43 protein-coding genes, 1 other RNA gene and 1 pseudogene are annotated in these 42022 nt (G+C 64.6%); 29 read left to right on the top strand and 16 right to left on the bottom strand.

All coding sequences use genetic code 11. The features are described 5' to 3' along the window. The 4 genes from A3E77_RS14025 to A3E77_RS14010 all read right to left on the bottom strand — a co-directional run. Window positions 1-1172, bottom strand: a 1172-nt coding sequence (locus A3E77_RS14025) for an RNA polymerase sigma factor region1.1 domain-containing protein (protein WP_293647001.1), incomplete at its 3' end; no start/stop codon positions are given. A gap of 38 nt (window positions 1173-1210) precedes the next feature. Then, entirely contained in the window at window positions 1211-3097 is a 1887-nt protein-coding gene (dnaG, locus tag A3E77_RS14020; RefSeq protein ID WP_293646999.1) for a DNA primase, read from the bottom strand. Next, entirely contained in the window at window positions 3098-3484 is a 387-nt protein-coding gene (locus tag A3E77_RS14015) for an endonuclease domain-containing protein (protein WP_293646997.1), read from the bottom strand. A 107-nt stretch (window positions 3485-3591) separates the two neighbouring features. After that, window positions 3592-4044 (bottom strand): GatB/YqeY domain-containing protein, encoded by a 453-nt coding sequence (locus A3E77_RS14010; RefSeq protein WP_293646995.1) that lies wholly within the window; start codon window positions 4042-4044, stop codon window positions 3592-3594. 131 nt (window positions 4045-4175) lie between these two features. Here A3E77_RS14010 and carA point away from each other — a divergent pair, with 131 nt between their 5' ends. The 3 genes and pseudogenes from carA to A3E77_RS19460 all read left to right on the top strand — a co-directional run. Then, window positions 4176-5450 (top strand): glutamine-hydrolyzing carbamoyl-phosphate synthase small subunit, encoded by a 1275-nt coding sequence (carA, locus tag A3E77_RS14005; protein ID WP_293646993.1) that lies wholly within the window; start codon window positions 4176-4178, stop codon window positions 5448-5450. After that, window positions 5447-5755: a hypothetical protein gene (locus tag A3E77_RS14000; RefSeq protein WP_293646991.1), complete on the top strand. Its 309-nt coding sequence runs from the start codon at window positions 5447-5449 to the stop codon at window positions 5753-5755. Before carA ends, A3E77_RS14000 begins: the two co-directional genes overlap by 4 nt. Continuing rightward, a pseudogene (locus A3E77_RS19460) lies at window positions 5755-5868 on the top strand (carbamoyl phosphate synthase preATP-grasp domain-containing protein); the annotation flags it as partial. The gene A3E77_RS14000 and the pseudogene A3E77_RS19460, both read left to right, overlap by 1 nt. On the opposite strand, the gene A3E77_RS13995 reads toward A3E77_RS19460, so the two are convergent. Further along, a complete protein-coding gene (locus tag A3E77_RS13995; RefSeq protein ID WP_458574456.1) occupies window positions 5855-6274 on the bottom strand; it encodes a PIN domain-containing protein in 420 nt (139 codons plus the stop codon). The pseudogene A3E77_RS19460 and the gene A3E77_RS13995 sit on opposite strands and share 14 nt — an antisense overlap. Further along, complete coding sequence (locus A3E77_RS13990; RefSeq protein WP_293646987.1) at window positions 6255-6524, bottom strand: FitA-like ribbon-helix-helix domain-containing protein; 270 nt, start codon at window positions 6522-6524, stop codon at window positions 6255-6257. Before A3E77_RS13990 ends, A3E77_RS13995 begins: the two co-directional genes overlap by 20 nt. 57 nt (window positions 6525-6581) lie before the next feature. Between A3E77_RS13990 and carB the strand changes: the two genes are divergently transcribed. The 3 genes from carB to A3E77_RS13975 all read left to right on the top strand — a co-directional run bounded on the left by carB (window position 6582) and on the right by A3E77_RS13975 (window position 11128). After that, on the top strand, window positions 6582-9902 hold the full coding sequence (gene carB, locus A3E77_RS13985; protein WP_293646985.1) for a carbamoyl-phosphate synthase large subunit: 3321 nt from the start codon (window positions 6582-6584) through the stop codon (window positions 9900-9902). A 96-nt stretch (window positions 9903-9998) separates the two neighbouring features. Further along, window positions 9999-10475, top strand: a complete 477-nt coding sequence (gene greA, locus A3E77_RS13980; RefSeq protein ID WP_293646983.1) for a transcription elongation factor GreA — start codon at window positions 9999-10001, stop codon at window positions 10473-10475. Window positions 10476-10492: 17 nt separating this feature from the next. Then, a complete protein-coding gene (locus tag A3E77_RS13975; RefSeq protein WP_293646981.1) occupies window positions 10493-11128 on the top strand; it encodes a rhomboid family intramembrane serine protease in 636 nt (211 codons plus the stop codon). A gap of 114 nt (window positions 11129-11242) precedes the next feature. On the opposite strand, the gene A3E77_RS13970 is transcribed toward A3E77_RS13975, so the two are convergent. From A3E77_RS13970 to A3E77_RS13955, 4 genes are all read right to left on the bottom strand, one after another. Next, window positions 11243-11788 (bottom strand): NUDIX hydrolase, encoded by a 546-nt coding sequence (locus A3E77_RS13970; RefSeq protein WP_293646979.1) that lies wholly within the window; start codon window positions 11786-11788, stop codon window positions 11243-11245. 115 nt (window positions 11789-11903) lie between these two features. Further along, a complete protein-coding gene (locus tag A3E77_RS13965; protein WP_293646977.1) occupies window positions 11904-12584 on the bottom strand; it encodes a TPM domain-containing protein in 681 nt (226 codons plus the stop codon). Between the two features lie 12 nt (window positions 12585-12596). Further along, window positions 12597-13424: a TPM domain-containing protein gene (locus A3E77_RS13960; RefSeq protein WP_293646975.1), complete on the bottom strand. Its 828-nt coding sequence runs from the start codon at window positions 13422-13424 to the stop codon at window positions 12597-12599. A 1-nt stretch (window position 13425) separates the two neighbouring features. Next, on the bottom strand, window positions 13426-14022 hold the full coding sequence (locus tag A3E77_RS13955; RefSeq protein WP_293646973.1) for a LemA family protein: 597 nt from the start codon (window positions 14020-14022) through the stop codon (window positions 13426-13428). Between the two features lie 143 nt (window positions 14023-14165). Here A3E77_RS13955 and mscL point away from each other — a divergent pair, with 143 nt between their 5' ends. Both mscL and ssrA read left to right on the top strand, forming a co-directional pair. Further along, window positions 14166-14588, top strand: coding sequence for a large conductance mechanosensitive channel protein MscL (mscL, locus tag A3E77_RS13950; RefSeq protein WP_293646971.1), 423 nt, complete (start codon window positions 14166-14168; stop codon window positions 14586-14588). Between the two features lie 25 nt (window positions 14589-14613). After that, window positions 14614-14969, top strand: a transfer-messenger RNA (tmRNA) gene (gene ssrA, locus A3E77_RS13945). 76 nt (window positions 14970-15045) lie between these two features. Here the strand turns inward: ssrA and A3E77_RS13940 are convergent. Further along, entirely contained in the window at window positions 15046-15456 is a 411-nt protein-coding gene (locus tag A3E77_RS13940; protein WP_293646969.1) for a MerR family transcriptional regulator, read from the bottom strand. A 69-nt stretch (window positions 15457-15525) separates the two neighbouring features. Here A3E77_RS13940 and A3E77_RS13935 point away from each other — a divergent pair, with 69 nt between their 5' ends. The 3 genes from A3E77_RS13935 (at window position 15526) to map (ending at window position 17214) form a co-directional block, all read left to right on the top strand. Next, window positions 15526-16149 carry a cation transporter gene (locus A3E77_RS13935; RefSeq protein WP_293646967.1) on the top strand — a complete coding sequence of 208 codons (624 nt, stop codon included), beginning with the start codon at window positions 15526-15528 and terminating at the stop codon, window positions 16147-16149. Between the two features lie 91 nt (window positions 16150-16240). Then, entirely contained in the window at window positions 16241-16447 is a 207-nt protein-coding gene (locus A3E77_RS13930) for a ParD-like family protein (protein ID WP_293646965.1), read from the top strand. After that, window positions 16444-17214, top strand: coding sequence for a type I methionyl aminopeptidase (map, locus tag A3E77_RS13925; RefSeq protein ID WP_293646963.1), 771 nt, complete (start codon window positions 16444-16446; stop codon window positions 17212-17214). Before A3E77_RS13930 ends, map begins: the two co-directional genes overlap by 4 nt. A gap of 89 nt (window positions 17215-17303) precedes the next feature. Here the strand turns inward: map and A3E77_RS13920 are convergent, their stop codons facing one another. Beyond that, a complete protein-coding gene (locus tag A3E77_RS13920; protein ID WP_293646961.1) occupies window positions 17304-18548 on the bottom strand; it encodes an acyl-CoA dehydrogenase family protein in 1245 nt (414 codons plus the stop codon). Between the two features lie 97 nt (window positions 18549-18645). Then, complete coding sequence (locus tag A3E77_RS13915; RefSeq protein ID WP_293646959.1) at window positions 18646-19554, bottom strand: LysR family transcriptional regulator; 909 nt, start codon at window positions 19552-19554, stop codon at window positions 18646-18648. A gap of 352 nt (window positions 19555-19906) precedes the next feature. Here A3E77_RS13915 and A3E77_RS13910 point away from each other — a divergent pair, with 352 nt between their 5' ends. From A3E77_RS13910 to A3E77_RS13880, 7 genes are all read left to right on the top strand, one after another. Continuing rightward, entirely contained in the window at window positions 19907-19996 is a 90-nt protein-coding gene (locus A3E77_RS13910) for a potassium-transporting ATPase subunit F (protein ID WP_293646957.1), read from the top strand. Window positions 19997-20008: 12 nt separating this feature from the next. After that, window positions 20009-21712: a potassium-transporting ATPase subunit KdpA gene (kdpA, locus tag A3E77_RS13905; protein ID WP_293646955.1), complete on the top strand. Its 1704-nt coding sequence runs from the start codon at window positions 20009-20011 to the stop codon at window positions 21710-21712. A gap of 10 nt (window positions 21713-21722) precedes the next feature. Then, a complete protein-coding gene (gene kdpB, locus A3E77_RS13900) occupies window positions 21723-23759 on the top strand; it encodes a potassium-transporting ATPase subunit KdpB (RefSeq protein ID WP_293646953.1) in 2037 nt (678 codons plus the stop codon). Window positions 23760-23769: 10 nt separating this feature from the next. Next, window positions 23770-24360: a potassium-transporting ATPase subunit KdpC gene (gene kdpC, locus A3E77_RS13895; RefSeq protein WP_293646951.1), complete on the top strand. Its 591-nt coding sequence runs from the start codon at window positions 23770-23772 to the stop codon at window positions 24358-24360. After that, window positions 24357-27026: a sensor histidine kinase gene (locus tag A3E77_RS13890; RefSeq protein WP_293646949.1), complete on the top strand. Its 2670-nt coding sequence runs from the start codon at window positions 24357-24359 to the stop codon at window positions 27024-27026. The genes kdpC and A3E77_RS13890 overlap by 4 nt, the downstream gene beginning before the upstream one ends. Continuing rightward, the gene (locus tag A3E77_RS13885; RefSeq protein WP_293646947.1) at window positions 27023-27742 is read left to right on the top strand and encodes a response regulator; all 720 of its coding nucleotides are present in this window, start codon (window positions 27023-27025) and stop codon (window positions 27740-27742) included. Before A3E77_RS13890 ends, A3E77_RS13885 begins: the two co-directional genes overlap by 4 nt. 92 nt (window positions 27743-27834) lie before the next feature. After that, window positions 27835-28095, top strand: coding sequence for a hypothetical protein (locus A3E77_RS13880; RefSeq protein WP_293646945.1), 261 nt, complete (start codon window positions 27835-27837; stop codon window positions 28093-28095). A 36-nt stretch (window positions 28096-28131) separates the two neighbouring features. Here A3E77_RS13880 and maiA read toward each other — a convergent pair whose 3' ends face one another. Together maiA and A3E77_RS13870 are read right to left on the bottom strand one after the other, a co-directional pair. Further along, window positions 28132-28785 (bottom strand): maleylacetoacetate isomerase, encoded by a 654-nt coding sequence (gene maiA / locus A3E77_RS13875; RefSeq protein WP_293646943.1) that lies wholly within the window; start codon window positions 28783-28785, stop codon window positions 28132-28134. A 40-nt stretch (window positions 28786-28825) separates the two neighbouring features. Beyond that, complete coding sequence (locus A3E77_RS13870; RefSeq protein WP_293646941.1) at window positions 28826-29308, bottom strand: Lrp/AsnC family transcriptional regulator; 483 nt, start codon at window positions 29306-29308, stop codon at window positions 28826-28828. A 187-nt stretch (window positions 29309-29495) separates the two neighbouring features. On the opposite strand from A3E77_RS13870, the gene phhA reads away from it, so the two are divergent. The 11 genes from phhA to A3E77_RS13815 all read left to right on the top strand — a co-directional run bounded on the left by phhA (window position 29496) and on the right by A3E77_RS13815 (window position 41465). Continuing rightward, on the top strand, window positions 29496-30368 hold the full coding sequence (gene phhA / locus A3E77_RS13865) for a phenylalanine 4-monooxygenase (RefSeq protein WP_293646939.1): 873 nt from the start codon (window positions 29496-29498) through the stop codon (window positions 30366-30368). After that, on the top strand, window positions 30365-31270 hold the full coding sequence (locus A3E77_RS13860; RefSeq protein WP_293646937.1) for a tryptophan 2,3-dioxygenase: 906 nt from the start codon (window positions 30365-30367) through the stop codon (window positions 31268-31270). Before phhA ends, A3E77_RS13860 begins: the two co-directional genes overlap by 4 nt. Next, the gene (kynB, locus tag A3E77_RS13855; RefSeq protein WP_293646935.1) at window positions 31267-31896 is read left to right on the top strand and encodes an arylformamidase; all 630 of its coding nucleotides are present in this window, start codon (window positions 31267-31269) and stop codon (window positions 31894-31896) included. The genes A3E77_RS13860 and kynB overlap by 4 nt, the downstream gene beginning before the upstream one ends. Next, entirely contained in the window at window positions 31893-33134 is a 1242-nt protein-coding gene (gene kynU / locus A3E77_RS13850) for a kynureninase (protein WP_293646933.1), read from the top strand. Before kynB ends, kynU begins: the two co-directional genes overlap by 4 nt. Continuing rightward, window positions 33131-34144: a carbon-nitrogen hydrolase family protein gene (locus A3E77_RS13845; RefSeq protein ID WP_293646931.1), complete on the top strand. Its 1014-nt coding sequence runs from the start codon at window positions 33131-33133 to the stop codon at window positions 34142-34144. Before kynU ends, A3E77_RS13845 begins: the two co-directional genes overlap by 4 nt. Then, on the top strand, window positions 34144-35280 hold the full coding sequence (locus A3E77_RS13840) for a cupin domain-containing protein (RefSeq protein ID WP_293646929.1): 1137 nt from the start codon (window positions 34144-34146) through the stop codon (window positions 35278-35280). The genes A3E77_RS13845 and A3E77_RS13840 overlap by 1 nt, the downstream gene beginning before the upstream one ends. Further along, on the top strand, window positions 35268-36176 hold the full coding sequence (locus tag A3E77_RS13835; RefSeq protein ID WP_293646927.1) for a fumarylacetoacetate hydrolase family protein: 909 nt from the start codon (window positions 35268-35270) through the stop codon (window positions 36174-36176). The genes A3E77_RS13840 and A3E77_RS13835 overlap by 13 nt, the downstream gene beginning before the upstream one ends. Window positions 36177-36181: 5 nt before the next feature. Continuing rightward, window positions 36182-36934, top strand: coding sequence for a maleate cis-trans isomerase family protein (locus tag A3E77_RS13830; RefSeq protein WP_293646925.1), 753 nt, complete (start codon window positions 36182-36184; stop codon window positions 36932-36934). Window positions 36935-37091: 157 nt separating this feature from the next. Further along, window positions 37092-40088, top strand: a complete 2997-nt coding sequence (locus tag A3E77_RS13825) for a DUF2339 domain-containing protein (protein WP_293646923.1) — start codon at window positions 37092-37094, stop codon at window positions 40086-40088. A 153-nt stretch (window positions 40089-40241) separates the two neighbouring features. Further along, window positions 40242-40910, top strand: a complete 669-nt coding sequence (locus tag A3E77_RS13820) for a helix-turn-helix domain-containing protein (protein ID WP_293646921.1) — start codon at window positions 40242-40244, stop codon at window positions 40908-40910. 114 nt (window positions 40911-41024) lie between these two features. Continuing rightward, entirely contained in the window at window positions 41025-41465 is a 441-nt protein-coding gene (locus A3E77_RS13815; protein ID WP_293646919.1) for a hypothetical protein, read from the top strand. 21 nt (window positions 41466-41486) lie between these two features. Here the strand turns inward: A3E77_RS13815 and A3E77_RS13810 are convergent. Beyond that, a partial coding sequence (locus A3E77_RS13810) for a hypothetical protein (RefSeq protein ID WP_293646918.1) occupies window positions 41487-42022 on the bottom strand: 536 nt, incomplete at its 5' end.

Raw genomic sequence — 42022 nt, 5'->3', positions numbered from 1 at the left:
TCGGCGAAGGCAGCCCATTTCTTGTCGATCGAGCCGACGTCGTCGAGCCAGTTTTCTTCCAGCTCGCGCCCGACATAATTGTCGAGGAACGACTTGCGCGGCACCTTGTGACGCTCGGCAAGGCGCAGCATCTGGCCGCCGAGCGCGGTCAGGCGGCGATTATAGCTGTAAAGCTGGTCGACGAGATATTCGATCTTGGTGCCGTGGAACTGCACGCTTTCGACCTGCGCGGTCAGCTCCTCGCGCAGCTTGTGATATTTCTTTTCCGACGCCGCGGGAAATTCCTCGCCGCCCGAAAGCGATTCAAGCCGCGCTTCCTGAAGCTTGGAAAAGGCCTTGAAGCTTTTGGTGATGTTGGCGAATTTTTCGAGCGCGTCGGGCTTCAGCAACTCTTCCATCGCGGCGAGGCTGAGCGTGTTGTCTTCTTCGTCTTCCTCGAAGCTCTCACGCTTGCCCGACGATCCTTCGCCGTCCTCGTCGTCGCCGTCGGCGGCGGGTTCTTCCTCGACCTCATCTTCGTCCTTGAACGAGACGCCGGCGGTCTTTTCGCTGATTTCGCCGTCGTCCTCGGCACCCTCCTCGTCGAGGTTTTCGGGTGCCGGGTCCTTCGACAGCATCGCTTCCAGATCGACGATCTCGCGCAGCTGCATGTCGCCATTGTTCAGCGCAGTCGACCAGTCGATGATCGCGTTGAAGGTCAGCGGGCTTTCGCAAAGGCCCAGGATCATCGTGTCGCGACCCGCCTCGATGCGCTTGGCGATTGCGATTTCGCCTTCACGGCTGAGCAGTTCGACCGCGCCCATTTCGCGCAGATACATGCGAACGGGATCGTCGGTGCGATCGACCGTTTCCTTTTTCTTTTCGATCGCGGGGTTCGACACCGAACCCGTACCGGCGCTGACGTCGACTTCGTCGTCGGTTTCCTGATCGGCTTCTTCCTGCACATCCTCGTCGCTTTCGACGATGTTGATGCCCATGTCGGAAATGGCCGACATGATGTCCTCGATCTGCTCCGACGACATCTCATCCTGCGGCAGCGCCGCATTCAGTTCGTCATAGGTCAGGTAACCACGCTTCTTGCCGCGCGCGATCAGCTTTTTGACATCGGCCTCGTTCAGGTCGATCAGCGGAGCGTCGGTGTCGGTTTCGGCGGCGGTGCTTTTGGTAGCCATTCTTGTTCCTTGCCTTGGGGCAATAAGTGGTTTCGGTTCTAGACGCTGCCTTCGCGCAGCGCCTGAAGCCGGTGCATCAGGTCTTCATCCATCGCTCGCAGCCGTTGCTGCTCGGCGATGGACTGTTCATCGAGTCTGGCTCTTGCGATCTCGTCGGCGTGCAAACGACGCATTTTCAGCTCCGCCTGCGTATTTACGAGAGAGATAAACTCGGAAAGCTCCCTCTGCGCCCGATTATGATCGATAGCCTCATTCTTTTTCGGCGAGCGATTGAATGAGAAGTGCATTCCATCGGCTCGGAGCAATGTCGTCGCCCTATTATACACTTTCATTGGCTCCAATATGGCAAGCAAGCCCTCGCAATCAAGCCCTTCTTGCCGCAGGCCGATGTCAAGCATCGCATCGAGCAGTTCCGCATCCTGCGGGTCACCGATCGCAAGCCTTGCCAACTCCTCGTCATGGCGTCGAATAATGCCCGGATAGCGGAGCAGGCCGCCGATCAGGGCGGCGATCAATGGCGCCGCAATTCCGGCCTGTCCGATGGAACGCGTCTCATCCGCCGGAGGTTGCAGCCGCGGATCGGGGACAAAGCGCCGGTTGCCGCCATAGGATCCGCCGCGCGGCGGGTTCGGCGTCCACGGCTGGCGCTGCGGCCGCTCCGGGCGTTGCCGGGCGAACAGGGCATCGAGCCGCTCGCGGAATGCTTCGCGATAATGGTGGCGGACGTCGGCATCCTCGATCGCATCGGCGTGTGCGAGCAGCCGCGTCTTGAGCGCTGCCCGTTCCTCCGGGGTCGCGAGCGGACCGGCGCTGACCTCATGCGCCCACAGCCGTTCGACCAGCGGCTGCGTGTCTTCAAGGATCGCATTGAACCCTTCGGCCCCCCTGGCGCGAACGATGTCGTCGGGGTCCTGCCCCGCCGGCAGCGTCGCAAAGGCAAGGCTGAAACCGGGACGGAGCAGGGGGAGCGCGCGCATCGCGGCGCGCATCGCCGCTTTCTGTCCCGCCGCATCGCCATCGAAGCAGAGGATCGGCACCGGCACCATCCGCCAGATCAGCCCCAGCTGCGCCTCGGTCAGCGCGGTGCCGAGCGGCGCGACCGCGTCGGCGATCCCTGCCTCGGCGAGCGCGATGACGTCCATATAGCCTTCGACGACGATGATCCGGTTCGTCTGCCGCGACGCAGGGCTGGCTTTGTCGAGATTGTAGAGAACGCGCCCCTTGTCGAACAAAGGCGTGTCGGGCGAGTTCAGATATTTGGGCTCGCCGTCGCCCAAGATGCGCCCGCCGAAGGCGATCACGCGCCCGCGCGCGTCGCGGATCGGGATCATCAGGCGGCCGCGGAAGCGGTCGTACGGTTCCTTGTCATCGACCGCGATCAGCATCCCCGATTCGACGAGCATCGCGGTGGGGAATTTCTTGAGCGCTTCCTTCAATGCGCTGCGGCTGTCGGGCGCGAGGCCGAAACCGAACGTCTTGCGCGTCGCCTCCGAAATCCCGCGCTTGGCGAGATATTCGCGCGCCGGGGCGCCGTTGCTGCTGCCGAGCTGCTGGGTGAACCAGTCGGCCGCGCCCTGTACGACATCGCGCAGGCTCGCCGCCTCCTCGGCCTTTTTCGCGGCGCGCGGGTCGGCGGCGGGGACGTCCATGCCGGCCTCGGCGGCGAGTTCCTTCACCGCGTCCATGAACGACAGCCCGCGCTGGTCGGTCATCCAGCGGATCGCATCGCCATGCGCGCTGCACCCGAAGCAGTGGTAGAAGCCCTTTTCGTCGTTGATCGTGAAGCTGGGCGTCTTTTCGTTATGGAAGGGGCAGCAGGCTTTATACTCGCGCCCGGCGCGCGTGACCTTCACGGTGCGGCCGATGAGGGTCGACAGCGTGACGCGCGCGCGCAGTTCGTCCAGCCATTGCGGGGTGAGGGTCACTTAACTCCCCTCCCGCTTGCGGGAGGGGTCGGGGGAGGGCATGTCCGCAAGCACACGCTCGATCTCGCTCACGACGCCCTCGATCCGTTCCACCACATCATTGTTCCAGAACCGGATCACCCGATATCCCTGTGCTTCCAGAAAGGCTGTGCGCGATTGGTCTTTTTCTACATCAACCGCGTGTTGCCCGCCATCGACTTCGATCACTAGCTTGGCCGTGCGGGAAACGAAATCGCAGATGAATGGCCCGATAGGGAACTGGCGATTGAAGCGCACGCCTGCAAGCTTGCGGGCGCTGATTTGGATCCAGAGTTTCCGTTCCGCCTCGGTCGCGTTGTTGCGGAGTTCGCGAGAGCGCCCGGTGGGTCGTTTGTAGCCCTTATCCAACAGGCCCTCCCCCGACCCCTCCCGCAAGCGGGAGGGGAGAATATGCGTTAGCGGCCCAATCAATCCCCCTCCCATTTATGGGAAGGGCTAGGGGAGGGCATGCCTCCTTAGGACAAAGCCCCCTTCACCCATCCGCTTGCCTTGCTCATGTCGAGCTGGCTGCCAAGCCGGTCCTTCACCGCGGCCATCACCTTGCCCATGTCTTTCAGGCTCTCTGCGCCCAGCTCGACGACGATCGCCTTGATCGCGGCCGTCGCTTCTTCATCGGAAAGCTGCGCGGGCAGGAAATCCTCGATCACGGCGACTTCGGCCGCCTCGATGTCCGCCAGTTCCTGGCGATTGCCCTGTTCGTACATGGCGATCGATTCGCGGCGCTGCTTGACCATTTTCTGCAAGACGTCGGTGACCAGCACATCGTCGTCGGCCGGCGCGGTGCCGGTGCGGAGTTCAATGTCCTTGTCCTTGATCTTTGCCAGCATCAGCCGGATGGTGCCCAGACGCGCCTTGTCGCCGGCTTTCATCGCGGCAACCTGCGCAGCCTTGATGTCGTCACGAATCATGCGTGTCCCCATGGCTCTCAAATTTCGGAAAGACCCTCTCTAGCGGGAAGATTCATAATCCGATAGCTTGTGAATCACTTTTTTGCCGCCTACTTGGTCGGCCGTTTAGCCCCCCGTCCGGAGCATGTTGAATGGCACCTGCCAACCCCTCTGCCGCGCCTGCGGTCCAGCCCTCGGGCGCCACCGGCGTCCTCGTCCTTGCCGATGGCACGATCCTGTGGGGCGTCGGTTATGGCGCGGCCGGTGCAGGTGTGGGCGAGATTTGTTTCAACACCGCGATGACCGGCTATCAGGAAATCCTGACCGACCCGTCTTATGCGGGGCAGATCATCACCTTTACCTTTCCGCATATCGGCAACGTCGGCGCCAATCCCGAAGACATGGAGCGCGACAAGCGTGCGGCGATCGGGTGCATCACCCGCGAGCTTCCGACGCTGCCCAGCAATTTTCGCAGTGTCCAGACGCTGCCCGAATGGATGGCGGCGCAGGGGCTGATCGGCCTCGCCGGTATCGACACGCGCGCGCTGACGCGGCGCATCCGGGATGGGGGCGCGCCGACCGGCGTGGTCGCGCATCATCCCGAAGGCAAGTTCGACATCGACAAGCTGTTGATGCTGGCACAGGGCTGGCCGGGACTGGAGGGCATGGACCTCGCCAAGACGGTGACGCGCGAGCGGCAGGGTGAATGGGATGCGGGGGTTTGGGCGCTCGGTAAGGGCTATGCCAATTCCCCCCTCCCGCTTGCGGGAGGGGTCGAGGGTGGGCCGAATTCCGAACCGACGCTTGCCGAAATGCCCACCCCTAACCCCTCCCGCGAGCGGGAGGGAGACAAGAAACCCCACGTCGTCGCGGTCGATTATGGCGCGAAGGACAATATCTTCCGCAATTTGGTCAAGGCCGGCGCGCGCGTCACCGTGGTGCCCGCAAAAACCAGCCTCGAAGAGATTGTCGCGCTGCGCCCCGCGGGGGTGTTCCTGTCGAACGGCCCCGGCGACCCGGCGGCGACGGGCGACTATGCGGTGCCGGTGATCAAGGGGCTGCTCGAACGCAATGTCCCGATCTTCGGCATCTGCCTCGGCCACCAGCTGCTCGCGCTCGCCGCGGGCGCGAAAACGGTCAAGATGCATCAGGGCCACCGCGGCGCGAACCATCCGGTGCAGCGCGTCGGCGGCGATTTCTCCGACGGCGTGGTCGAGATCACCAGCATGAACCACGGCTTCGCGGTCGATGCGGCGACGCTGCCCGCGGGCGTGGTCGAGACGCACAAGAGCCTGTTCGACGGATCGAACTGCGGCATCGCGATCACGGGGAAGAACGCGTTCAGCGTGCAATACCACCCCGAGGCGAGCCCGGGGCCGCAGGACAGCTTCTATCTGTTCGAGACGTTTGTGGGTGGGCTGAAGTGAAACGTCGCGTCGCGTCGGTAGTCGTTCCCTTACTCGCGCTGACGGGCTGTGCGGCGACGCCCGCGAACGTCCAAACCGAAAAATTGAAGTTGGCTTTGTCTGAGGTTGAAAAGCTGTGTGGCGCAACTCCAGGCACGCTCAAGTTGGAAGGCGACGACCAGGTAACGATGGACCCGCCATCACCCGATGCGAAATATGAAACCCTCGATTGTGTTTTCCGCGAACTGAAGAAGCCCCAATTCGCGAACCACATCAAACTCGGCTTCGTCGGCAACGAAGCATACGTAGCAGAAGAACAAAAATAATGCCCAAAAGAACCGACATCCAATCCATCCTCGTCATCGGCGCCGGCCCGATCGTTATCGGTCAGGCGTGCGAGTTCGACTATATGGGGACACAGACGATCAAGGCTGCCAAGGGTTGATGATGGTGGCGCCCGTTCTTTCCATGTCCGACAGGTTGCGCGTGACGAGCGGCATGCCCGCGGCGATGGCCTGTGCGGCGATGAGCATGTCGAGTTCGGCAATCAACGTCCCGGCTGCGGCAAGCCGGGCCTTGACGTCGGCATACGCTTGGGCGTCGTTGGCGTCGAAGTTGAGGGTTCGTTCCTCCAGCCGGAACGTAAGGTCATCAAACCAGGTAACGAGCCGCTCGCGCCGCGCCGTATCGGTCAGTCGCGCAATGCCATATCGCACTTCACCAAGAACAAGGGCTGACAGCCAAGCATCTTCGAAATGGTGCGATATGAAATCATTGACGCTCTGGTCCGGACGGGCTTTGGACAATTCGCTCCAGACGTTGGTGTCAATCAGCACCGAAGACATCCCGATGCGGGTCAACGGTTCGCTCGGGCAATTCGAGTTCGGCGCCGTTCGCGACCTTGACCAGATGCTCGACAAACTCCCGTCCGCTCATCGCCCGAATGCGCGCGGCACGTTCGTCTTGCGCACCGGCATAGGTACGCTCCAGCAGCGCGCGCAGTTCAGCCTCCAGCGATCGGCCATTCGCCGCCGCGGCCAGTCTGGCGTTGTGTTTGACCGTGTCGTCGAGGTTCCGGATCGTCACCGCACCCATCACCGTTCTCCCGTGATTGCAATGCAATCAATGTATGCAATGATAGCGAAGTAGGCAATGCCCAAAAGAACCGACATAAAATCCATCCTCGTCATCGGCGCCGGCCCGATCGTTATCGGTCAGGCGTGCGAGTTTGATTATTCGGGGACGCAGGCGATCAAGGCGTTGAAGGAGGAGGGCTATCGCATCGTCCTCGTCAACTCCAACCCGGCGACGATCATGACCGATCCCGACCTCGCCGACGCGACGTATGTGGAACCGATCACGCCCGAGATCGTCGCGAAGATCATCGCGAAGGAGCGCCCCGATGCGGTGCTGCCGACGATGGGCGGACAGACCGCGCTCAACACCGCGCTGGCGCTGTTCAACGACGGCACGCTGACCAAATATGGCGTCGAGATGATCGGCGCCGATGCCGAGGCGATCGACAAGGCCGAGGACCGGATCAAGTTCCGCGACGCAATGGACAAGATCGGGCTGGAAAGCGCGCGCTCGGGCATCGCGCACACGCTCGACGAGGCGTTCGCGGTGCTCGAACGCACCGGCCTGCCGTCGATCATCCGCCCCAGTTTCACCATGGGCGGCACCGGCGGCGGCATCGCGTACAACCGCGAGGAGTTCGAGCAGATCGTCCGCGGCGGCCTGATCGCTTCGCCGACCACCGAAGTCCTGATCGAGGAATCGCTCCTCGGCTGGAAAGAATATGAGATGGAGGTGGTCCGCGACCGCAAGGACAATTGCATCATCATCTGCTCGATCGAAAATGTCGATCCGATGGGCGTCCACACCGGCGACAGCATCACCGTCGCGCCGGCGCTGACGCTGACCGACAAGGAATATCAGATCATGCGCAACGCGAGCATCGCGGTGCTGCGTGAGATCGGGGTCGAAACGGGCGGATCGAACGTCCAGTTCGCGGTCAATCCCGCCGACGGCCGCCTGATCGTGATCGAGATGAACCCGCGCGTGTCGCGCTCGTCGGCGCTCGCGTCGAAGGCGACGGGCTTCCCGATCGCCAAGGTCGCGGCGAAGCTGGCGGTCGGTTACACGCTCGACGAGATTATGAACGACATCACCGGGGTCACCCCGGCGTCGTTCGAGCCGACCATCGATTATATCGTGACCAAGATCCCGCGCTTCGCCTTCGAGAAGTTCAAGGGCGCCGAGGCGACGCTGTCGACCGCGATGAAATCGGTCGGCGAAGTGATGGCGATCGGCCGCACGATCCATGAATCGATGCAAAAGGCGCTGCGCGGGCTGGAGACGGGGCTTTCGGGTTTCAACTTCGTCGAGCGGCTGAAGGGCGCGAGCCATGACCAGCTGCGCAGCGAGCTGGCGCAGCGCACCCCCGACCGGCTGCTCAACGCCGCGCAGGCGATCCGCGAAGGGCTGCCCTTGTCGGAGATCAACCGCGTCGCGGGTTACGACATGTGGTTCCTCGAACGCATCGCCGAGATCGTCGAGGCCGAGCAGGACGTGTGCAAGAACGGCCTGCCGCGTGACGCCGAAGGGCTGCGCAAGCTCAAAGCCATGGGCTTTTCGGACAAAAGGCTGGCCTATCTGGCGCTCCAGTCCGCGAACCTTCAGCCCGGAACGCGCCGTGCGACCGCGCGCGGCAGCGGGCTGATCCATGAGGCCGTAAAGGCAATGACCGGCGGCGTGACCGAGGCCGAAGTGCGCGCGCTGCGCCACAAGCTGGGCGTGCGGCCCGTCTTCAAGACGATCGACACCTGCGCCGCCGAATTTGCGGCCAAGACGCCCTATCTTTATTCGACCTATGAGGCCCCGACCTTTGGCGAGCCTGAAAATGAGGCGAACCCCAGCGAGCGCAAGAAAGTCGTCATCCTTGGCGGCGGACCGAACCGGATCGGGCAGGGGATCGAGTTCGATTATTGCTGCTGTCACGCCTGCTTCGCATTGGAAGAGGCCGGCTATGAAACGATCATGGTCAACTGTAACCCGGAAACGGTGTCGACCGATTATGACACGTCGGATCGCCTCTATTTCGAGCCGCTGACCGCCGAGGATGTGCTGGAAATCCTGCATGTCGAAATGTCGAAGGGCGAACTGGTCGGCGTGATTGTGCAATTCGGCGGGCAGACGCCACTGAAACTGGCACAGGCCTTGTCCGACGCGGGCATCCCGATCCTCGGCACCTCGCCCGACGCGATCGACCTGGCCGAAGACCGCGAGCGGTTCGCGGCGCTGGTCAATAAACTGGGCCTGAAACAACCCGAAAACGGCATCGCGCGCAGCCGCGAGGAGGCCGTCGCGGTCGCGGCGCGCATCGGTTATCCGGTGCTGACGCGCCCCTCCTATGTGCTCGGCGGCCGGGCGATGGAGATCGTCGACGACCAGGCGCAGCTCGAAAATTATATCGAGACCGCGGTCCAGGTGTCGGGGGACAGCCCGGTGTTGATCGACCGTTATTTGCGTGATGCGATCGAGGTCGATGTCGACGCTTTGTGCGACGGTGTCGACGTGGTCGTCGCGGGCGTGCTCCAGCATATCGAGGAAGCCGGGGTCCATTCGGGCGACAGCGCCTGTTCGATCCCGCCCTACAGCTTGTCGGCCGAGATTGTTGCCGAAATCGAGCGGCAGACCGAGGCGCTGGCGCGCGCGCTGGATGTCCGCGGGCTGATGAACATCCAGTTCGCCGTGAAGGGCGACGAGGTTTACCTGATCGAGGTCAACCCGCGCGCCAGCCGCACGGTGCCCTTCGTCGCCAAGGCGGTGGGTTCGCCGATCGCCAAGATCGCGGCGCGCGTGATGGCGGGCGAGAAGCTGGCCGATCTGCCAAAGATCAACCGAGACATCGCGCATGTCGCGGTCAAGGAAGCGGTGTTCCCCTTTGCGCGCTTCCCCGGCACCGACCCGGTGCTAAGCCCCGAAATGAAGTCCACCGGCGAAGTCATGGGAATCGATCGCAATTTCAACCTCGCTTTCGCGAAGGCGCAGCTTGGCGCGGGCGACCGCCTGCCCACCGATGGCCGCGTGTTCGTGTCGGTCAAGGACAGCGACAAGCCGCGCATCATCGGCGCGGTGCGCCAGTTGACGGCATGGGGTTGGAAGGTCATCGCGACCGGCGGCACCGCCGACTATCTGGCGGAGCAGGGCATCGAGGTCGAGCGCGTCAACAAGGTTGCCGAAGGCCGCCCGCATATCGTCGACCGGATCAAGGATGGCGATGTGCAGCTGATCTTCAACACGACCGAAGGTTGGCAGTCGTTGCAGGATTCGCAGTCGATCCGCGCCTCGGCGCTCGCCGCCGATATCGCCTATTACACGACCGCCGCGGCAAGCGATGCGGCGACGCAGGCGATCGGGGCGCTGCGCGCGCACAGTCTTGAAGTAAAGCCGCTTCAGGACTATTATTGAAGGACCGCTCCACCTCCCGACATTGATGGACACAGCGGCTCAGCCGCCCGGCGCTAAACCGCCGAGGCAGGATTATTGACGAAGGACAACAGGATAATGGCAAGCGTTGAAAAGGTGCCGATGCTGGCAGAAGGCTATGAGAAGCTGAGCACGCAGCTCTCGGCACTCAAAGCCGAGCGACCGCTGATCGTCGATGCGATCGAGGAAGCGCGGGCCCACGGCGACCTTTCGGAAAATGCCGAATATCACGCGGCGAAGGAACGCCAGGGCCAGGTCGAAGCGACGATCGGTGACCTGGAAGACAAATTGTCGCGCGCGCAGGTCATCGACCCGACGACGCTGTCGGGCGACCGCATCGTGTTCGGCGCGACCGTCACCCTCGCCGACGAGGACGACAAGCCGGTAAAGTATCAGATCGTCGGGCAGGCCGAAGCCGACGCGAAGGATGGCAAGATCAGCTATAATTCGCCGCTCGGTCGCGCGCTGATCGGGCGCCGCGTCGATGACGAGATCGAAGTCACCGTCCCGGCGGGCGACAAATATTATTTGGTGACGAAGATCGAATTCATCTGACGGGCGGGCGGACGGCGATGAAACCGCAGGACGCGCCTCTGGTCACGGGCTATGCGCTCGCCTGCGTCATCATTTTTGTCCTGTTGTCGATCACCGGGTTCCAGATCGACGCGATCGTGCGCGGGGGCTTTATCCCCGCGCGCCTGGGGACCGACCTGATCCTGCCGCCGGGGGCGATGGTGCCTTTTGCACTGACGCCGCTGTCGTCGGCATTGCTGCACGGCGGGGTGCTTCACATCGTCTTCAACGTCCTGGTGCTGCTGTTCATCGGTCGCCAGCTCGAAGCGCCGCTGGGATCGAAGGCGATGGCGGTGCTGCTCGTCGCTGGCGCCTATGGCGGTGCACTGGCGCAATATCTTGCCGACCCGGCCTCGGCGGTGCCGATGATCGGCGCGAGCGGGGCGATTTCGGCATTGATCGCGGTTTTCGCCTTGATCTTCAGCCGGTCGCGGGCTGCCGCAATCGGACCGATCCCCGGCCACTGGGTGCGGGCGCTGTGGCTCGCCGCGGCGTGGATCGGCCTCCAGCTCCTGATCGGCTTTGCGGGCGGCGGCGGGTTCGGCGCGGTCGCCATCTGGGCACATGTCGGCGGCTTCCTTGCCGGCCTGTTCCTCGCGCGGCCGCTACTCCGCTGGCGCTTCGGCGCGCGCTAGGGCCATGTCGCCGTCGCAAAGGGGCGCGCCGGGATAAGTTGTTTCTTACTTTCTTCATCCCGGACTTGATACGGGATGACGATGAAGGAAAGACCGGTAAGCGACCGAACCAAACTATTCCTTCAACAACCCACCCGCCAGCAGCATCGCCACCCGCACGTCGATTCCGCACCCCTCGGCACGCTTCGCCGCGACGAAATCGGCGATAGCGGCGAGCGGCACGCGGTGAACGGTGATATCTTCGCCGTCGACCCCGCCGCCGTTGCCGACCTTGGTCAATCCGGTCGCCATCAACAGGGTGAAGCTTTCGCTGACCATTCCCGGCGAGCTGTAGAATTCGCCGACGGTGCGCCAGTGCTGGGCGCGATAGCCGGTTTCTTCCTCCAATTCGCGCTGCGCCGCGACTTCGGAGGCTTCGCCTGCGGTATCGTCGCCGACCAGCCCGGCGGGCAGTTCGAGACAATGGACCTTCAACGGCACGCGATATTGTTCGACGAGGATGATGTGGCGGCCATCGGGCGCATCGTCGATGGCGAGGATAACGGCGGCGTGGATGCCGCGCGAGCGCGAGACATATTCCCACGTCCCCTGCTGCTTGACTGTGATAAAGCGGCCCTCCCACCGCGTCTCGATGGGGGTGTCGGGGGCAGGGCGGGGCACGGCATGTCCTTTCAAATCCGTTCGCCCCGAACTTGTCGAAGGGCCGTTCTTTCTTTGGACGTTAGAACGAAAAACGGGGCTTCGACAAGCTCAGCGCAAACCGAAAAAGGGAACGCTATAATTCGATCAGGCGGTCGGGGAGTTCGTTCGGGTTCTCGCTGCCTCGCGGGAAATGCTCCGCCAGCACGACGCCCATCTGGCGCACCGCCTCGGCCATTCCGGCGCCGGGCTGCCCGGCGCGCACCCGCGCGATCAGCGCCGCCATCGCGTCACCCCACACCTCCGCGGACACTTTTGCGGCGATGGCTTCGTCGGCGACGATATCGGCGCGATGTTCCTTGAGGCTGAGGTAAAGCAGCACCCCGGTGCGGCCGGTGGTTTTTCCTTCGGTCCCGACCTTGAACAGGTCGATCGCGCGCGCACGGACGCGCTGCGCCTTGATCGCGCGCGGGGTCAGCGCCATCCGCAGCGGACGCCACAGCAGGATCAGCCAGGTGCCGATCCATTTGAGCACGCCGATCGCGATGACCGTCCCCAGCCATTGATTGGCCGTCAGTTCATGTCCCCAGCCGCCCGTCAGCCGGTCGTACAGGCCGCGATAAAATTCGGGGAACAGCGCGATCACCGACATGGCGAGGAAGGCGATGATGCTCGCCCAGACGAGCGCGACATCGTCATAATCGTTCGATTTCGCCGCGACGACGGTGACGATCTCGCCGCTCGTTGCCGCTTCGGCTGCCGCAACTGCGGCGGTGACCAGATCATGGTCGGCTTCGCTGACGTGACTGACTTTCATGGCCGCATCCCCCTACCAGCCGCCCGAGGCGCCGCCGCCCCCGAACGATCCGCCGCCGCCGGAAAAGCCGCCGAAGCCGCCGCCGCCACCGCCCCACGACGAACCGCCGCCACCCCAGCCGCCCCAATCATCATCGTCGCCGCCCCAGATGACAATCGGTGCGCCCCACGGGCTATGCTTGCGGCGCTTCTTGCCGCGCCGCCCCAGGCTGGTGAGCATCGGCAGGATGAAAAAGAAAAAGACGATGAAGCCGATGAAGAAGAGGCCGCCCCAGTCGCCGTCGTCGGCGCGGTTGCGTTCGGCCTTGTCGGCCGCCGCGGCGCGCGCCGCCGCTTCTTCGGGCGCCAGCTGGATCTGCTGCGCGATCGCATTCACGCCATCCTGAATGCCGCCGGGCATGTCGCCCGCCTTGAATTTCGGGGTCACCACGTCGCGGATGATCCGGCCCGACAAGGCGTCGGTCAGGATCGGTTCGAGGCCATAGCCGACCGAGATATTCATCCGACGCTCGTTCGGCGCGATCAGGAAAACGACGCCGTCGTCCTTTTCCTTGTCACCGATCTGCCATTCGCGGCCCAGCCGATAACCATAGTCGGCGACATCATTGCCTTCGAGGTCGTTGACCGTTGCGACCACGAGCTGGTGGCCGGTCTTTTGCTGTAGATCGAGCAACTGCGCGTTGAGCGCGGCTTCCGCCGGGGCGGGAATGATATCCGCCTGATCGACGACGGGATTGCCGGCGAGCTTCGGAAAGCTCTGCGCCGCTGTCGGAGCCGCCGTCAGCAGCAGTCCCGACAGGACTGCTGCTGCGAACGAACGGAGCAGGGTGGGCGCGCCCACCTTATTGTCCGAAGTCGACCTTCGGCGCCTGGTTGGCGTTGGGGGTGACCGCGCGATAGGGCGTCATCGGCTGCGCGCCATGAACAATCTTGGCGCCGATGATGTCGGGGAAGGTGCGGATCGTCGTGTTATAATCCTGCACCGCGCCATTATAATCCTGGACCGACACGTTGATGCGGTTCTCGGTGCCTTCGAGCTGGGTCATCAGGTCGGCAAAGCGCGCCTGGCTTGCCAGCGTCGGATAGGCTTCGACCGTCGCCATCAAGCGGCCGAGCGCACCCGTCACTTGTCCCTGGGCCTGCTGGAATGCCTGCACCTTTTCCGGGCTGTTGAGATCGTCGGTGCTCAGCTTGATCTGCGTGGCCGACGCGCGCGCCTGCATGACGCCTTCGAGGGTCGATTGCTCGATCTGCGAAGCGCCTTTTGCGGTTTCGACCAGATTGGGGATCAGGTCGGCGCGGCGCTGATATGCCGCTTCGACATTGGCCCATTTGGCCTTGGCCGCCTCTTCCTTGGTGGGAACGCTGTTGATGCCGCAAGCGGACAGGGACAGCGCGGCAACCGGCACAATCATCCATCGGGCTGAACGCAAGGTCATGGTCTTCGGTCTCCCTCCGCGCGGCACGGTGCCGCGCAACTGGTTTAATATAGTAAGACGCTTCGCTCGCCGCAATCATTGACGCCGATAATCGCATCAGGCACGGTCGAACGACAGGCGAAGCGGCCAAAAGGGGTTGGTATATGTTCAAAGATTTCAAGGCATTCCTGAACCAGGGTAATGTGATGGGGCTTGCCGTTGGCGTCATCATCGGTGCGGCGTTCGGGACAATCGTCAAATCGCTGACCGACGATGTGTTGATGCCCTTCATTGGTTTCATCACCGGCGGCGGGGTCGATTTCACCAACAAATATCTGGTGCTGTCGGGCGGCGAGAAGGTGACTCAGGGCATGACGCTGGCCGCAGCAAAGGCAAGCGGAGCAAATGTCATGGCGCTGGGCAGCTTCGTCACCGCGGTGATCAATTTCGTGCTGCTGGCATTCGTCGTATTCCTGCTGGTGCGGCAGGCGAGCAAGTTCATCAAGCCGGCCGAGGAAGCGCCCGCCGGTCCGACCGAGATCGACATCCTCACCGAAATCCGTGACGAACTGAAAAAAAGGCCGTGATCAATCCGCGATGAAATGCACGCCCGCCCTTTTCATCGGCGGGCGGGCCCCCTATATCCAAGGTGCCGGTTTCGATCGGCTATGAGGATAAATGGTGTCGTGGAATAGACACAGCGGACCCGGGGGCAGTACCCGGCGGCTCCACCACAAACCCGCGTTTCTTCGATGGGCGCGCGGGCTTCTGACGGGGCCGAACCAGGATCGACGTGTGTTCAAAGGCGATATTTTCTTCCGGGCTGAGTAACCCGTTCAAGGCTCAAAACTATAAGTGCTAACGATAACGAAGCACTCGCTCTGGCTGCGTAACCGATAAGCCTCACGGCCTAAGGTTATTCAAATAGAACGCGGTTCGGACCGAACCGGGCAACAGAATCGGATACCAGCGGCTGGGGACGAGCCGGGCAACAGAATCGTCCCACCTTATTCCCTGACATTGCTGACCAAAGTCACAGACGCGTCAATGCGCGTTTTCGCAATGGCGATGGTCGCCGAGCGCCTCGATCACCCGGCAATCGGCGGCGACGCCGCCGCGGCATCGCCCGACGATGCGGGTCAGTTCGTCCCGTAGCAGCGTGAGCTGGGCGATCTTTTCTTCAACCTGTTCCAGGTGCCGCGTCGCGATCCGATCCGCCTCGCCACAATCGCGCGCCGGATCGTCGGACAGGTCGAGCAGCGAGCGGATTTCGTCGATCGTGAACCCCAGTTCGCGCGAATGGCGCACAAAGCTCAGCCGCGATCGATGCGCGTCCCCATAGCTGCGATAATTGGCGGCGGTGCGATCGGGCGCGGGAAGCAGGCCGATGCGCTCATAATAGCGGATGGTTTCGATATTGGTCCCGGTCGCCCGTGACAGTTCGCCGATTTTCATCGCTTGACCCTGTAGTTGCTACAGGGTGCATATAGGATGCCGACTCGAAAATGACAGGAGATTTCGGTGATGGCGGATTCATGCTGCGCCGGCAAAAGTGGCAAGACCGCGCTGAACGATCCCAAATGGCGTCGCGTCCTGTGGATCGCATTGATCGTCAACGCCGCGATGTTCGCGGTGGAGATCGTCGCGGGTGTGGCGGCGGATTCGCGCGCGCTGCAAGCCGATGCGCTCGATTTTCTGGGGGACAGCGCCAATTATGCGATCAGCCTGGGCGTCGCGGGCATGGCGCTGGCCTGGCGCGCGCGCGCCGCCCTGTTGAAAGCCGCGACGATGCTGGCCTTTGGCTTGTGGGTTCTGGGATCGGCGGTGTGGGGGTTCCTCGCCGGATCGACCCCCCATGCCGAAACGATGGGGCTGATCGGCGCGCTGGCGCTCGCCGCGAATGTCGCAGTGGCCCTGATGCTTTTTCGCTATCGCGCCGGCGACGCGAACATGCGGTCGGTGTGGATCTGTTCGCGCAACGATGCGATCGGCAATCTCGCGGTGATGGGCGCCGCGCTGGGGGTGTTCGGCACCGGGCAAAGCTGGCCCGACCTGATCGTCGCGGCGATCATGGCGGCGCTGGCGATCTGGGGCAGCATCGAGGTGTTTCGGCAGGCGCGCAGCGAGCTTGCCGCGCGCCCGGCCTGACCCCGTCGCAGCGAAAAGCATCCTGCCGATTGACCCCGCGGACCGCTTCCAATATATGAAACATATATGTTTCGTATGAAAGGGCGATGCGATGGGGATCGTGAATATCGACGATGAACTGCATGACCAGCTGCGCAAGGCGTGCAAGGCGTCGGGCCGTTCGATCAACGCACAGGCGGCGTTCTGGATTCGGATCGGGATGCTGTGTGAGCTGGAACCCGGCCTGACCTTTTACCAGGTGGCGTCGCGCGAATTGCGCGAAGCCGTCGGGTTCGACGATGTGCGCGCGATGACATGACCAAATCGCCGCAGGAAATCGAACTGATGGCGGAGGCCGGGCGCCTGCTCGCCTCGGTCTTCGGCCATCTCGACACGGTCGCGCTTGCCGGACTGTCGACGATGGAGGTGAACGACATGGTCGAAGAACTGATCGTGCGCCGGCTGGCCGCCCGCCCGGCGAGCAAGGGGCAATATGGCTATGCCTATGTGCTCAACTGTTCCCGCAATGACGTCGTCTGTCACGGGGTGCCGTCGGCGACCGACATCCTGGCAGACGGCGACATCGTCAATTTCGACATCACGCTGGAAAAGGGTGGATATATTGCCGATTCCAGCAAGACTTTTCTGATCGGCAATGTCGCGCCGGCCGCGCGGCGGCTGGTCTCGGTCACTTATGACGCCATGTGGAAAGGCATCGCTGCGGTGCGTCCCGGCGCGCGGCTGGGCGACATCGGCCATGCGATCGAGCGCCACGCCAAACGTCATGGCTATTCGATCGTCCGCGAATATTGCGGGCATGGCATCGGGCGTGAGATGCACGAAGAGCCGCAAATCCTGCATTATGGCCGACGCGGAACCGGACTCGTGCTGCGCGAAGCCATGGTGTTCACGATCGAACCGATGCTCAATCAGGGACGGCGATCGGTGCGGACGCTGGCCGACGGCTGGACGGTCGTGACGGCGGATGGGAAATTGTCGGCCCAGTTTGAACACACCGTTGCGGTCACCCGCAACGGCGCGCGCGTGTTGACCTTGCGCGCCGACGAGCGGGCGCATGCGCATTAAATTTCGGGCGTAGCGCGCACATCCGCTGCCCGGCGCGGCGCTGTTTTGCGCGCGGTCGGGGGCGGCGCCCGCAGGCGCCGCCAGCCGGGTCAGTGCCGCGCGAGTTCGTCGCGTCCGACCACCATATAATGGACCTCGTCCGGTCCGTCGGCGAAGCGCAGGTGGCGCACGTCGGCGTATAGTTCGGCGAGCGGCGTCCAGTGCGAAATGCCCGTCGCGCCGTGGATCTGGATCGCCTGGTCGATGATCTGGCACGCGCGTTCGGGGACCATGGCCTTTGCCATGCTGACCCACACCCGCGCCTCGCGATTGCCGAGCAGGTCCATCGCCTTCGCCGCCTTGAGCACGATCAGGCGCATCGCCTCGATCTCGACGCGCGCGCGCGCGATGACCTCCAGATTCTTGCCGAGCTGCGACAGCGGCTTGCCGAAGGCGGTGCGCGAATTGCCGCGCTTGACCATCAGGTCGAGCGCGACCTCGGCCTTGCCGATCGTGCGCATGCAATGGTGGATGCGGCCCGGGCCGAGGCGCATCTGCGAAATCTCGAACCCGCGGCCCTCGCCCAGCAGGATATTGTCCCTCGGCACCCGGACATTGTCGAAGCGCATGTGCATATGCCCTTGCGGCGCATGGTCGGCCCCGAACACCCGCATCGGACCCAAAACCTGCACCCCCGGCGTGTCCATCGGCACCAGTATTTGCGAATGCTGTCCCTTGCGCGACGCTTCGGGGTTGGTCTTGAGCATGCAGATCAGGATCTTGCAGCGCGGATCGCCGGCGCCGCTGATGAAATATTTCTCGCCGTTGATGACCCATTCGTCGCCATGGAGCACCGCGCTGGTTTCCAGATTGCTGGCATCCGACGACGCGACGCCGGGTTCGGTCATCACATAGGCGGAACGGATTTCGCCATTGAGGAGCGGTTTGAGCCAGCGTTCCTTCTGATCGGGGGTGCCGACCATTTCGAGCACTTCCATATTGCCGGTATCGGGCGCCGAGCAGTTCAGCGATTCCGAGGCGAGCGGCGATTTGCCCAGTTCGGCGGCGATATAGGCATAATCGAGGTTGCTGAGCGGGGTGCCCGTGTCGCCGTGCGGCAGGAAGAAATTCCACAGCCCCGCCGCCTTTGCCTTGGTCTTGGCGCCTTCGAGCAATTCGAGCTGTCCGGGCGCCCAGCTCCAGCGATCGGCCCGGTTTTCGCCAAGCCGGAAAAACTCTTCGGTGATCGGATCGACATTGTCGGCGATATGGCGTTTCACCGCGTCGAACAGCGGCTGCGCCTCCTTCGACATGCGAAGGTCGTTGAGTTCGGCCTGAAGTTCGATTTCGGTCATGGCAAGTCTCCAGTGGGATGTCACCGGCAAGGCTAGTCGCGCCACGCTATCAAGGAAAATGATAGGTCCGAATATTCGATATTCGATCTGCGAATAACTACGCCGCCGCCAGTTCGTCGACGATGATCGCGCGCAGCCAGCCGAGACCGGGGTCGGTCTGCGCCGCCTGATGCCAGTAAACAAAGCTGCCGCCCGGTTCGACCGGCAGCGGCAGGTCGACGAGTTGCATCGGCCACATCGCGTCGAGAACCGCGGCGTGCGACCGCGGCAGCGCGAACAGCATGTCGGATGTGGCAACGATCTGCCAGGCGGTGATGGCATGTTGGCATCGCACCGCGACGCGCCGCGTCAGGCCCAGCCGATCGAGCGCCATATCCTCGATCCCCGGACCATGCGGCCGCGCCGTTGCGATGATATGGTCGAGCGCCAGATAGGTGTCGAGGTCGATCGCGCCATCGACACGCGGGTGCCCCTTGCGCGCCACGACGACGAGCGGTTCGGTGCCGAGATAGTGGCGGCAGAGGCGCTCGTCAGCGGGCAGCGCAACGTCGAGCGCCAGGTCGAGATCGCCGTTCGCGAGCATCATCACCAGGTCGCGGCGGCGGAAGGTCACGCTGGCGAGCGCGGCGTTCGGGGCCTCGCTGCGCACCCGCGACACGAGCGACGCAAAGCGCGGCATCTCGCCCGACAGGCGCACGCCGATGCGAAACTCGCGCCCCGTTTCGGCGGGGTCGAAGGAGGTTGCGGCGTCGAGCGCGACGTCGAGCCCGCGCAGCGCCTCGCGCACCGGCGCCGCGAGTGCGCGCGCGACCGACGTGGGGACCAGCCGGTTCCCCTGGCGCACGAACAGCGGGTCGCCGAACACATCGCGGAGCTTGGCGAGCGCGTGGCTGATCGCGGGCTGCGACAGGTTGAGGTGCCGCGCCGCCGCCGACACGCCCCCTTTCACAAAGATCGCGTCGAAAACCCTGAGCAGGTTGAGGTCAAAGCGGGCGAGATGCCGCAAGGCGTTCTCCTGGGGGCGACAGGCAGTGCGATCGCCGTGCATAGCAGCAATGCCGATGAAGGGAAGCGGTGCGGCAGGCCCGTCCATGGCGAGCGACCCCTTTGCGACCCCAGCGCAAGAAATGGAAAATCATACGGAAATACTATGCGGCCGCGCTTTTCGGGCTCTCGAATTCAAACGCCGACCCCTCCTATTTGATGATCCGCAGACGATTCGGCCCGCGTTCCGCGGACAGCGTCTTGCCGGAGCAAAACCATGCAGGATCTTCTTTGGATCGGCATCATCCTCGGTCTCGTCGCCGCCAGCCTTGGCTATGCGCGCCTGTGCGACGACGCGTGAGAGGGCGACGCCGATGACTTTCGACCTCTGGCTCGCGGGGTTCACCGCGCTTGGCCTTCTATTCTATCTCGTCGCCGTGCTCGCGCGGCCCGAACGCTTTTAAAGGAGGGGCGCCATGAGCTTTCAGGGATGGCTCCTGATTGCCGTTTTCGTCGGCATCCTGCTTTTGTTGTGCCGGCCGATGGGCCAGTGGCTCTTCGCGCTTTACGAAGGTCGCCGGACACCATTGCACCATGTGCTTGGCCCCGTCGAGACGGGCTTTTATCGCCTGTCGGGGATCGACCCCGGCGAAGAGCAGGGGTGGCGCCGCTACGCGGTGCATATGGTGATCTTCAACACCGCGCTGCTGCTTTTTACCTATGCGATATTGCGCCTGCAAGGCGGGCTGCCGCTCAACCCTCTTGGGTTTGACGGGGCGAGCGAACATCTCGCCTTCAATACGGCGGTCAGCTTCACGACCAACACCAACTGGCAAAGCTATGGCGGTGAATCGACGATGTCGAACCTCAGCCAGATGCTCGGCCTCACTATCCAAAATTTCCTGTCGGCGGCGACCGGCATCGCGCTGGCCTTTGCGCTGTTTCGCGGTTTCGCTCGGCGGAGCGCGACGACGATCGGCAATTTCTGGGCCGATATGACGCGCGTCACGCTCTACCTGCTGTTGCCGCTCTGCGTCGTGCTGGCGATCTTCTACATCGCGAGCGGGGTGCCGCAGACGCTGGCGGGTTCGGTCGATGTGACGACGCTGGAAGGCGTCAAGCAGACGTTGGCGCTCGGCCCCGTGGCATCGCAGGAAGCGATCAAGATGCTCGGCACCAACGGCGGCGGCTTCTTCAATGTAAACAGCGCGCATCCGTTCGAGAATCCGACCGCGCTCACCAATTTGGTCCAGATGCTGTCGATTTTCGCGATCGGCGTCGGGCTGACCTGGACGTTCGGGCGGGCGGTTGGCGATCAGCGGCAGGGTTGGGCGATCCTCGCCGCGATGATGACGCTGTTCCTCGCCGGTGCTGCGGTCGCGTATTGGCAGGAAGCCGCCGGCAATCCGATCCTCCACAATCTGGGCGTGGCGGGCGGCAATATGGAGGGCAAGGAGGTGCGCTTCGGCATCGCCCAATCGGCGCTGTTTGCGGTCGTGACCACCGCGGCGTCGTGCGGCGCGGTCAATTCGATGCACGACAGCTTCACCGCATTGGGCGGGATGATCCCGCTGCTCAATATCCAGCTTGGCGAGGTCGTCGTCGGCGGCGTCGGCGCGGGCATCTATGGCTTCCTGTTGTTCGCCATCCTCGCGGTGTTTGTCGCCGGGTTGATGGTCGGGCGGACTCCCGAATATGTCGGCAAGAAGATCGAGGCGCGCGAGGTCAAGCTCGCGGTGCTCGCGATTGCGGTGCTGCCGCTGATGATCCTTGGCCTCACGGCCGTCGCGTCGGTGACCGAGGCGGGGCTAGCCGGCCCGCTCAACAAGGGGCCGCACGGCTTTTCCGAGATCCTCTACGCCTTCACCAGTGCGGTCGGGAACAATGGATCGGCTTTTGCAGGCCTCACCGCCAACACGCCCTTCTACAACGGCCTGTTGGGCGTGGCGATGTGGGTCGGCCGTTTCTTCATCATCATTCCGATGCTGGCGATCGCGGGCGGCCTGGCGGCGAAGAAGCATACGCCGGCGACGACGGGCAGCTTCCCGACCACGGGACTGCTCTGGACCGGCCTGCTGATCGGCATCGTGCTGATCGTCGGCGGCCTGACCTTCCTGCCCAGCCTCGCGCTCGGTCCGATCGCCGACCATCTCGCGATGGCGGGCGGCCAGCTTTTCTAAGGATAATCCAATGGCTCGGTCTGAAACCAAGTCCCTGTTCACGGCGGAGCTGATCGTTCCGGCGATCGGCGACGCCTTCCGCAAACTCAATCCTCGCGCGCTGATCCGCAACCCGGTGATGTTCACCACCGCGGTCGTGGCGACGCTGCTGACGATATTGCTCGTCGTCGGGCAGGATGGTCTTGCCACCGGCTTCAAGCTGCAACTCGTCGTCTGGCTGTGGCTGACGGTGCTGTTCGGCACCTTTGCCGAGGCGCTGGCCGAGGGGCGCGGCAAGGCGCAGGCGGCGTCGCTGCGCGCTGCCAAGGCCGAATTGTCCGCCAAGCGGCTGAACGAGGGCGGCTCGTCGTGGGAGAATATTCCTGCCAGCGCGCTCAAGGTCGGCGACATCGTGCTGGTCGAAACGGGCGACCTCATCCCGTCGGACGGCGAAGTCGTCGCGGGGGTCGCGTCGGTCAACGAAGCGGCGATCACCGGCGAAAGCGCGCCGGTGATCCGCGAGGCGGGCGGTGACCGCAGCGCGGTGACGGCCGGCACGCGCGTCATTTCCGACGAAATCCGCGTCCGCGTTACCGTCAATCCGGGCCAAGGCTTCCTCGACCGGATGATCGCGCTCGTCGAGGGTGCCGAGCGGCAAAAGACGCCGAACGAGATTGCGCTGACCCTGCTGCTCGTTGGGCTGACGATCATCTTCCTGATCGCGGTCGGCACCATTCCGGCCTTCGCATCCTATGCGGGCGGAGCCATCCCCGTCGCGATCCTCGCGGCGTTGCTGATCACGCTGATCCCGACGACGATCGCGGCGCTCCTGTCGGCGATTGGCATCGCGGGGATGGACCGGCTCGTGCGCTTCAACGTGCTCGCCAAATCGGGACGGGCGGTCGAGGCGGCGGGCGACGTCGATGCGCTGCTGCTCGACAAGACCGGCACGATTACCGTCGGCGACCGTCAGGCGACCGAGTTCCGCGCCGTTGGCGGTCAGTCGATGGCGACCCTTGCCGAAGCGGCGCTGCTCGCCAGCCTGGCCGACGAAACCCCCGAGGGGCGCTCGATCGTCGTGCTGGCCCGCGAGAAATTCGGCCAGACGACGGCCGATTTGCCCGTCGGCGCCGAAATCATCCCGTTCACCGCCCAGACGCGCATCTCGGGCATCCAGATCGGCGGCAGCGTGATCCAGAAGGGCGCGGTGGATTCGGTGCTGAAGGCCAATCCGGGCGCGGGCGCAACCGCCGCCGCGACCGAACTGCGCCGGATCACCGACGAAATCGCGCGCGCGGGCGGCACGCCGCTTGCCGTGGCGAGGGACGGCCAGTTGCTCGGCGCGATTTTCCTGAAGGATATCGTCAAGGCCGGCATTCGCGAACGGTTCGGCGAGTTGCGCGCGATGGGTATCCGCACGGTGATGATCACCGGCGACAATCCGCTCACCGCCGCGGCGATCGCGGCCGAGGCCGGGGTCGACGATTTCCTTGCGCAGGCGACGCCCGAGGACAAGCTCGCGCTGATCCGCGAGGAACAGCAGGGGGGGCGTCTTGTCGCGATGTGTGGCGACGGGACCAACGACGCGCCGGCGCTTGCGCAGGCCGACGTCGGTGTCGCGATGAACACGGGGACGCAGGCGGCGCGCGAGGCGGGCAATATGGTCGATCTCGACAGCGATCCGACCAAGCTGATCGAGGTCGTCGGGCTCGGCAAGCAATTGCTGATGACGCGCGGCGCGCTCACCACCTTTTCGGTCGCCAACGACGTCGCCAAATATTTCGCGATCATCCCGGCGATGTTCGTCGTGCTCTATCCCGGTCTCGGCGTGCTCAACATCATGGGGCTGACCAGCCCGGAGAGTGCGATCCTGTCCGCGATCATCTTCAACGCGCTGATCATCCCGTTGCTCGTGCCGCTGGCGCTGAAAGGCGTGGCGTATCGCCCGATGGCCGCGGGACCGCTGCTGGCGCGCAACCTTGCGGTCTATGGGCTTGGCGGCCTTGCGGCCCCATTTGTCGGCATCAAGCTGATCGACCTTGCGGTCGGCGGCCTGGGTCTCGTCTGAGGATATGACAATGAACAAGGATTTCACCACCGCGCTGCGTCCGGCGCTCGTCATGACGCTGCTGTTCGCTCTGCTGCTGGGGCTCGCCTATCCGCTCGCCCTTACCGGCATCGGGCAAGCGATCTTTCCGGATCAGGCCAACGGCAGCCTCGTTCGCGACCATGGCAAGGTCGTCGGTTCGACCCTCGTCGGACAGGCTTTCACGTCAGACCGCTATTTCAACACCCGTCCTTCGGCGGCGGGCGACGGCTATGACGGGCTTGCGTCGTCGGGCTCGAACCTCGGGCCGACGTCGCGAGTGCTTGCCGAGCGCGTGAAGGACGACGTCGCCAGATTTTCCGGAACCTCGCCGGGCCAACCCGTTCCTGCCGACCTGGTGACCACTTCCGCTTCGGGGCTCGACCCCCATATCAGCCCCGAAGCGGCTTTTTTCCAGGTCGATCGCGTCGCCCGTGTGCGCGGCATCGATCGGGCGGTCGTGCGCAAGATGGTCGGCGACAGCGTCGAGCATCCGTTGATGGCCTTTCTGGGCGAGCCGCGCGTCAATGTTTTCAAGCTCAATCGACGACTCGATGCATTTGGGTCTAAACCCGCTGCGTGACGACGACCGACCGACCATCGCCAGAATCCTTTCTGCGCCAGGCCGCGCAGGAAGGCCGTGGCCGTCTGAAGGTCTTTCTCGGCGCGGCGCCGGGCGTCGGCAAGACGTGGGAAATGCTTACCGATGGCCGGCAACGCCGTGACGCCGGGGTCGACGTCGTGGTCGGCGTGGTGGAAACGCACGGGCGGCGGGAAACCGAGGCGCTGGTCGAGGGACATGAGATCATTCCGCGCCGGACGGTCGATCATCAGGGGCACAGCCTGGGCGAGATGGACATCGACGCGATCCTCGAACGTCGGCCCGGCCTCGTGCTCGTCGATGAACTGGCGCACAGCAACGCGCCGGGAAGCCGCCATCCCAAACGCTATCAGGATGTCGAGGAACTGCTCGATGCCGGGATCGACGTCTATTCGACGATCAACATCCAGCACGTCGAAAGCCTGAACGACGTCGTCGCGTCCTTCACCCGCGTCCGCGTGCGCGAAACGGTGCCCGACTCGATTCTCGAAAATGCCGAGATCGAGGTGGTGGACATCCCGCCCGACGAGCTGATCGAACGGCTGCGCGAGGGCAAGGTCTATATCCCGCAGGAAGCGACGCGCGCGCTGTCGCACTTCTTTTCCAAATCGAACCTGACCGCCTTGCGCGAACTCGCGCTGCGCCGCGCGGCGGATGCGGTCGATGCGCAGATGCTCGACCATGTGCGCAGCCACGCGCTGGCGGGCAGCTTCGCGGTCGGCGAGCGGATTGTCGTTGCGGTCAGCGAACTGCCCGTCGCCGCCGAACTCGTGCGCGCGGGAAAAAGGCTGGCCGACGCGCTCAAGGCACCCTGGACCGCGGTCTATATCGAAACGCGCCGCAGCCGGGCGATGACCGACGACGATCGCAAACAGCTGGCCGACACGCTGGCGCTTGCCTCGCGGCTCGGCGCCTCGACCGCGACCGTTCCGGCGGCCAGCGTGGTCGATGGGTTGCGGGCCTTCGCCCTCGACGCGCGGGCGACGCAGATCGTCATCGGCAAATCGGCACGCCCCTGGTGGTTCGAGATGCGGCACGGGTCGGTCGTCGACCAGCTGGTGCGGACGATCGACGATGTCGCGGTGCATGTCCTGCCCGGCGACCCCGACCGGCAGGCGGCACCGCGCCGCGCGCTCGCGATGCCCGGCCGCTGGGGCAGGCCGTCCGATTATGGCTGGTCGCTCGCGATGGTCGCCGCGATGACGGCGCTGGGCCGTCTGCTGATCGAGGTGATCGACCTCGGCAATATCTCGCTGCTCTATCTGGTCCCCGTCATGTTCGCCGCCGCAACCTTCGGCCTGCGCGCGGGGCTGTTCGCCGGGCTGGCGTCGAGCCTCGCCTATAATTTCTTTTTCCTGCCGCCCACCGGCACACTGACCGTCAGCAACCCGGAAAATGTCATCAGCATCCTGGTGCTCCTGGGTGTTGCCATTGTCACCAGCCAGTTTGCGGCGCGGGTGCGTGCGCAGGCCGATCTGGCGCAGTCGAGCGCACGGCAGAATGCCGCGCTCGCCAGCTTCTCGCGCCAGCTCACCGCGGCGGCGGACCAGGACACGCTGATGCAGGCGATTTGCGCCGAGGTCGGCCGTCTGCTCGATGTCCGCACGGTGTTGCTGTTGCCCTCCGCCGACGGGCCGATGCTGCGTGCCGCGGTCCCGCCGGAGGATCGGCTGGAACAGATTGAGCGCGCCGCGGCGCAATGGGCGATGGACAATGAACAGGCCGCCGGGCGCGGGTCGGCGACGTTGACGGCGTCGGACTGGCTGTTCCATCCGCTTCGCACGACGCGCGGCGTGCTGGGCGTGCTCGGGCTGACGCGGGACGATGCGCGCGAGCCGGTGCGTTCGGATCAGGTGCCGCTGCTGATGAGCCTGCTCGATCAGGCGTCGATCGCGCTCGACCGCATGGAACTGGAGGAGGCGTCGCTCCGCGCGCGGCAGGTTGACGAGCGCGACCGGCTCCGCTCGGCGCTGCTGTCGTCGGTCAGCCACGACCTGCGCACCCCGCTCACGACGATCCTGTCCGCGGCCCAGGAAATGCAGCGTCATCCCTCTGCGGCGATGGCCCGGACGATCGAGACCGAGGCGCTGCGCCTCAACCGCTTTGTGTCGAACCTGCTCGACATGGCGCGCGTCGAGGCCGGCGCGCTGCCGCTGAAGGTCGAGGCAACCGACCTGTTCGACGCCGCCGCCAGCGCCGCGCACGACACGCGCGCCTCGCTTGCCCGGCACGAGGTTCAGGTCGACATTTCGCCCAATATCCCGCTCGTCCGCGTCGATCCTGTCCTGCTCCACCATTGCCTGATCAACCTGCTCGACAATGCCGGGCGCTATGCCGACCCCGATACGCCGATCATCATTCGCGCCCGGCGCACGGCCGACGCGATCCGGCTGTCGGTGATCGACCAGGGACCGGGCATCGCGGCGGGGAACGAGAAGCGCGTCTTTGAAACCTTTACGCGGTTGGAGGGCAGCGACCGCGCGAAGCATGGCACCGGGCTTGGCCTCGCGATCGTCAAGGGCTTTGCCGAAGCGATGGGGCTGGGCGTCGAGGCAGGAAACAATGCCGATCCCCACGGCGCCTGCTTTACGATCAACATCCCCGACGTGCTGATCATCACGACCCCGGCCGACAAGGATATGCCATGAAAGTGCGTCACAAAGTCCTGATCGTCGATGACGAGATGCACATACGGCGGCTGATCCATGCCGCGCTTGCGCGCGCCGACTATGCGATCGTCGAAGCCGAAAACGCCCGCGATGGGCTCGAACGGCTGCGCGACGAGCGCCCCGACATCACCCTGCTCGACCTGGGCCTGCCCGATCGCGACGGGCTGGAGCTTGTCCCGCTGGTCAAGCAGCAGTCCGATACGACGCTGATCGTCGTGTCGGCGCGCGACGCGACCGAGGAAAAGGTCGCGGCGCTCGACCTGGGTGCCGACGATTATTTGACCAAGCCGTTCGATACCGATGAACTGCTCGCGCGCGTCCGCGTCGCGCTGCGCAATCGCCTGACCCGCGATGGCGGCAATCTGACCCTGTCGGTCGGTGACGTGACGATAGACCTGGTCGCCCGGACGGTCACCAAGGCGGGGCGGGAAATCCATCTGACGCCCAAGGAATATGGCGTGCTGGCGCAATTGGCGCGCTTTCCCGGCCGTGTCATCACGCACAACCAGATCATGCGCGAGGTCTGGCCGCACGAGCATGAGCATCATGTCGAATATCTGCGCGTCCTGATCCGCACGCTGCGCCAGAAGCTGGAGGCCGATCCGCAGCAGCCGCGCATCATCTGCAACGAATTGGGCATCGGATATCGACTGCGGCTCGGCGGCGACGGCCTGGCCGACGAAGCGGCGGGCTGAAAACATACGCAATCCCTATGCGAACGGGCGCTGCCCGCTCTCGATTTCCTATGGGACCATGCGTAATTGAGTGGCCTCCGATGGAGGCGCATATGACGAAATGGCATGAAACGCGCGCGGCGAACCTGGGTTTGCGAGCGGGCGGCATCTGTCTTCTTGCTATCGGCTGGTCGATCGTGGCCCGGCTGCATTCTGTGCCGCCGGGTGCCGCGGCGCGCGATGCGACGTCGCTTGTGATGCTGCTGGCCGGGATCGCCTTCCTCTGCGGCAGCGCGGGAAGCGCGTTGCTGTTCGTCGGGCCGGGCCTGTGGGACAGCGTCGAGGTTTCGGAGCGCTGGCGGCGCTTGCCATAGGAAATGCCCCGGCGCAGTCCCCTGCCGGTCCCGGCCCTAACGACGGAGCGGGGGAGCACCTTCCTGCAATTCGGGGCGCGCGGCCGCCACCGCGGGCAGCGCGCGTGCGGCGTCGGCGGCAGCGCAAAGCCGGGGAAAGGGCGCGAGGTCGACCGAATAGCGTTCGGCGCTGTCGATCTGGGGCACGAGGTAGCAATCCGCGAGCGTCGGGGTGTCGCCGAAGGCGAAGTTGCCGCCATGCCGCCCGACCAGCGTTTCGAGCGCCGCGAACCCGTCGGTGATCCAGCGCGCGATCCACGCCTTTACCTGCGGGTTTGTCGCGGCAAAGTCGCCGCGGATTGCGTTCAGGACGCGCAGGTTGTTGAGCGGGTGGATGTCGCACGCGATCAGCGCCGCCATGCCGCGGACGGCCGCCGCATCGTCGATGTCGCCGGGCAGCAGCGGCGGGGTCGGCCACTTCGCGTCGATCCATTCGAGGATCGCCGGGCTTTCGATCAGCACCCGGCCGTCATGCTCCAGCGCGGGCACCAGATGGTGCGGCGCGATCGCGGCATAGGCGTCGCCATGCTGTTCACCCGCGAGCAGGTCGAGCGGTTGCTGGCGATAGGCAAGCCCCTTCAGCCCGAGCGCGATACGGACGCGATAGGCGGCGCTCGAGCGCCAGAAACCGTGGAGGAGGATGTCGGTCATGCCGACCACCTACGCCCGCCGCGGGGCGACGGCAACTGCGTCAGGCGCTTGATGGGCCCCGGCCCACGGTCGTGCGCGCCCATTCGGCGAGACGGCCGTGGCGCTTGATCGTCTTGAGGCACACCACGGTCTTCAACCGCTGGACCCCGGGCAGTTTCGACAGATTGTGGCGAAGCAGTTCGTCGAGATGATCGGCCGAGCGCGCAAAGATTTTGAGCAAATAGTCGCTTTCGCCCGCGGTGGTGTGGCATTCGACGACGGCGGGATGCGCGAGCACCGCGGCCTCGAACTCGGTATGCGCGTCGAAGCGGATCTGGACTTCGACAAAACTCTGGACGGCGAGGCCGATCGCGATCGGATCGAGGCGCGCCGAATAGCCTTCGATGACGTGGCTTTCCTCAAGGTTTTTCACGCGCGACCAGCAAGGCGATTTGGACAGGCCGATCTGTTCGCCCAGGTCGGCATAGGATTGGCGGCCGTCGCGTTCGAGTTCGGCGATGATCTTCCAGTCGATTTTATCCATGCGTTCCGTCCTGATCTGATTCCCGGCAAAATGACGAGGCCGCGAGGTGTAAAGGCGGAACATTATACTGCAAAACATAATATATGCAGAACGAAGATTGAATTTTGGTTTGTCGGAAGGGCCAAATCCGCACAATGTTTGCCGCGTCGCGCGTTAATCTGGTGGCCGAAGGTTTGGAGAGAGACCCGTGGCCGCGACACATATTTTCGATGCACCGCCCGAAGGTGTCGCGGCCGATTGGACGATGCCGCAGAATTGGCACGCCTTTACCGCGCAGCAGCATGAAACCTGGCGGGCGCTGTTCGACCGGCAGTCGGCGGCGCTCGACGGATATGCGTGCCGCGCCTTTCTGAACGGCCTCGATATTCTTCGCCAACTGAAGCCGGGGGTTCCGGATTTCGCCGAACTCAATGCGCTGTTGAAGCCGGTGACGGGATGGGACGTCGTCGCGGTGCCGGGCTGGATACCCAACAAACCCTTTTTCGAGCATCTGGCGAACAAGCGCTTTCCCGCCGCCAATTTCGTCCGTCCGCCCGAGCAGATCGCCTACAGCGAAGAGCCCGATATGTTTCACGACATATTCGGCCATATTCCGATGCTGACCGATCCGGCCTTTTCGGACTTTCTCGTCGCTTATGGGCAGGCGGGGCTGCGCGCCGAAACGCTGGGGGCATCGGACTTTCTCGGGCGGCTGTGGCTCTACACGGTCGAATTCGGTCTCGTCGTCGAGAAGGGCGAATTGCGGGCGTTCGGCGGCGGGTTGATGTCGAGCTTTGCCGAGATGCTGTCGGCGCTGACCGCGGCCGAACCACGCCGCATCTGGCTCGACATCGAACGGGTGATGCGCACGCGGTATCATTTCGACGCGTTCCAGCAGAGCTATTTCGTGGTCGCCGGCTTCGAGGATTTGCTCCGCGCGACAGAGGAAACCGACTTCGCCAGCATCTACCGCAAGATCGCCGAAGAACCTGCGCTCGAACCCGGGGATGCCTGGCGCGGCGATGTCGCCTATGACGGACGCCTGCCGGCTGCACCGGCAAGCGGAGAGGCACCCCTATGATCAGGCAGACACGCGACGGCGGCACCGACATTTTCGAGACCGAGATCGACGGCGAGACGATCCAGTGGGACAATGGCCTGACCTATGCGCGGCACCTGCAAACCGCGCAATTGCTGTCGGCACAAGTGCCGGTGTCGGACAAGCCCGACGAAATGCTGTTCATCATCATGCACCAGACGATGGAATTGTGGTTGAAGCTGGTGCTGCACGAGGGGCGGCTGGTCGTCGACGCGATCAAGGGCGACCGGCTGGAGATTGCGGGCAAGGGGCTCGACCGGATCGCGACGATCCAGCGCCACATGATCCACAGCTGGGAAGTGCTCGCGACGCTGACCCCGCATGACTTCCTGACCTTCCGCGGCTTCCTGCGCCGCGCATCGGGCTTTCAGTCGCAGCAATATCGCGAGCTGGAATATCTGCTCGGCAACAAGCGCGGCGACATGATGATCGTCCATAAGGACGATCCGCAAGCGACCGCGCGGCTGCGCGCGACGTTCGAGGCGCCGTCGCTCTATGACGAACTGCTCCGACTGCTCGCGCGGCGCGGCTTCGACATTCCCGCCGATCGTCTGGAGCGCGACTGGACGAAGCCATATGAGGCGTCGGAGGGCGTCGAGAAAGCGTGGCTGGCGATCTACACCGACCCCGACCGGCACTGGGATCTCTACACGCTCGCCGAAAAGATCACCGGGCTCGAATATTATTTCCAGGAATGGCGCTTCAAGCACATGAAGACGGTGGCGCGGGTGATCGGGCACAAGCCGGGGACGGGCGGATCGTCGGGGGTCAATTATCTGGTCAAGGCGCTGAGCCTCAGCTTCTTTCCCGAACTCTGGTCGATGCGCACCGAAATGGCCGCGCCGCGTGAAGGCGGCGACTATGCCGAAGGGAAGGGCGCATGACCCGGATCTGGGATATTTCGCAGCCGCTGCACGCTGCCGTGCCGATGTGGCCGGGCGAACCCGCCTTCGCGCTGCACAGCCATGCGGTGATCGGTGACGGCTGCCCTGTCAATGTCGGCGGCATGTTCACGCCGCTGCACGCGGGCACGCATGGCGATGCGCCGCTGCATTATGCCAATGACGGCGCCTCGTCGGCCGACTGCGACCTCGATCCCTATATTGGACCATGCGTGCTGCTCGACGTCCGCCACGCACGCGGCCGGGTCGAGATTGCCGATGTCGACTGGGATGCGATCGAGGGCGCCGAGCGCGTCCTGCTGCGGACCTATGAACAATTCCCGCATCAGCAATGGGACAGCGATTTCACGGCGATCGCCAGCGATGTGATCGCGCGGCTTGGCACCATGGGTGTGCGCCTGATCGGCACCGATGCGGCCTCGCTCGATCCCGAACAGTCGAAAACGCTCGACGCGCATCAGGCGGTGAAGGCGGCCGATATGCGGATATTGGAAGGGCTGGTGCTCGATGACGTGCCGCCAGGGCGATACGAACTTGTCGCGCTGCCGCTCCGCATCGTCGGCGCCGATGCCAGCCCGGTGCGCGCCATTTTGAGGGATATCGCATGACCGACACGCTGCTTGCGACCGATGTGTCGGCGCTCGACGCCACCGATCCGCTCGCGCCTTTCCGCGACCGCTTTCACCTCCGCGAAGGCTTGATCTATCTCGACGGCAATTCGCTCGGCGCGCTGCCCAAGGCGGCAGGCGCGCGGCTGGCCGAGGTCGTCGGCAACGAATGGGGCGAGGGGCTGATCACCTCATGGCTCGGCGCCGAATGGTCCACCGCGCCGCGGCGGATCGGCGACAAGATCGGGCGGCTGATCGGCGCCAATCCGGGGGAGATCGTGGCGACCGATTCGACTTCGGTGAATATTTTCAAGGGATTGACTGCCGCGCTTTCATTGCGGCGTGAACGCACCGTGATCCTGTCCGAAGCGACGAATTTCCCGACCGACGTTTATATGATGCAGGGCATCGAGGCCTTTTCGGGCGGCCGCGTGAAGGCGGTCACCGTGGCCCCCGACGCCATCGTAGAGGCGCTGAACGCGGATGTGGCGGTGCTGCTGTTGACGCAGGTCCATTACAAGTCCGGCCGCGTCCGCGACATGGCCGCGATCACGCGGGCGGCACATGATGCGGGCGCGCTCGTCGTCTGGGATCTGAGCCACAGCGCGGGGGCGATTCCGGTCGACCTCAATGGCGCCAACGCCGACTTCGCGATCGGCTGCGGCTATAAATTCCTCAACGGCGGCCCCGGCGCGCCCGCCTATCTGTTCGCAGCGGCCCGGCACCATGCGGCGACCCCGGTGCTGTCGGGCTGGTTCGGGCACGCGCGGCCTTTTGCGTTCGAGGACGATTATGACCCCGCCGCCGGGATCGAACGTTTCCAGTGCGGCACCCCGCCGGTGCTCGGCCTGTCGGCGCTCGAAGTCGGCGTCGACCTGATGCTTGAGGCCGACATGGCCGAAATCCGCCGCAAGTCGCTCGCGCTCGGCGACCTGTTCATCGCGCGGATGCAGCCTTTGTGCGACGTCTATGGCTTTGAACTGATCACCACACAGGATCATGCGACACGCGGCAGCCAGGTCGCCTATGCGCATCCGCAGGGTTATGCGATCGTGCAGGCGCTCAAGGAATATGACGTCATCGCCGATTTCCGTGCGCCCGATATCTTGCGCTTCGGCCTGACGCCGCTTTACCTGCGTTACCGCGACATCGTCGAAACGGTGGAGCGGCTCGAAAAAGTCTGTGCGACGCGCGCGTGGGACAAGCCGCAATATCATCAGCGGGCGGCGGTGACATGAGCGAGGCGTCGGCCCCCATCCTGCCCAAATCGCGCGTCGCCGCGGTGCAGGCCGCGCCGGTCTTTCTCGATACGGGCGCGACGGTCGACAAGGCATGCGCGCTGATCGCCGAGGCCGCGGGGAATGGCGCGCAGCTCGTGGCCTTCCCCGAAGTGTTCGTTTCCGCCTATCCCTATTGGAACTGGCTGATGACGCCGATCGAGGGCGCGGAGTGGCACGAGCGGCTGTACCGCGCATCGGTGCGTGTCGATGGTCCGGAAGTCGCTGCATTGTGCGATGCGGCGCGAAACCACGGCTGCACCGTGGTTATCGGCATCAACGAACGCGATCCGGTCAGCGTCGGCACGCTCTACAACACGAACCTGATCATCGGCGCCGACGGCCGCCTGCTCGGGCGGCATCGCAAGCTCGTCCCGACATGGGCTGAAAAGCTCACATGGGCGGGCGGCGACGGCAGCTCGATCCGCGTCTATGACACGCCGGTCGGACCGCTCGGCACGCTGGCGTGCGGCGAGAATACCAACACGCTCGCGCGCTTCGCCTTGCTGTCGCAGGGCGAACTCGTCCATGTCGCCAATTATATCGCGCTGCCCGTCGCGCCTGCGTCCTACAATATGGCCGAGGCGATCAAGATCCGCGCGACCGCGCACAGCTTCGAGGGCAAGCTGTTCACGATCGTCGCCTGTTCGGCGGTGAGCGAGGAGATCATCGCGGCGATGAGCGCCGACCGCCCGCAGAACCGCGATCTGCTCTCGCGCCCGAACAGCGCCTGGTCGGGGGTGATCGACCCGCACGGCAATCTGGTTGGCGAGGCGCTGATCGACAACGAAGGCATCGTTTATGCCGATATCGACCTGGGCGAATGCATCCGGCCCAAGCTGATGCACGACATCATCGGCAGCTATAACCGTTTCGACATCTTCAACCTGACGGTCGACCGCACCCCCCGTGCGTCGGCCATGTTCGTCGACGCCCCGCCGCCCGACGATCCCGACGAGGAGGCGCCCTGATGACAGGCAACACGACTATCGACCCACGCGACGATGTGCTCGGACGCGCGCGGGTTACCGACACGCCCGAACTGGAGGCGTTTTATCAGGAGCTTGCAGGGCGCAATGCAGGCGCCTTCTGGAAGCGCGCCAACGCGATCGAACCGTGGGAACCCGAAACGCGCTATCGTCCGACGCTGTGGCGCTACGCCGACATGCGCGCCATGTGCCTGCGCGCGCTCGATCTGGTGAAGCCTGAGGAAGCGGGGCGCCGCGTCGTGACGTTGCTCAACGACAGCGATGCGGGGCGCGAGAATGTCGCCGTATGCGGCTGGCTGTTCAGCGGGATGCAGGCGATGCGCCCCGGAGAAATCACCCCCGCGCACAAGCACACCGCGTCGGCGCACCGCTTCATCATGGAGGGGAAGGGCGCCTATACCGTCGTCGACGGTCATCCCATCACGCTCGGCGCCAACGACTATGTGCTGACGCCGGGCGGCTGCTGGCACGACCATGGCGTCGTCGCCGACGGCGAGGTGTCGATCTGGCAGGACGGGCTCGACATTCCGCTGATGAACAGCCTCGAGACCAATTTTTACGCCGTCTATGACCAGCCCGCACAGGCGGCGGCCTTTCCGACCGACGACCTGCCGCTGACCTATGGTGGCGGGTCGCTGCGGCCCGAAGGCATTGGCGCTTGGGAAAAACCCTATTCGCCGGTGATGGTCTATCGCTGGGACGCGACGCGCGACGCCCTGTGGAATCTCGCGAAGGTGTCGGACGGATCGCCTTTCGACGGGCATATGCTGCGTTATTCCAACCCGCTGACCGGCGGCTGGGCGCTCCAGACGATGGGCGCGCATATGCAAATGCTCAAACCGGGCTTCCGCGGGCGGGCGCACCGCCACACCGGCAACGTCGTCTATAATGTCGCGGGCGGGCGCGGCTATTCGATCATCGGCGGCGAGCGGTTCGACTGGGGCACGCACGACATCTTCTGCGTGCCGGCCTGGGTGTGGCACGAGCATGTCAATCTCGACGCATCCGAGGAAGCCTTCCTCTTCTCGTTCAACGACTTTCCCGTGATGGAGGCGCTCGGCGTCCGGATCGAGGAGGCCCTTCTAGACAATGACGGACATCAACCATGCGCTTTGTGACCTATCGCACGATCGAAACCGAACCGCGGCTCGGCCTTGTCCACGGCGGGCTGGTGATCGACGTCGAATATTTCGGCGATGCGATCGGGCACGACCTGCCGTCGACGATGCTCGATTTCATCGACCTGGGCCCGGTCGCCTTGCGCTTCCTCAAGGAAGCCGTCGGCGCGGCGACCACCGCCGATCTGGTCGGCACCTCGCTGCCGGAGGGGAATGTGACCTTGCTCGCGCCAATCCCGCGACCGCGAAAGAATATCTTCGGCATCGGTCTCAATTACACCGAGCATGTCGCGGAATCGGCGCGTTCGCTCGACACCTCGAACGAGCTGCCGCAGCAGCCGGTGATTTTCTCGAAACCCCCGACCGCGGTCGTCGCGTGGAACGACCCGATCCGCCATAATGCCAAGGTCACGCAGCAGCTCGACTGGGAAACCGAGCTGGCGGTGATCATCGGCAGCACCGCGCGTCATGTCGCTCAGGACGACGCGCTGGGCCATGTGTTCGGTTATACGGTGATCAACGATGTGTCGGCGCGCGACTGCCGCCGCGCCGGGCAATGGATCGTGTCGAAGGGGCAGGACAGTTTTGCGCCGATGGGGCCTTGCATCGTCACGGCGGACGAAGTGGGCGATCCACATAATCTGGGCATCCTGACCCGCGTCAACGGGGTCGAAAAACAGAACAGCAACACGCGTTTCATGCTGTTCAACGTGCCGCAACTGATCGCCGACATTTCGAGCGTGATGACGCTGGAACCTGGCGACATCATTGCGACCGGCACGCCCGCGGGGGTCGGCGCCGGGCGCGATCCACAGGAATTCATGTGGCCGGGCGACGTCGTCGAATGCACCGTTGAGGGCATCGGCACGTTGCGCAACCCGATCGTCGCGGTCTGAACGCGATGAACCGGCCCATCCGCATCGGGCAGATCGTGCCCAGTTCCAACGTCACGATGGAAACCGAAATCCCCGCGCTGCTTCGCGCCCGCGAAGCCATCGCGCCGGAACGCTTCACCTTCCATTCGTCGCGGATGCGGATGAAGACGGTGACAAAGGAAGAACTCGCGGCGATGGACGCCGATTCGGACCGCTGCGCGCTCGAACTGTCCGACGCCGCGGTCGACGTCCTCGGCTATGCCTGTCTTGTCGCGATCATGAGCATGGGGGAGGGCTATCATCGCGTGTCGGAGGCGCGGCTGCATCGGCGGACGGTGGAAAATGGCGGCGCCGCACCCGTCGTCACCAGCGCCGGGGCGCTGGTCGAGGGCCTCGCCGCGCTGAAGGCAAGGCGCATTGCGCTCGTCGCCCCCTATATGCGGCCGCTTACGCAAATGGTCGTGTCTTATGTTCAGAATGAAGGCGTTGAGGTAAGCGACTGGCTTGCGCTGGAAATCCCGGACAATCTGGAGGTCGCCGCGCAAGACCCGGCCAATTTGCTCGATCATGCCAGGCGGCTCGACCTCACCGGCATCGACGCGCTTGTCCTCTCGGCGTGCGTCCAGATGCCGTCGCTGCCCGCGGTGCAGAAGGTCGAGGATGCAATCGGTATTCCGGTCGTCTCGGCCGCCATCTGCACCGCGCACCAGATGCTGACGCGGCTCGGCCTTTCAACCCATATCTCCGGCGGCGGAGCGCTGCTTTCGGGTCGCTACTGATTCCTTCGGCTGCGCCGGCAGGGCGGGGGTGCAATCGACGCGGCGGCTGCGCATTCGGCCCGGTCTGCGGGGTGTCTTGGGCGCGCGCTCTTGCGCGGCGCGTCTTCGGGCATATGCTTGGCGACGAACGGGGCCGTGGCGGCCCTGAAGGAACTCGATGTTTGAACTTTTCGCTTTTCTTGCCATCGTCATCCTGGGCGTGCTGCTGTCGGATACACGGACCCGGCTGAAACGCGCCGAAAAGATCCTCGCCGAAACCATCGGGAAGCCCGGCGCGGCGCAAGGCACCGCGAAAGCCACGGTTGCCAAGGCCAAGCCAGCCGCAGACCCGCAAAGCGAAGCGACGACCGTGATAGCGGCGCGAGCGGCGGCCAAGGACAGCGCGCCGTTGCCCGCGCTGACGCAAAAGCAGGGCCAGATAGCATCTGCGCCGGGCGGGGTCGACGCCAGGCCATCGCCGCCACCGGCGCCTGAATCGAAAACCCCGGCCACCCCCGCGAAGCCCGCTCCCCCCGCCAATCTGTCCGCGCGTTTCGAGGATCTGTTCGGCAAGACGCTGCCGATCTGGGCCGGGGGCATCACGCTGGCGATCGCCGGGGTGCTCATCGTGCGTTATGCGATCGACCTCGGCTTCTTTGCCCGGGTCTTCACGCCGGGCGTGCAGGTGCTCGCGGGCATCCTCTTCGGCCTCGCGCTTGTCGGCGCCGCCGAATATGCCTGGCGCAACGAAAGCCGGGTCCGCGACCTGCGCGTGGCGCAGGCGCTGTCGGGCGCCGGGGTGGCGACGCTATATGCCGCGATCATGGTCGCGGCGAACATCTATGGCTTGATCGGTCCGCTGCTCGCCTTTTTCGCGCTGGCGCTCGTCACCGCGTCGGCGCTTGCGCTCTCGCTTCGTTTCGGCCCGCCGAGCGCGCTTCTGGGCCTCGCCGGCGGGCTTGCGGCACCTGCGCTTGTCGGCGCGCTCGAACCCAATGTCCCGCTGCTCGCCGTCTATCTGTCGCTGACTATCGGGGCGTTGACCGGCGTTGCGCGGATGCGCGGCTGGCCGTGGCTGGCGCTTGCCGCACTTGTCGGCGGGGCCGGGTGGAGCGCCTGGATGATCCTGCTCGGGGGCGCGTTCGACACGCTGGGCTCGCTGTCGATCGGCGGTTATGTCCTGCTGCTCGGGATCGCCATCCCGCTTCTTGCCTATGACGGTCCACGGGCCGCGCTGCTGCGCGGGGCGGCGGCGATCGTCGGCGCGTTGCAACTCGCGCTGCTGGTGGCCTATGCGGGCTTTGCGCCGCTCCATTGGGGGCTGTTCGCGCTCCTTGCTGCGGCCGGGCAATGGCTCGCATGGCGCGAAAGCAAGCTGGCGATGGTGCCGACAACCAGCCTTGCGCTGTCGATCCTGCTGATCGCGCTGTGGCCCGATCCGACGCTCTTCTGGTTCAGCCTTGTCGGGCTTTCGCTGGCGTCGATCCATGCGCTGCCGTTGCTCGCGCGCCTGTGGGCGCCGCCGGCCGACCTGCGCCGTACGCTGGAGCTGTGCGCGCTCGCGCTCGCGCTGCCGCTCGTTGCCAAGTGGCAATGGTGGGACATGCCGGACGGGGCGCTGGCGCTTGTCGCGCTGGTCGGCGGACTGTTGCTGGCGACCGCGATCGCGCGCGGGTGGCGTGTCGAGGGCCGTGCGGCCGACCGCCGCTTCGCCTGGTTGACCGGAACCGCGGCGGCGCTGATCGCGCTCGCGCTTGTGCTGACCCTGCCGGTCTGGCTGGCGGCGGTCGCGGTTGCGCTGGTGGCCGCGGCGCTGTTGCCGTTTGGAAGGATGGCGGGTGATCGCCGGATCGAATGGATTGCGGTCGGATTTTTCGGTGCCGCGCTCGTCGGCCTGATCGCCACGCCGCGGGCGCTCGACGAACTGCCGCGGCTGGCATCGGGCACCGAGATGGCGTCGGCGGAGGCATTTTTGCGTTGGGCCGCGCTGACGCTCGGTGCGCTGCTATTCGCGGTCCGTGCCGAGCGGCGCGTTGTGCTCTGCCTCGGGCAGGGCTTTGCGGCTGCGCTGGCCTATGGTGCCGCGGCGCAGTTGCTCCCGGCCACGTTGCTCGTCCTTGTCCCCGCGTTGGGGATCGGCGCGCTGCTGCTCGCGGCACGGCGCTTCGGTCTGGGCCGCGTCGGGATCGGCGCCGCGATCCTGGCGGCAATCGCGCTCGGCTGGGCAGCGATGCCCGTCGCCTTCTGGGCCGGAAAGGCCGCGCTGTCGCTGGCTGGCGTGCCGATGCTGATCGACGGCGGCATTCTGGCCGTGGACGAGTTGGTCCGCCGCCTGGCGCTTCCGGCGCTGATCTGCGCCGTGCCGCTGTGGCTCCAGCGTGAAACATTGCCGCGCTGGCTTTCGGTCGGCGGGATGGCAATAGCCGGGGCGATCGGAGTCGTCGCGGTCCATACCCTCTATCGTCTTGGCTTCGCCGCGCTGGTCGGGGATGATTTCGTGGCGACCGGCATAGCCCAGCGCCTCGTCTGGGAGACGCTGCTGATCGGCCTCGGCTGGTTGCTGTGGCGGCGCGGCATTACCATCGGCGCGCAGGTGCTGGTGATCGCCGGGACCGCGCACGCGCTTGTCTATGGACTTGTCCTCCACAATCCCTTGTGGGCGCAGCAGGCGGTCGGTGGCTGGCCGCTCGTCAACCTGCTCGCGCCGCTCTTCCTGTTGCCGTGGTTTGGTTTGCGGTTGGCCGGCAAGATGGTCTCCCCCGCGTCTGCGCGCCTCGACCGCGGTATCCAGTTGCTGACTATGCTGCTCATCGCCACTTTTGCCCGGGCCAGCCTGCGCCAGCTATTCCACGGCAGCCTGCTTGTCGAAGCAGGGGTCGCTCCGGCGGAAAATATCCTGCGCTCGCTGCTGATCCTGCTGTTGGCGATCGGTTTCCTATTGTGGGGCATCCGGCAGCATCACCGCGACTGGCGCCTCGCTTCGCTCCTGCTGATGCTGGGTGCCGTCGGCAAGGTGTTCGTTTTCGACGCTTCGGGGTTGGAGGGGCTGCTTCGTATCGGTTCGTTCGTCGCGCTCGGGTTCAGCTTGATCGGGATCGGATGGCTCTACAGTCGACAGCTTCGCGCTGCCGGACCGCCACCTGAGATCGACGAACCGGGAATAGGCGGGGCATGAGGCCGGTTGCCCGCGCCGCGCGACCGAATGCGCATCATGTTGTTGATGGGGCACATCGCAGCCCGTATGGGGGCGCGGCAGCGTCGGCTGTCTTTCGCAATAACGGTCTGTTAACTGATGGCGGTTGACTAAGTGCCTATTTGAAAGCGCACAATGGTCATCACCGCATATCTCGAAGAACATGAACGGTCGGGCGGCAAGCGGCGGAATGCGCGGCGGAACTTGCGGCTCCAGACCAAAGGCGTCAGCGCCGCACGCGGCGCGACCGAGGTGCTTGTCCATAATATATCGGCATCGGGTCTGCTGATCGAAAGCCCCGCAGCGTTGGCGCCCGGCGAAGAAATTGCCATCGAGCTTCCCCATGCCGGGACGACGGCGGCGCGAGTCGTATGGGCGAGCGGCCGACTTTACGGCTGCGAGTTCGACGTCGCGCTGTCGGCGGGTGCGCTGAGCGCCGTGGAACTGCGCAGCACGGTCAGTCGCGATATTGCCTCGCCAGAAAAACAACCTTCTGCGCTTCCGGCGGAAGATTTCGGGGTGCGCCTGAAACAATTGCGCAAGGCAAAGGGGATGACACAGGCGCAAATGGCAGCCCAATTGGGCGTCAGCATGCCCGCGATCTGCGCCTGGGAAACTGGCAAGGCGCGCCCGCGCGACGCGCGAATGAAAGCGCTGGCGGGGGCGCTCGGAATCCCGATGTCCGAACTTTTCGGTCCCGACGTTCCCGAAATGCTGGAAGACCTGCTCGCCAGGAGCCGCGAACAAATCGCTCGCGTCGTCGGCACAACGCCCGACAAAATACGGATAATGGTCGAAATATAGGCGGCCGATGGCGCCGTCGGCCTGTCTCCGCGAAGGTTAATGTCCTTAACCATGGCAATTAAACACAATTTTAGACGGGCGGCCTAGAACGTCTCCTGAAACAGGAGGCACGCTATGCCAAAGGCAGGATTTAATCGGAGCGCCGCGGCGCTGGTCGCGATCGCGGCGGTGGCGACACCGGCTGCGGCATCCGACGGCACGTCGTTCGCGATCTTTGCGCGCGTGCCGACCGTCTGTCAGGTCAGCGTCGCATCGAACCCGTCGCTGCCCTTTCAGGCCGGGGCGAACAACCTGGGCACGATGACCGAGCTGTGCAACAGCATGGCGGGCTACACGGTAACATTGAACCACCCTGCCGGCCTGACCGATGCGTGGGTCGAAATCGGCAGCGCGCGCGTCCCGATTTCGGCGACGGCGACGCACACGGTCATCGTCGACGCCGCGTCGGCGGAGTTTCGCGAACGCCCGCTTCGGCTGGTCCTGTCGGAAGACGACCTGCATGGCGGCGACGTCGCGCTCAGCCTCGATGCCCAGCCCAAGGGTCCGGTTTTCTGACCCCTTGAGGGCAGGCGGCGATCAGCCGCGCGTGGCGGAACATCCTTCGCCGCCCGACAGGCCGAGACGCGGCGAAAAGGTCAGGGTGACGATATCGCTATAGGCGCCAGCCGGTGCCTTGCGCAGATCCTCGCCGTTCAGTTCGACTTGCAGATTATGGGTGCGCCCACCCGGCGCCGGGGTGCGGTCACATACCAGCCGCGTCCGGTCTGACACCGGGAATCCCGACAATTTCAGTCCATAGGCAATCACCGCGTCGTCGCGGCCGGATCGTTTTAGCGCACCGCGTTCGCTGTCGATACGGATGTCGTATGGAATGGTGGACTGCGCGGTGACGGTGAGGCCGCGAATCTGGTTTCCGCCGAGCGCGTCCACCTTGCCAAAATCGATGCGACCGCGCCGGATACCCGCCGAACCGATGAAGGTGGAAATGCGTTCGGGAACGCGCAGATTGACGGCGACCTGCGCGCCCGTCTGGATGCTGCGGTCGATTTCATCGCGGCCGGAATAGCAAATGAAGCGCAATTCCAGCGGTTGATAATAATCGCCCGCGCCGA

Origin of the sequence: Sphingopyxis sp. RIFCSPHIGHO2_12_FULL_65_19 (assembly GCF_001830555.1) — a bacterium.
Taxonomy (GTDB): Bacteria; Pseudomonadota; Alphaproteobacteria; order Sphingomonadales; family Sphingomonadaceae; genus Sphingopyxis.
The sequence above is the reverse complement of the archived record's forward strand: the minus strand, read 5'-3'. Positions and strand labels throughout refer to the sequence as shown.

Coding starts and splice junctions, on each gene's coding strand:
- A3E77_RS14010 (WP_293646995.1), bottom strand. CDS start 4,044: ATGATTCGTGACGACATCAAGGCTGCGCAGGTTGCCGCGATGAAAGCC.
- carA (WP_293646993.1), top strand. CDS start 4,176: ATGGCACCTGCCAACCCCTCTGCCGCGCCTGCGGTCCAGCCCTCGGGC.
- A3E77_RS13995 (WP_458574456.1), bottom strand. CDS start 6,274: ATGTCTTCGGTGCTGATTGACACCAACGTCTGGAGCGAATTGTCCAAA.
- A3E77_RS13990 (WP_293646987.1), bottom strand. CDS start 6,524: ATGGGTGCGGTGACGATCCGGAACCTCGACGACACGGTCAAACACAAC.
- carB (WP_293646985.1), top strand. CDS start 6,582: ATGCCCAAAAGAACCGACATAAAATCCATCCTCGTCATCGGCGCCGGC.
- greA (WP_293646983.1), top strand. CDS start 9,999: ATGGCAAGCGTTGAAAAGGTGCCGATGCTGGCAGAAGGCTATGAGAAG.
- A3E77_RS13975 (WP_293646981.1), top strand. CDS start 10,493: ATGAAACCGCAGGACGCGCCTCTGGTCACGGGCTATGCGCTCGCCTGC.
- A3E77_RS13965 (WP_293646977.1), bottom strand. CDS start 12,584: ATGAAAGTCAGTCACGTCAGCGAAGCCGACCATGATCTGGTCACCGCC.
- A3E77_RS13955 (WP_293646973.1), bottom strand. CDS start 14,022: ATGACCTTGCGTTCAGCCCGATGGATGATTGTGCCGGTTGCCGCGCTG.
- mscL (WP_293646971.1), top strand. CDS start 14,166: ATGTTCAAAGATTTCAAGGCATTCCTGAACCAGGGTAATGTGATGGGG.
- A3E77_RS13940 (WP_293646969.1), bottom strand. CDS start 15,456: ATGAAAATCGGCGAACTGTCACGGGCGACCGGGACCAATATCGAAACC.
- A3E77_RS13935 (WP_293646967.1), top strand. CDS start 15,526: ATGGCGGATTCATGCTGCGCCGGCAAAAGTGGCAAGACCGCGCTGAAC.
- A3E77_RS13930 (WP_293646965.1), top strand. CDS start 16,241: ATGGGGATCGTGAATATCGACGATGAACTGCATGACCAGCTGCGCAAG.
- map (WP_293646963.1), top strand. CDS start 16,444: ATGACCAAATCGCCGCAGGAAATCGAACTGATGGCGGAGGCCGGGCGC.
- A3E77_RS13920 (WP_293646961.1), bottom strand. CDS start 18,548: ATGACCGAAATCGAACTTCAGGCCGAACTCAACGACCTTCGCATGTCG.
- A3E77_RS13910 (WP_293646957.1), top strand. CDS start 19,907: ATGACTTTCGACCTCTGGCTCGCGGGGTTCACCGCGCTTGGCCTTCTA.
- kdpA (WP_293646955.1), top strand. CDS start 20,009: ATGAGCTTTCAGGGATGGCTCCTGATTGCCGTTTTCGTCGGCATCCTG.
- kdpB (WP_293646953.1), top strand. CDS start 21,723: ATGGCTCGGTCTGAAACCAAGTCCCTGTTCACGGCGGAGCTGATCGTT.
- kdpC (WP_293646951.1), top strand. CDS start 23,770: ATGAACAAGGATTTCACCACCGCGCTGCGTCCGGCGCTCGTCATGACG.
- A3E77_RS13885 (WP_293646947.1), top strand. CDS start 27,023: ATGAAAGTGCGTCACAAAGTCCTGATCGTCGATGACGAGATGCACATA.
- A3E77_RS13880 (WP_293646945.1), top strand. CDS start 27,835: ATGACGAAATGGCATGAAACGCGCGCGGCGAACCTGGGTTTGCGAGCG.
- maiA (WP_293646943.1), bottom strand. CDS start 28,785: ATGACCGACATCCTCCTCCACGGTTTCTGGCGCTCGAGCGCCGCCTAT.
- A3E77_RS13870 (WP_293646941.1), bottom strand. CDS start 29,308: ATGGATAAAATCGACTGGAAGATCATCGCCGAACTCGAACGCGACGGC.
- A3E77_RS13860 (WP_293646937.1), top strand. CDS start 30,365: ATGATCAGGCAGACACGCGACGGCGGCACCGACATTTTCGAGACCGAG.
- kynB (WP_293646935.1), top strand. CDS start 31,267: ATGACCCGGATCTGGGATATTTCGCAGCCGCTGCACGCTGCCGTGCCG.
- kynU (WP_293646933.1), top strand. CDS start 31,893: ATGACCGACACGCTGCTTGCGACCGATGTGTCGGCGCTCGACGCCACC.
- A3E77_RS13845 (WP_293646931.1), top strand. CDS start 33,131: ATGAGCGAGGCGTCGGCCCCCATCCTGCCCAAATCGCGCGTCGCCGCG.
- A3E77_RS13840 (WP_293646929.1), top strand. CDS start 34,144: ATGACAGGCAACACGACTATCGACCCACGCGACGATGTGCTCGGACGC.
- A3E77_RS13835 (WP_293646927.1), top strand. CDS start 35,268: ATGCGCTTTGTGACCTATCGCACGATCGAAACCGAACCGCGGCTCGGC.
- A3E77_RS13830 (WP_293646925.1), top strand. CDS start 36,182: ATGAACCGGCCCATCCGCATCGGGCAGATCGTGCCCAGTTCCAACGTC.
- A3E77_RS13825 (WP_293646923.1), top strand. CDS start 37,092: ATGTTTGAACTTTTCGCTTTTCTTGCCATCGTCATCCTGGGCGTGCTG.
- A3E77_RS13820 (WP_293646921.1), top strand. CDS start 40,242: ATGGTCATCACCGCATATCTCGAAGAACATGAACGGTCGGGCGGCAAG.
- A3E77_RS13815 (WP_293646919.1), top strand. CDS start 41,025: ATGCCAAAGGCAGGATTTAATCGGAGCGCCGCGGCGCTGGTCGCGATC.